This is a genomic window from Ruminococcus sp. AF20-12LB, assembly GCF_003478985.1.
Lineage (GTDB): Bacteria > Bacillota > Clostridia > Lachnospirales > Lachnospiraceae > Blautia_A.
Genome location: NZ_QUGH01000003.1, coordinates 134,665 through 192,335, shown reverse-complemented (window position 1 = coordinate 192,335; position 57,671 = coordinate 134,665). Strand labels below are relative to the sequence as shown.

Annotated in this window: 53 protein-coding genes (2 of these 53 only partly in view); 43 read left to right on the top strand and 10 right to left on the bottom strand. The window is 45.6% G+C overall.

The features are described from left to right. The 16 genes from DWX61_RS05245 to DWX61_RS05170 form a co-directional block, all read left to right on the top strand. Positions 1–103, top strand: partial view of a YitT family protein gene (locus DWX61_RS05245; protein WP_118513030.1) — the end only. Its footprint begins 767 nt before the window's first position; 103 of the gene's 870 nt are visible here — the last part of the coding sequence; its start codon lies beyond the left edge, outside the window; its stop codon occupies positions 101–103. 136 nt (positions 104–239) lie between these two features. Continuing rightward, positions 240–1,331, top strand: coding sequence for a PucR family transcriptional regulator (locus DWX61_RS05240; protein ID WP_015526970.1), 1,092 nt, complete (start codon positions 240–242; stop codon positions 1,329–1,331). 478 nt (positions 1,332–1,809) lie between these two features. Continuing rightward, entirely contained in the window at positions 1,810–2,493 is a 684-nt protein-coding gene (gene ftsE / locus DWX61_RS05235) for a cell division ATP-binding protein FtsE (protein WP_015526972.1), read from the top strand. Further along, entirely contained in the window at positions 2,483–3,388 is a 906-nt protein-coding gene (gene ftsX, locus DWX61_RS05230; RefSeq protein WP_118624163.1) for a permease-like cell division protein FtsX, read from the top strand. The genes ftsE and ftsX overlap by 11 nt, the downstream gene beginning before the upstream one ends. Positions 3,389–3,523: 135 nt before the next feature. Beyond that, the gene (locus DWX61_RS05225; protein ID WP_118624161.1) at positions 3,524–4,711 is read left to right on the top strand and encodes a S41 family peptidase; all 1,188 of its coding nucleotides are present in this window, start codon (positions 3,524–3,526) and stop codon (positions 4,709–4,711) included. Between the two features lie 193 nt (positions 4,712–4,904). Further along, positions 4,905–5,552, top strand: coding sequence for an L-rhamnose mutarotase (locus tag DWX61_RS05220; RefSeq protein WP_118624159.1), 648 nt, complete (start codon positions 4,905–4,907; stop codon positions 5,550–5,552). Positions 5,553–5,877: 325 nt separating this feature from the next. Further along, complete coding sequence (locus tag DWX61_RS05215; protein WP_118624283.1) at positions 5,878–6,576, top strand: phosphatase PAP2 family protein; 699 nt, start codon at positions 5,878–5,880, stop codon at positions 6,574–6,576. After that, positions 6,576–7,607, top strand: a complete 1,032-nt coding sequence (locus DWX61_RS05210; protein WP_118624157.1) for a lysylphosphatidylglycerol synthase transmembrane domain-containing protein — start codon at positions 6,576–6,578, stop codon at positions 7,605–7,607. The genes DWX61_RS05215 and DWX61_RS05210 overlap by 1 nt, the downstream gene beginning before the upstream one ends. 100 nt (positions 7,608–7,707) lie before the next feature. Further along, positions 7,708–8,391 (top strand): CDP-alcohol phosphatidyltransferase family protein, encoded by a 684-nt coding sequence (locus DWX61_RS05205; protein ID WP_118513034.1) that lies wholly within the window; start codon positions 7,708–7,710, stop codon positions 8,389–8,391. Then, positions 8,388–9,254: a phosphatidylserine decarboxylase gene (locus DWX61_RS05200; protein ID WP_174235845.1), complete on the top strand. Its 867-nt coding sequence runs from the start codon at positions 8,388–8,390 to the stop codon at positions 9,252–9,254. The genes DWX61_RS05205 and DWX61_RS05200 overlap by 4 nt, the downstream gene beginning before the upstream one ends. A gap of 225 nt (positions 9,255–9,479) precedes the next feature. Beyond that, positions 9,480–10,160, top strand: a complete 681-nt coding sequence (locus DWX61_RS05195) for a response regulator transcription factor (RefSeq protein ID WP_015526981.1) — start codon at positions 9,480–9,482, stop codon at positions 10,158–10,160. Further along, positions 10,157–11,674: a sensor histidine kinase gene (locus DWX61_RS05190; RefSeq protein WP_118624155.1), complete on the top strand. Its 1,518-nt coding sequence runs from the start codon at positions 10,157–10,159 to the stop codon at positions 11,672–11,674. Before DWX61_RS05195 ends, DWX61_RS05190 begins: the two co-directional genes overlap by 4 nt. Before the next feature lie 146 nt (positions 11,675–11,820). Further along, entirely contained in the window at positions 11,821–12,453 is a 633-nt protein-coding gene (gene hisH, locus DWX61_RS05185; RefSeq protein WP_118624153.1) for an imidazole glycerol phosphate synthase subunit HisH, read from the top strand. Between the two features lie 2 nt (positions 12,454–12,455). Beyond that, positions 12,456–13,214, top strand: a complete 759-nt coding sequence (hisF, locus tag DWX61_RS05180; RefSeq protein WP_118513037.1) for an imidazole glycerol phosphate synthase subunit HisF — start codon at positions 12,456–12,458, stop codon at positions 13,212–13,214. A 21-nt stretch (positions 13,215–13,235) separates the two neighbouring features. After that, positions 13,236–13,910 (top strand): uracil-DNA glycosylase, encoded by a 675-nt coding sequence (ung, locus tag DWX61_RS05175; RefSeq protein ID WP_118513038.1) that lies wholly within the window; start codon positions 13,236–13,238, stop codon positions 13,908–13,910. A 15-nt stretch (positions 13,911–13,925) separates the two neighbouring features. Continuing rightward, a complete protein-coding gene (locus DWX61_RS05170; RefSeq protein WP_118624151.1) occupies positions 13,926–15,551 on the top strand; it encodes a putative polysaccharide biosynthesis protein in 1,626 nt (541 codons plus the stop codon). 132 nt (positions 15,552–15,683) lie between these two features. Here the strand turns inward: DWX61_RS05170 and pepT are convergent, their stop codons facing one another. Next, the gene (gene pepT, locus DWX61_RS05165) at positions 15,684–16,910 is read right to left on the bottom strand and encodes a peptidase T (RefSeq protein WP_118624279.1); all 1,227 of its coding nucleotides are present in this window, start codon (positions 16,908–16,910) and stop codon (positions 15,684–15,686) included. A gap of 188 nt (positions 16,911–17,098) precedes the next feature. Here pepT and uraA point away from each other — a divergent pair, with 188 nt between their 5' ends. From uraA to xerD, 6 genes are all read left to right on the top strand, one after another. Next, positions 17,099–18,349 carry a uracil permease gene (gene uraA, locus DWX61_RS05160; RefSeq protein WP_118513040.1) on the top strand — a complete coding sequence of 417 codons (1,251 nt, stop codon included), beginning with the start codon at positions 17,099–17,101 and terminating at the stop codon, positions 18,347–18,349. 264 nt (positions 18,350–18,613) lie between these two features. Beyond that, positions 18,614–19,666, top strand: a complete 1,053-nt coding sequence (gene recA, locus DWX61_RS05155; RefSeq protein WP_118513041.1) for a recombinase RecA — start codon at positions 18,614–18,616, stop codon at positions 19,664–19,666. 3 nt (positions 19,667–19,669) lie between these two features. Next, entirely contained in the window at positions 19,670–20,158 is a 489-nt protein-coding gene (locus tag DWX61_RS05150) for a regulatory protein RecX (RefSeq protein WP_118513042.1), read from the top strand. A 173-nt stretch (positions 20,159–20,331) separates the two neighbouring features. Continuing rightward, complete coding sequence (rny, locus tag DWX61_RS05145) at positions 20,332–21,891, top strand: ribonuclease Y (protein ID WP_021650814.1); 1,560 nt, start codon at positions 20,332–20,334, stop codon at positions 21,889–21,891. A 130-nt stretch (positions 21,892–22,021) separates the two neighbouring features. Then, positions 22,022–22,630: a stage II sporulation protein M gene (locus tag DWX61_RS05140; RefSeq protein ID WP_118513043.1), complete on the top strand. Its 609-nt coding sequence runs from the start codon at positions 22,022–22,024 to the stop codon at positions 22,628–22,630. A 179-nt stretch (positions 22,631–22,809) separates the two neighbouring features. Beyond that, on the top strand, positions 22,810–23,694 hold the full coding sequence (xerD, locus tag DWX61_RS05135; RefSeq protein ID WP_118513044.1) for a site-specific tyrosine recombinase XerD: 885 nt from the start codon (positions 22,810–22,812) through the stop codon (positions 23,692–23,694). Between the two features lie 139 nt (positions 23,695–23,833). Here xerD and DWX61_RS05130 read toward each other — a convergent pair whose 3' ends face one another. Together DWX61_RS05130 and DWX61_RS05125 are read right to left on the bottom strand one after the other, a co-directional pair. Next, positions 23,834–24,865, bottom strand: coding sequence for a 3-deoxy-7-phosphoheptulonate synthase (locus DWX61_RS05130; RefSeq protein WP_118513045.1), 1,032 nt, complete (start codon positions 24,863–24,865; stop codon positions 23,834–23,836). 42 nt (positions 24,866–24,907) lie between these two features. Then, positions 24,908–26,242, bottom strand: coding sequence for a polysaccharide biosynthesis protein (locus DWX61_RS05125; RefSeq protein ID WP_118624149.1), 1,335 nt, complete (start codon positions 26,240–26,242; stop codon positions 24,908–24,910). A 190-nt stretch (positions 26,243–26,432) separates the two neighbouring features. On the opposite strand from DWX61_RS05125, the gene DWX61_RS05120 reads away from it, so the two are divergent. The 4 genes from DWX61_RS05120 to DWX61_RS05105 all read left to right on the top strand — a co-directional run bounded on the left by DWX61_RS05120 (position 26,433) and on the right by DWX61_RS05105 (position 31,197). Further along, positions 26,433–26,861 carry an RrF2 family transcriptional regulator gene (locus DWX61_RS05120; RefSeq protein WP_015526993.1) on the top strand — a complete coding sequence of 143 codons (429 nt, stop codon included), beginning with the start codon at positions 26,433–26,435 and terminating at the stop codon, positions 26,859–26,861. 25 nt (positions 26,862–26,886) lie between these two features. After that, positions 26,887–28,074, top strand: a complete 1,188-nt coding sequence (gene nifS, locus DWX61_RS05115; RefSeq protein ID WP_118513047.1) for a cysteine desulfurase NifS — start codon at positions 26,887–26,889, stop codon at positions 28,072–28,074. Positions 28,075–28,102: 28 nt separating this feature from the next. After that, entirely contained in the window at positions 28,103–28,549 is a 447-nt protein-coding gene (gene nifU, locus DWX61_RS05110) for a Fe-S cluster assembly scaffold protein NifU (protein ID WP_015526995.1), read from the top strand. A gap of 89 nt (positions 28,550–28,638) precedes the next feature. Continuing rightward, entirely contained in the window at positions 28,639–31,197 is a 2,559-nt protein-coding gene (locus tag DWX61_RS05105; protein WP_118624147.1) for an HAD-IC family P-type ATPase, read from the top strand. A 204-nt stretch (positions 31,198–31,401) separates the two neighbouring features. Here DWX61_RS05105 and DWX61_RS05100 read toward each other — a convergent pair whose 3' ends face one another. Beyond that, a complete protein-coding gene (locus DWX61_RS05100; protein ID WP_118624145.1) occupies positions 31,402–33,645 on the bottom strand; it encodes a hypothetical protein in 2,244 nt (747 codons plus the stop codon). 75 nt (positions 33,646–33,720) lie between these two features. Further along, positions 33,721–34,539, bottom strand: coding sequence for a histidinol-phosphatase HisJ family protein (locus DWX61_RS05095; protein WP_118624143.1), 819 nt, complete (start codon positions 34,537–34,539; stop codon positions 33,721–33,723). Positions 34,540–34,844: 305 nt separating this feature from the next. Here DWX61_RS05095 and gap point away from each other — a divergent pair, with 305 nt between their 5' ends. From gap to tpiA, 3 genes are all read left to right on the top strand, one after another. After that, positions 34,845–35,864: a type I glyceraldehyde-3-phosphate dehydrogenase gene (gene gap, locus DWX61_RS05090; protein ID WP_118513051.1), complete on the top strand. Its 1,020-nt coding sequence runs from the start codon at positions 34,845–34,847 to the stop codon at positions 35,862–35,864. A gap of 187 nt (positions 35,865–36,051) precedes the next feature. Further along, a complete protein-coding gene (locus DWX61_RS05085; RefSeq protein WP_118608584.1) occupies positions 36,052–37,248 on the top strand; it encodes a phosphoglycerate kinase in 1,197 nt (398 codons plus the stop codon). Positions 37,249–37,293: 45 nt separating this feature from the next. Next, positions 37,294–38,043: a triose-phosphate isomerase gene (gene tpiA / locus DWX61_RS05080; protein ID WP_015527001.1), complete on the top strand. Its 750-nt coding sequence runs from the start codon at positions 37,294–37,296 to the stop codon at positions 38,041–38,043. A gap of 115 nt (positions 38,044–38,158) precedes the next feature. On the opposite strand, the gene DWX61_RS05075 is transcribed toward tpiA, so the two are convergent. Beyond that, positions 38,159–38,437, bottom strand: a complete 279-nt coding sequence (locus DWX61_RS05075) for a helix-turn-helix domain-containing protein (RefSeq protein ID WP_118608583.1) — start codon at positions 38,435–38,437, stop codon at positions 38,159–38,161. Between the two features lie 101 nt (positions 38,438–38,538). Here DWX61_RS05075 and DWX61_RS05070 point away from each other — a divergent pair, with 101 nt between their 5' ends. The 7 genes from DWX61_RS05070 (at position 38,539) to DWX61_RS05040 (ending at position 46,915) form a co-directional block, all read left to right on the top strand. Next, positions 38,539–38,760 (top strand): hypothetical protein, encoded by a 222-nt coding sequence (locus DWX61_RS05070; RefSeq protein ID WP_118608582.1) that lies wholly within the window; start codon positions 38,539–38,541, stop codon positions 38,758–38,760. A gap of 183 nt (positions 38,761–38,943) precedes the next feature. Then, positions 38,944–40,062, top strand: a complete 1,119-nt coding sequence (locus DWX61_RS05065) for an Mbeg1-like protein (RefSeq protein ID WP_118608581.1) — start codon at positions 38,944–38,946, stop codon at positions 40,060–40,062. A gap of 52 nt (positions 40,063–40,114) precedes the next feature. Continuing rightward, complete coding sequence (locus DWX61_RS05060) at positions 40,115–41,410, top strand: homoserine dehydrogenase (protein WP_118513128.1); 1,296 nt, start codon at positions 40,115–40,117, stop codon at positions 41,408–41,410. A gap of 211 nt (positions 41,411–41,621) precedes the next feature. After that, positions 41,622–43,163, top strand: coding sequence for a 2,3-bisphosphoglycerate-independent phosphoglycerate mutase (gene gpmI / locus DWX61_RS05055; protein WP_118513054.1), 1,542 nt, complete (start codon positions 41,622–41,624; stop codon positions 43,161–43,163). Between the two features lie 256 nt (positions 43,164–43,419). After that, a complete protein-coding gene (locus DWX61_RS05050) occupies positions 43,420–44,772 on the top strand; it encodes an MATE family efflux transporter (protein WP_118513055.1) in 1,353 nt (450 codons plus the stop codon). A 126-nt stretch (positions 44,773–44,898) separates the two neighbouring features. Then, positions 44,899–46,533, top strand: a complete 1,635-nt coding sequence (locus DWX61_RS05045; protein ID WP_243119085.1) for a L,D-transpeptidase family protein — start codon at positions 44,899–44,901, stop codon at positions 46,531–46,533. A gap of 82 nt (positions 46,534–46,615) precedes the next feature. Next, complete coding sequence (locus DWX61_RS05040) at positions 46,616–46,915, top strand: DUF3784 domain-containing protein (RefSeq protein ID WP_118608580.1); 300 nt, start codon at positions 46,616–46,618, stop codon at positions 46,913–46,915. Positions 46,916–46,996: 81 nt separating this feature from the next. Here DWX61_RS05040 and DWX61_RS05035 read toward each other — a convergent pair whose 3' ends face one another. Next, the gene (locus DWX61_RS05035; protein WP_118608579.1) at positions 46,997–48,361 is read right to left on the bottom strand and encodes an MATE family efflux transporter; all 1,365 of its coding nucleotides are present in this window, start codon (positions 48,359–48,361) and stop codon (positions 46,997–46,999) included. Beyond that, entirely contained in the window at positions 48,358–48,978 is a 621-nt protein-coding gene (locus tag DWX61_RS05030) for an HAD family hydrolase (protein WP_118513058.1), read from the bottom strand. The genes DWX61_RS05035 and DWX61_RS05030 overlap by 4 nt, the downstream gene beginning before the upstream one ends. A gap of 187 nt (positions 48,979–49,165) precedes the next feature. Here DWX61_RS05030 and sfsA point away from each other — a divergent pair, with 187 nt between their 5' ends. The 3 genes from sfsA to DWX61_RS05015 are packed head-to-tail and all read left to right on the top strand — an operon-like array spanning position 49,166 to position 51,927. Next, positions 49,166–49,846 (top strand): DNA/RNA nuclease SfsA, encoded by a 681-nt coding sequence (gene sfsA, locus DWX61_RS19185; protein WP_118624141.1) that lies wholly within the window; start codon positions 49,166–49,168, stop codon positions 49,844–49,846. 12 nt (positions 49,847–49,858) lie between these two features. Next, positions 49,859–50,914 carry an A/G-specific adenine glycosylase gene (gene mutY, locus DWX61_RS19180; RefSeq protein ID WP_118624139.1) on the top strand — a complete coding sequence of 352 codons (1,056 nt, stop codon included), beginning with the start codon at positions 49,859–49,861 and terminating at the stop codon, positions 50,912–50,914. Continuing rightward, positions 50,911–51,927 (top strand): glycosyltransferase family 2 protein, encoded by a 1,017-nt coding sequence (locus DWX61_RS05015; protein WP_118608576.1) that lies wholly within the window; start codon positions 50,911–50,913, stop codon positions 51,925–51,927. The genes mutY and DWX61_RS05015 overlap by 4 nt, the downstream gene beginning before the upstream one ends. Positions 51,928–51,952: 25 nt before the next feature. Here DWX61_RS05015 and DWX61_RS05010 read toward each other — a convergent pair whose 3' ends face one another. Both DWX61_RS05010 and DWX61_RS05005 read right to left on the bottom strand, forming a co-directional pair. Then, positions 51,953–52,642: a phosphatase PAP2 family protein gene (locus DWX61_RS05010; protein WP_118513062.1), complete on the bottom strand. Its 690-nt coding sequence runs from the start codon at positions 52,640–52,642 to the stop codon at positions 51,953–51,955. Between the two features lie 73 nt (positions 52,643–52,715). Continuing rightward, complete coding sequence (locus DWX61_RS05005) at positions 52,716–53,648, bottom strand: diacylglycerol/lipid kinase family protein (protein WP_118513063.1); 933 nt, start codon at positions 53,646–53,648, stop codon at positions 52,716–52,718. 179 nt (positions 53,649–53,827) lie between these two features. Here DWX61_RS05005 and DWX61_RS05000 point away from each other — a divergent pair, with 179 nt between their 5' ends. The 4 genes from DWX61_RS05000 to DWX61_RS04985 form a co-directional block, all read left to right on the top strand. Next, positions 53,828–54,502, top strand: a complete 675-nt coding sequence (locus DWX61_RS05000) for a response regulator transcription factor (RefSeq protein ID WP_021652293.1) — start codon at positions 53,828–53,830, stop codon at positions 54,500–54,502. A gap of 153 nt (positions 54,503–54,655) precedes the next feature. Continuing rightward, the gene (locus DWX61_RS04995) at positions 54,656–56,851 is read left to right on the top strand and encodes a DNA topoisomerase III (protein WP_118624137.1); all 2,196 of its coding nucleotides are present in this window, start codon (positions 54,656–54,658) and stop codon (positions 56,849–56,851) included. A gap of 114 nt (positions 56,852–56,965) precedes the next feature. Continuing rightward, entirely contained in the window at positions 56,966–57,346 is a 381-nt protein-coding gene (locus DWX61_RS04990) for a DUF6483 family protein (RefSeq protein ID WP_118513131.1), read from the top strand. Then, positions 57,346–57,671: the start of a YkgJ family cysteine cluster protein gene (locus DWX61_RS04985; protein WP_118513064.1), read on the top strand. Its footprint extends 346 nt past the window's final position; 326 of the gene's 672 nt are visible here — the first part of the coding sequence; the start codon lies at positions 57,346–57,348; its stop codon lies off the right edge, out of view. Before DWX61_RS04990 ends, DWX61_RS04985 begins: the two co-directional genes overlap by 1 nt.

Here is a 57,671-nt window from a genome sequence, read left to right as displayed (position 1 = left end):
TGTGAAGCTGAAAGAGATGGTAGATGATATCGATCCCAACGCTTTTGTGATCGTTTCCGATGCAAGAGAAGTTCATGGAGAAGGTTTTATAGAGAAAAATTAGGCGGATTTCAACAAAAATTTGTAAATTTTTTCAGTTTTCCTCTTTCATTTTTGGTGATTTTGTATTAAAATAGCCGTAGATAGAGAGGGAAAGACAGAAGATAAGCATACACATAAGTGAGAAGGGATTGAACGGAATGATATCGAATCAGGTGTTACAGAATACGCTCGAGGGACTTAAAGAAATATCAAGGACGGAATTTTGTGTCATTGACACAGACGGCAAGGTACTTGCGTCTACCTTTTCTGATTTTGAAATCCAGCCGGCAGATATCCAGGCTTTTGTAGAATCCCAGGCAGACAGCCAGCTTGTCAAGGGATTTCAGTACTTTAAGGTCTGTGATGATTATCAGTTGGAATATGTCCTGGTAGCCCACGGAGATGATGAGGATACTTATATGGTAGGCAAGCTTGCAGCCTTCCAGATCCAGAATCTGATCGTTGCGTACAAGGAGCGTTTTGACAAAGACAGCTTTATCAAGAATCTTCTTCTTGATAATCTTCTTCTGGTGGATATTTACAACAGAGCGAAGAAGCTTCATATTGAAGCAGATGTCCGTCGTGTAGTTATGATCCTGGAACTGAACCAGGAGAAAGATCACAGCTCTGTAGAGAGCGTGAAGAGCCTTTTTGGCGGAAAGAGCAGAGATTTTATCACTGCTGTTGATGAGAAGAGCATCATTATTGTCAAGGAACTGGAAGAGGGAGAGGGCTATCCGGAGATGGATAAGCTGGCTCATACTATTATGGATACTCTGGATCTGAATAAAGATGGTGAGGATGTCCACATGGCATACGGTACCATTGTCAATGAGTTGAAAGAAGTTTCACGTTCCTACAAGGAAGCGCGTATGGCCCTTGATGTAGGTAAGATCTTCTTCGGAGACAGGGAAGTTATCGCATACAGTTCACTTGGAATCGGACGACTGATCTATCAGCTGCCTATTCCTCTGTGTAAGATGTTTATCCGCGAGATCTTTGATAACAAATCTCCGGATGATTTCGATGAGGAGACACTTGTCACCATCGATAAATTCTTTGAGAACAGTCTGAACGTATCTGAAACTTCACGTCAGCTGTATATCCACAGAAATACGCTGGTATATCGTCTGGATAAACTCCAGAAGAGTACAGGCCTTGATTTGAGAGTGTTTGAGGATGCCATTACATTTAAGATCGCGCTGATGGTTGTTCGATATATGAAATATATGGAGACATTAGAGTATTAATAGCATTCAGAATGCAGGATTTCGCACTCTGCTGAACTGTCTTAAATGCATTATTTACGAGGACTGCTATAGAATTTTTAAACTGCCGCTTATTCCTTCCCGGAATAGGTGGCAGTTTTTGTATGAGTGTTTTTCATCATGGAATATTGTGTAAATGTCCCCCTCCCCGGGTGGAAGCATTCACGAAGCGTGTTACTGAGAACGGAGTGAACAATAACGAATTCACATGAACTTCACAGATAACATCCATGACTCTATTGTAATTTTGGTATTTTTACGTTAAAATAGATAATTTGAAGAGGTCTGTTGGTCATTGTTCACTGGTAATATTCTGCGAAGTGTGTTACTGAGAATGGAATGAACAGTAACGGTTGTGGGCCTGGGAAATTTATTCTTGCATTTAAACAGAATATATATTACAATAATGTTACAAAAAAATTAAGAGAATTATGCTTTTATAATATAGAGGAGGATATATATGATCGATCTTGTAGATGTGAGCAAATCTTACGGCCCGGGTCTTCCGGCTGTGAATCATGCGAACTTACATGTTGATAAAGGGGAATTCGTATTTGTAGTAGGAAGCAGTGGTTCTGGTAAATCCACACTGATCAAGCTTCTGATGAAAGAACTGGATTCTACCAGCGGAACGATCACAGTCAGCGGAGAACGTCTGGAGAAGATGAAACACAGACGCGTTGCCAAGTATCGCAGAAAGCTTGGGGTAGTATTTCAGGATTTCCGTCTTTTAAAAGACCGTAATGTATATGAGAATGTAGCATTTGCGCAGCGTGTCATAGGAAGACCTACTCGTGTGATCCGCAAACGTGTGCCGGAGGTTCTCCAGGAGGTAGGACTTGCAGGAAAGTATAAGGCATACCCGGATGAGCTTTCCGGTGGTGAGCAGCAGAGAGTTGCTCTTGCCAGAGCACTGGTAAACCGCCCGGACATCCTTCTGGCAGATGAGCCGACCGGAAATCTGGATCCGAAAACCTCCGAAGAGATCATGGCTCTGATGGAGCAGATCAATGACAGAGGAACCACAGTTCTGGTAGTCACCCACAATAAGGACATCGTCAATGCCATGCGCAAGCGAGTAGTTACCATGCACAACGGCAAGATCATCAGCGATGAGAAAGAGGGAGGATATCATGAGGCCTAGTACGATCTGGTATACCCTGAAGCAGGGATTTAAGAATATAAAAAGAAACTGGATGTTTTCCCTGGCATGTATCATCACAATGGCAGCCTGCATTTTTCTGGTAGGCATTTTCTATTCCATCGTGAACAACGTCGGTAATATTGCCCATAAGGTGGAGGAAGAAGTACCGATCACAGTATTCTTTGATGAGGGCACTTCGGAGGAAGAGATCCAGGCGATCGGCGATGCTATTCAGTCCAGGCCGGAAGTGGCCAGGATGGAATATCAGTCCGCAGATCAGGCATGGGAAGAATATAAACAGAAATATTTTGGAGATGAAGATGCGGCAGATGGATTTAAAGATGATAACCCTCTTGCCAATTCATCCAATTATCAGGTATATCTCAATGATATTACCAAGCAGACAGAACTGGTGAATTATATCCAGGGACTGGAACATGTCCGGAAGGTAAATCAGTCTGAACAGGCATCCAGGACACTGGGGTCCATCAACAAGCTGGTTTCTTATGTGTCGATTGCCGTGATCGCAATCCTTTTGATCATTTCCATATTCCTGATCAGCAATACAGTATCTATGGGGATTTCCGTCCGTAAGGAAGAAATCGGAATTATGAAATACATAGGAGCTACAGATGCTTTTGTACGACTGCCATTCCTTCTGGAAGGTATGATCCTCGGTGTGATCGGTGCGGCGATACCGCTGATCTGCCTGTTTTTCCTGTATAATTCCGCTGTAGAGTTTATTCTGACAAAATTCAATGTATTGACAGGAATCGTGGATTTCATTCCAATCTGGCAGATTTATGAGGGTCTGGTTCCTATGGGACTTGGACTTGGTGTTGGAATCGGTCTTCTGGGAAGCTTTTTCACAACAAGAAAACATCTCAGAGTATAACCAAATAGCAGAGAATCTTATGTATCCGCATGATGTGTGATCATAAGATATACAGCGGCTGTCGGAAAATCGGCAGCCGTTTTCGGTATACAAAAACCGGACGGCGCACAGCGGGGGACAGAAGAAAGGAAAAATATGAAAAATAAAGAATTCAAAAAAGGTATAGCTATTGGAGTGGCATCAACGCTGGTTGTGACAGGCACTGTTTTTGCCAGCTATCAGAAAATGCTGTTTCCGAAAGGTAATGCGCTGTCCGATGTGAAAACGGTTCAGAAGCTGAATTACCTGGAAGAACTGATCGATAAAGAATATCTGGATGAAAAAGACGAAAGCAGCCTGCGGGAGGGGCTTTATGCTGGCCTGCTTGCCGGCTTGAAGGATCCGTACTCCACCTATTACACAGCAGAACAGTATAAAGAGCTGAATACTTCCAATGAAGGCTCCTATGTAGGAATCGGTGCCGTTCTTCAGAAGGATGACGCCGGAGGGGCAAAGATCATACAGCTTTATGAGGGGGGACCTGGAGAACAGGTGGGACTGAAAAAGGGAGATGTGATCAAGGCAGTAGATGGAACTGATGTTACAGACAAAGAAACTTCAGATATTGCTTCCATGGTCCGTGACAGTGAGAAAGATTCCGTAATGCTGACCATACAGCGGGAAAACGAAGAGAAAACCCGGGATGTCAAAGTGGAGATCCGGGATGTGGAGATTCAGACTGTTTCCCATGAGATGCTTTCCGAAGACACCGGCTATATCCGGATCTCCGAATTTTCTGAGGTGACCAGCGATCAGTATAAAAAAGCATTTGCAGATCTGAAGGATCAGGGAATGAAGAAGCTGGTCGTGGATCTCCGTGATAATCCGGGAGGCCTTCTTACTGCAGTCTGCGGCGTACTCCGCCAGATACTTCCGGAAGGGCTGATTGTCTATACAGAGGACAAAAACGGAAAGAGGGAAGAGGAAACCTGCGACGGAAAAAATAAACTGGACATGCCGCTGGCTGTTCTGGTAAACGGAAACAGTGCCAGTGCATCTGAGATCTTTGCGGGGGCGGTGAAGGACTACGGGATTGGAACGATTGTAGGAACAACTACCTATGGAAAGGGAGTGGTGCAGACCATCCATTCTCTTACCGATGGCAGTGCGGTAAAGATCACTATCGCAAAATATTTTACGCCAAAGGGCAATGATATCAACAAAAAAGGAATCAATCCGGATGTGGAAGCAGAGCTTTCTGGAGACATCACAGACTGGACAGAACTTACACATAAAGAAGACACGCAGCTTCAGACAGCCCTGAAAGAGATTGGACAGAGCTGACGCGTCCGGAGGGGAGAAAGGATGGAAAACCCATTCTGCTTATCAGTCTGGTGGCAGTGATCGGAAATCCTGTCCTCATAATTGTAAAAACAGAATGAAAGTGATAGAATCAAATCATATGAGGGCAGAAGAACTACATCTGCTCATAGTGGAAAACATAGCACAGGAACATCAAAACAGGAGGATAGCATAAATGGAACGACATGCTTTTGCAATGAAAGTAAAAGAAGGAAAAATGAATGATTACCGTAAGATCTTAGGCGAGATCTGGCCGGAGCTTACTGCATATCTTGACCGTAACGGCATCCATAATTTCAGCATCTGGAATGCGGCAGACCTTGTATTCGGATATTACGAAAATGCAGACGGAGCGGTGATCTCTCCGGAAGAGGAGAAAGTAAAGGCAGCATTGACTGAAAAGATAGGAGATACCTTTACCTGGATCTCTACTCCCGGAAAAGACATGCGCCTGATGTATCATAATTTTGGTGTTGTGCGAGAAAACAAAGAACTGATCCGCCACAGAATGTTCATGACAAAATTAAAAGACGGCTGTGAGGAAGAATATAAAGCCCGTCATGACGGACTTGTGGCACAAAGAGGCGAAACAATAGATCCGGGCCCGGACAGCAACTTCAGCATCTGGAGCGCAGGAGGATATATTTTTGGATATGATGAGATCGACATAACCATGGAAGTGGAAGAAACACCGGAAGCAAGAGAGGCAACCATCGCATGGGAGACACGCCAGCTCGGGATCATGGACTGGATCACCAACGATGTGGACTGGATGACAAAAGAAGTACATCCGTCAAGTGTACGTCTTGCATGGCATAATTAAAAAAATGGGAAATTAAAAAGGAAGGAGGCCGGGACTTTGTTTGGAGGCAGCCCCGGCAGTATGAAAAAGAAAAAAGTGTTATCAAAGGTAGTACCCTTTGCACATCTAATAATATACTCATATTTTGTGGTCATTCTGTGACGTCATTCTGAAAAAAGTATGAACAAAAAAGAAAAAATAACTGAACTCAAATCTTAACAATTCTTAAACTTTCCATATTTAGTTGAAACCATACGCCCCGACTGTTATACTGTGACTAGCAGATGTTAGCAGGAGAAGAATATGTTTTATTCCTGATATCAATAAAATAATGAGGCGTGAATTTATGAAACGTTTTTGGAAATATGTAATAGGGATCGTACCTGCGTACGGGCTTTTTCCCCTTGTTTTTTCATTTGTATTTAACTGTCTTGTATATTCCGGTTCAAGGGCGATCGCAGGCGGTTGGTATCATCACAATATAGAAAGTAATCTTGATCTGCGGCTCCCATTTGTGCCGCAGTTTTTGATTATCTATTTTGGCTGTTATGTATTCTGGGCAGTGAATTATATTCTAGCGGCAAGGCAGGAGCGGGAACAGGTTTACCGTTTTTTTACTGCGGATATTATATCCCGTTGTGTGTGTCTGATCATATTTCTGGCATATCCCACTACCAATACAAGACCGATGATCGAAGGAAACGGAATCTGGGATCTGCTGGCCGGCTGGCTGTATTCCATTGATGCGGCAGATAACCTGTTTCCATCTATCCATTGTCTGGTAAGCTGGTTCTGTTTTCTGGGGATCAAAGATCAGAAAAGAATTCCGACATGGTATAAGGGGGTATCGTTTACACTGGCTGTGCTGGTTTTTCTGTCTACCATTTTTACCAAGCAGCATGTACTTGTGGATGTAGCAGGTGGTGTGATCCTGGCTCAGGTATGCTTTATTCTGGGACAGAAAACAGAACTCTGGCATATTTATGAACGGTTTGGAACTAAAATTGAAAAGAAGATCAACAGATATACAGAAGGTGTCAAGTGATGAAGAACAGAAAAAAGATCATATTTAACGGAGTGTTCCTGGCAGCAGTTTTTGCCCTGACCATCTACGGTGTTTTTCACGGAGAAGACCTGTCTTTCATGATGGATGCCATACACAGGGCAGATAAACGGTGGCTGCTTCCGGGAATTGCACTGGTAGCATTTTTTATCTGGGGAGAATCCATCATTATCTGGTATATGATGCGTTCCAGTGGGATCTATCTGAAAAAAAGGACCTGCTTTCTGTTTTCGTCTGTAGGATTTTTTTTCAGCTGTATCACACCATCCGCCAGCGGCGGACAGCCCATGCAGATCTACTATATGAAAAAAGAGAAGATTTCCATTCCGGTGTCAACGGTGATACTGATGATCGTGACGATCACCTATAAGCTGGTGCTTGTGGTGATCGGTATTGGAATCGCGATTTTCGGAAGAGGATTTCTTCACAGATATCTGGAAGGAATCCTGCCGGTGTTTTATCTGGGACTGATGCTGAATATCTTCTGTGTCACTTTTATGACCATTCTGGTATTTCATCCGCTTTTTGCAAAAGCGATCCTGGTGAAGGGAATGAAGCTTCTGGAACGGTTTCATCTGATGAGGAAAAAAGAGGGACGGCTGAAAAAACTGGAAGCTTCCATGGATACTTACCGAAATACTGCGGCATATCTGAAGAATAATCCGTTGGTGATTGTTAAAGTAATAGGGATCACTTTTATCCAGCGTATGGCACTGTTTGCAGTAACATGGTTTGTATATCAGGCTTTTGGACTCCATGGAACCGGTTTCTGGGATATCCTTTTTCTCCAGGCAGTGATATCGGTATCTGTGGATATGCTGCCGCTTCCGGGAGGAATGGGAATCAGTGAGACTTTGTTTCTTACCATTTTCAGTCCGGTATTCGGTGGCCTGCTGCTTCCGGGAATGGTACTTAGCAGAGGACTGGGATATTACGGAGAGCTGCTGATCAGTGCGGTGTTTACTGCGGTGGCTCAGCTCACTATCGGAAAAAGGAATCCTGAAAAGATTTAATCGAATGCAGATCGCGGAGATCTGCTTGACCCAGATCAGGTAAGTCCCCTGCGGGACTGTGAATATAGCCTGACGTGAAAAAGAAAAAAGAGGTGTGCAAATGATAGGATTTTATGATTACACGGTAATAATGACTTACATAAGCGTAGTTTCTTCCATGATCGGAATCTTCTGCGCTGTGACGGACCATATTTCAGCAGCGGTGTGCTGTCTTGCATTTTCCGGACTGTGCGATATGTTTGACGGAAAGATCGCAAGGACCAAGAAAAACAGAACGGAGGAAGAGAAATGCTTCGGGATCCAGATCGATTCCCTTGCAGATATCGTCTGTTTTGGAATCCTTCCCATTGTGCTGGGATTTAAGCTTGGAATGTGTCATGTTTACGGAATAGCTATTCTTTTATTTTATGGTCTGGCAGGCCTGATCCGTCTGGCGTATTTCAACGTCATGGAGGAAAAACGCCAGAATGAAACCTCCGAAAACCGAAAATATTATCAGGGCCTTCCCATCACATCCATGTCTGTGGTCCTGCCGCTTCTGTTTGTGGTATCCCTGCTTTTTCCGGAGTATAAATGGTTTGTGGTGCTCCTTCATATTGCAATGCTGACGGTAGGACTTCTGTTTATCCTGGATTTTAAATTCCGTAAGCCGACCAACCGGGAACTGGTGATCATTGTTGCGGTAGTTGCGGTGGCAGTTCTTCTTGTACTTTTCTACAACGAAGGATGGTGGAAGTTCAATTATCTCTACAAGCTTTCTATGGAGAGAGGCGGTAATCTATGATCCGGACAGCGGACAGAATGGGGCATATTACAGAGGAGGATTCCTTTCAGAACAATCTCCTGGAAAAAATTTACGGTTCTGTGGCCGGACGTATGATGATCCGGCCGCTGGTTACTCCCGTTGTTTCCATTGCCATGGGATGGCTTCTGGATTCCAGGCTTTCGGCAGCAGCGGTGAAACCCTTTATACGGTTCAATCATCTGGATATGAGTGATTATGAAAAGCGTAAATATACTTCCTACAATGATTTTTTCAAGCGGAAGATCCGGGAGGGTGCCCGCCATATTGATATGGAACCGGGACATTTTATCAGTCCCTGTGACTGCAGGGTGAGTGTGTATCCGGCAGATGAAAAAGCCCGTCTTCATATCAAACAGACCGAATATACCATAGAGGAGCTTCTCAGGAATCCTTCTCTTGGAAAAAGATATCAGGGTGGCTATGTGTGGGTGCTTCGTCTCTGCGTTCAGGATTATCACAGATATATTTATCCGGACAATGCGGCGGAGTCCGGACGCATCAGGATCCCGGGGATCCTGCATACAGTCAACCCCGTGGCCAACGATGCCTATCCGATCTACAAGGAAAACAGCAGAGAGTATTCTCTTTTGAAAACAGAGAATTTCCGTACCGTGCTGATGATGGAGGTAGGTGCTCTTTTTGTTGGAAGGATCGAAAACCGACCAAGGAAAGCATCTGTGAAACGGGGAGACGAAAAAGGAAATTTTGCTTTCGGCGGCTCCACCATTGTGCTGATCACTGAAAAAAATGCGGTAAAGCCGGATGAAGATATTTTGAACAATTCCCGTGAAGGAATTGAAACAAGAGTACTCATGGGAGAAAAGATCGGAGAATCCTTTTAGAGGGTTCTCCTTTTTTGGCGGATAAAATAAAAAAAATGAAATTACGTTCACACACACAACACAAACCTGTGATATATTATGAGCAGTAGCAAAGTGGAATGGAAATATCCGCTTTAGAATGAACCGGAAGTAAAAGCTCAGCTTTTTGTAAAGAGGGATAATACAGAGCATTTCGGGCTGTCAGCAGCTGGCCGGAACAGCGACTGAGAAACGGAGGAAGATAGAATGGATGCATTAAAAATTCTTGTAGTAGATGATGAGAGCAGGATGAGAAAACTGGTAAAGGATTTTCTCACCAAAAAGAATTTCCAGGTACTGGAAGCAGGTGACGGTGAGGAGGCCATGGATATTTTTTATAAAGAAAAGGACATTGCGCTTTTGATCCTGGATGTGATGATGCCGAAGATGGATGGCTGGGAAGTATGTCGTGAGATCCGCAAAAATTCCAAGGTTCCCATCATTATGCTGACAGCAAGAGGAGATGAGCGTGATGAGCTTCTGGGATTTGAACTCGGGGTGGACGAATATATCTCCAAACCCTTCAGCCCCAAGATCCTGGTAGCACGTGTAGAAGCCATTCTTCGAAGAACGGGACAGAGCAACCCGGATGAGATACTTTCAGCAGGTGGGATTGTCATTGACAAGGCAGCGCATCAGGCAACGGTAGATGATAAACCGATGGATCTGAGCTTCAAGGAATTTGAGCTTCTGACTTATTTCCTGGAGAATGAGGGAATCGCTCTTTCCAGAGAAAAGATCCTGAATTCTGTGTGGAATTATGATTATTTCGGAGATGCCAGAACCATTGATACTCATGTCAAAAAGCTGAGAAGTAAAATGGGCGATAAGGGAGAGTATATCAAGACAGTCTGGGGGATGGGCTACAAGTTTGAGGTAGGAGAATGAAAAAACCGAAGGAAAAAATAAAAAAGATCCATAGTCTCCGCCATCAGATCACAGCATACTTTATCGGTCTGCTGTTTTTATCCATTCTGACTATTACCGTGATCAACGGAGCCTTTCTTGAAAAATACTATGTGACAAAAAAGATCGATGTACTTCTGGATCTCCGAACAACTCTGGAAAATACAGATATTGACAAGATGATGAACAGCAACAGCTCGAAAGGTTCTGAGAGTATTCCCGATGAGATCCAGAGAGCCTGCTCCAGAAACAATCTTTCCTGGGTTATCATTGACAGCAGCAATACCAGCTGGCTTTCCTGGGGTGAAAATGAAAAAATGCTTCAGAGCAAGCTGTTCGGATATGTCTACGGTCTGGATGAGGACGGAGATAAGAGCCGGACCTTGAAGCAGGGTGACAATTATACCATCCAGCAGTCGCATGACCGTTTTGCGGGAATGGATTATGTGGAATGCTGGGGACAGCTGGATGATGAACATTATTTTATCATAAGGACACCCCTTGAGAGCATCAGGGAGAGCGCTGATATTTCCAATAAGTTTTACTTTGCGGTAGGTCTGATGATCATAATCCTAAGTGGTCTGATCATTATGGTCGTGACCAGGAGGATCACCCGTCCCATCAGTGAGCTTACGGAACTTTCCAGAAAAATGTCAGATCTGGATTTTGAAGCAAAATACGAGAGCAAAGTCGGCAATGAGATCGATGTTCTGGGAGATAATTTCAACCGGATGTCTTCACAGCTTGAGACTACCATCAGTGAACTGAAATCCGCAAACAATGAACTGCAGCGTGACATTGAGGACAAGATCAAGATCGACAAGATGCGGAAGGAATTTCTGGATAACGTATCTCATGAGCTGAAAACTCCGATCGCCCTGATCCAGGGCTATGCAGAAGGCCTGAAAGAAAATATTTCCGATGATTCTGAGAGCAGAGAGTTCTATTGCGATGTCATCATGGATGAAGCCTCCAGGATGAATAAACTGGTAAAAAATCTTCTTACACTGAATCAGCTGGAATCCGGCAAAGATGCAGTTGTAATGGAGCGGTTTGATATCGTATCCCTGATCCGCGGCGTGCTTCAGACCATGAATATCATGATCGGACAGAAGGATGCAAAAGTGATCTTTGAGGCGGAGAAGCCGGTTTATGTATGGGCCGATGAGTTTAAGATCGAAGAGGTTGTGACAAACTATGTAAGCAATGCCCTGAACCATCTGGAGGGAGAGAAAGAAATCGAGATCAAGCTGCAGGATGAGGATAACCATGTGAAGATCAGTGTGTTTAACACAGGGACCCCGATCCCTGAGGCAGATGTACCTAATCTCTGGAATAAATTTTATAAAGTTGATAAAGCGAGAACCAGGGAATACGGCGGAAGCGGTATTGGTTTATCTATTGTAAAGGCCATCATGGAAAGTATGAACCAGGAATATGGTGTGCAGAACTTTGATAATGGCGTGGAATTCTGGTTTACACTGGACCGGAAATAATAAAACTTTACCGTGATAATGTGAAAAAATGGGCGGCAGCAGAGAAAAGTCTTTGCAACCGCCTGTTTTTGCGTTATACTAAAGCAATGTAAATCGAAGGTGAGAGAGGAATATCGAGATACAAAAGAGCAGGAGGAAGCATTATTATGATAGGAATCATTGACTACGATGCGGGAAACATCAAAAGTGTGGAAAAAGCACTTCAGTATCTGGGACAGGAGACTGTCGTCTCAAGAGATCCCCAGGTGCTTCTGAAAGCAGATAAAGTAATCCTTCCGGGAGTTGGAAGCTTTGGTGATGCTATGGAAAATCTCAAAAAATACGGATTTGTTCCGGTAATACATGAGATCGTGGAAAAGGGAACGCCCTTTCTTGGAATCTGCCTTGGACTGCAGCTGCTTTTTGAGAGCAGTGATGAGACACCGGGAGTGAAAGGTCTTGGGATCCTGAAGGGAAAAATCCTGCGCATTCCGCCAAGTCCGGGACTGAAGATCCCGCATATGGGATGGAATTCCCTGCATATTCAGAACAGCGGAAGATTATTTAAGGATATTCCGGAAAACACATACGTTTACTTTGTACATTCCTATTATCTTCAGGCAGAGGAGAAAGAGATCGTGAAAGCGACTACTCAGTACAGCACATGCATCCATGCGTCGGTGGAGAAGGGAAATGTATTTGCATGTCAATTCCATCCGGAAAAAAGCAGCCGGTGGGGCTTGAAGATCCTTGAGAATTTTGCGGCACTTGAGGCAGGCACCGGAAAGGAGGAGGCATGATCATGTTTACAAAAAGAATCATTCCATGTCTTGATGTAAATAAGGGACGTGTGGTAAAAGGCGTGAATTTTGTTGATCTTAAGGATGCCGGAGATCCGGTGGAAATTGCCAAAGCTTATGATGCAGCCGGTGCGGACGAGCTTGTTTTTCTTGATATCACTGCCTCCTGTGAGGAGCGTGATACCGTGGTGGATATGGTAAGAGCTGTTGCAGCCAACGTATTTATCCCGTTTACCGTAGGCGGAGGAATCCGTACCGTAGATGATTTCCGGAAGCTTCTCCGTGAAGGTGCGGATAAGATTTCTGTAAATTCCGCAGCTATCGACCGTCCGGAGCTGATCCATGAGGCTGCACAGAAATTCGGAAGCCAGTGTGTAGTAGTTGCCATTGATGCCAAGAGAAGACCGGATGGCGGCTGGAATATCTACAAACATGGCGGAAGACTGGATACCGGTATTGACGCTCTTGAATGGGCAAAGAAGGTGGAAGAACTTGGCGCAGGTGAGATCCTTCTTACCAGCATGGATTGTGACGGAACAAAGGCCGGGTATGATATTGAACTTACAAGAGCCGTTGCAGATGCGGTTTCCATCCCGGTGATCGCCTCCGGTGGTGCCGGAACCCTGGAGCATTTTTATGATGCACTGACAGAAGGCGGAGCAGATGCGGCACTGGCAGCATCTCTGTTCCACTACAAAGAGCTGGAGATCCGGGAAGTGAAGGATTACCTTGCGGAAAAAGGAATTTCCGTGAGAAGATAAGTTGGATGAGAGGTGATAGATATGGCTCCTATAGCAGGAGACTGGCAGGAGGCACTGAAAGGTGAATTTCATCAGCCTTACTATGCCAAACTTTATAAAACCGTGATGACAGAATACAGAACAAGAAAGATTTTTCCGCCGCCGGAAGATATGTTCAATGCGTTTCATTTTACGCCTCTGCATCAGGTAAAGGTTGTGATCCTGGGACAGGACCCTTATCACAATGACGGACAGGCTCATGGGCTTTGCTTTTCCGTAAAAAAAGGTGTGGAAACACCGCCATCTCTGGTGAATATTTATAAGGAACTTGAGGATGATATGGGATGTTATATCCCAAACAACGGTAATCTGGAAAAATGGGCAAAGCAGGGCGTGCTTCTTTTGAACACAGTGCTGACTGTACGTGCACATCAGGCCAATTCCCACAGAGGGATCGGCTGGGAGCAGTTTACCGATGCGGCCATCCGGATCCTGGACCAGGAGGATCGCCCGATCGTGTTTCTTCTCTGGGGGCGACCTGCTCAGATGAAGGCATCCATGCTTCATAATCCGAAGCATCTGATCCTGGAGGCACCACATCCAAGTCCCCTTTCTGCCTACCGGGGATTTTTCGGATGCAGGCATTTCAGCAAGGCTAATGAATTTTTGAAAGCCAATGGGGTAGAACCTGTTGACTGGCAGATTGAGAATATTTAAGTTAGGGAAAGTAAAATGGGTAAAAAAAATGATAACACACTTGTGAAAAACGCATCTTTTCTTATGGTTGCGGCGCTGATCTCCAAGATCATCGGAATGCTGTATAAGAGTCCGCTTTCAACCACACTGGGAAGTCAGAGCTTTGCACTTTTTCAGTTTGCACAGAATGTATATTTTATTCTGTTGATGATTGCGTCCTTCAGTATTCCTCAGGCTGTATCCAAGATCATGGCGGAGAAGATTGCTTTTCACAGATATAAGGATGCACAGAAGGTATTTTACGGCGCACTGATCTATGCGGCAGTTGCCGGCGGTATCGTGGCGCTGATCTGTGTATTTGGTGCAGGGATCCTGGTTCCTGACAGTATGGCGAACGCCCGTCTGGCACTGCAGATGCTTGCGCCCACAATTTTCATGTCCGGTCTTTGCGGTGTATTCCGTGGATATTTCCAGGCATACCGCAATATGATGCCTACATCGATCTCGCAGATCATTGAGCAGATCTTTGTGGCAACCTTTGCGCTTCTGATGTCACATGTATTTATCCAGCATTTTTCCGCAACAGGAGATATGGATCTGGTTCATCGCTGGGGTGCAGCAGGAGCTACTATGGGTACCGGAGCAGGTGTGGCTTCCGCGCTGATCTTTATGCTGATCGTTTATGGGATAAACCGTAAGATCATCCGGAAAAGGATCGTCAATGACCGCCATTCTGTAAATGAGAGTATGGGTCATGTAATGAGCAATATCGTGCTCATCATTATGCCGATCATTCTCAGTGCTTTTATTTATAATGTAAACGGATATATCAACAGCTATATGTATTCCGGTATCATGGATATCAAGGGTGCCGCCAAGGACGTGATCCAGACCTTGTATTCCGAGTACGGATATTATATGACGCTGATCAATATCCCGCTTACCCTGGCGAGTACAGCACCAACATCTATGATCCCTGAGGTTTCCGCTCATTATGCAATGCACGATATTGAAGGTGCAAATATGAAGACGGACCGTGCCACATGGATCAGTATGCTGATCTCTATTCCTGCGGCAGTAGGTCTTGCAGTTCTTTCCGGATCGATCACGAGACTGATCTTCCCGGGAACCAACGGTGTAGGCGGACAGCTTCTGATCCTGGGAGGAATCACCATTATCCTGAATGGCAACTCCAATATCACCAACGGTGTACTTCAGGGGATCGGCAGGCCGAAGCTCCCGATGATCCATGCAGCCATTGCTCTGGTGGCAGATGTGATAGCCATGGCACTGCTTCTGGTATTTACCAATCTTGGTGTTTATACCATTGTCATCGCCCAGATCGTTTATGCGGTTGTGATGTGTCTTCTCAATGACCGTTCCATCAAGAAATATATGGGCTATAAGAATCCGTGGAGAAGTGCTTATTTAAGCCCGTTCCTGGCATCTATCCCGATGGGGGTTGTTGCGGGAGTGGTGTATTACGGTCTGTATGCGCTGATCCATTCCAATGTGATCTGCCTGGGTATTTCCGTGATGCTGGCAGCAGTTGTATACTTTATTGTATATCTGTTTGTAAGCAAGCCTGGTGAAAAAGAGCTGGGTATGATGCCTGGTGGAAGATATATGAAGAAGCTGGCGAGAATGATGAAGATCATCTGATTTTGAAAGTTTTACAGGATAATAAAAAATACCCGCAGATTTATTCCGGCGAATGATGGACCGGATGATCTGCGGGTGTTTTTTACATTATCTCAGATTACTGGTAATGCAGGTTTTGAAAAAAGTTTCTTCTCAGTATTCCCTCTGGGAAAACAGCTTTATGATCTCCAGGGTAACTTCTACAACGGCATCCATTCCTTCTGATGTAATGTGCTCATAAGGACCGTGATAGGCATGTCCGCCGGTTCCGAGATTCGGGCAGGGCAGTCCCATAAAGCTTAACTGTGCACCGTCTGTGCCGCCGCGGATAGGCAGGATCAGCGGCGTGACACCGCAGCTGTGGCAGGCTTCCTCTGCCAGAGATATCAGCCATGGGCAGGTATCGATGATCTCTTTCATATTGCGGTACTGCTGGGTGATGGTAAGAGTTACGGTGCCTTTGCCCCATTTTTCATTGAGGATTTCTGCGATATGTGAGAGCGTTTTCTGGCGTACTTCAAAAGAAGCGGCATCGTGATCACGGACAATATACTGAAGTTCAGCCTGGGAAACATCTCCTTTCATGGAGCAAAGATGGAAAAATCCTTCATAGTCCGCTGTGTTCCTTGGAGTATCCGCAGATGGAAGCATGGAATTAAACTCCATGGCAACGAGAGCAGCGTTGACCATGGTATTTTTGGAAGAACCGGGATGTACATTAACGCCCTGGAAGGTTACTTTTGCACTGCAGGCGTTAAAGTTTTCGTACTGGATCTCGCCTTCCGTATCGCCGTCCAGGGTATATGCATAATCCGCACCGAATTTTTTTACATCAAAGTGGGCCGGTCCCATGCCGATTTCTTCATCCGGAGTAAAAGCGACGCAGAGAGGTCCGTGAGGTATTTTTTCCGTAAGGATATGCTCCAGCGCAGTGATGATCTCTGCAATGCCGGCCTTGTCGTCTGCGCCCAGGATCGTGGTTCCGTCTGAGGTGATCAGGGTACGCCCGGCAAGTGAAGCAAGATGCGGGAACATTTCCGGGGAAAGGGTTCTGCCGCTTGTGCCGAGAGGGAGCTCTTTTCCATCGTAATCTTCTGTGACCACCGGTGTGACTACATGGTCACAGAAATCGGAAACCGTATCCATATGAGCGATAAAGCCCAGTGCTTTGCAGTGCTCCAGGCCTTTTGTAGCAGGAAGATGTGCATAAACGTAACAGTGTTCATCCAGAGACACATCGGAGATCCCAAGATCTTTCAGTTCCTCCACAAGAAGCCGGGCCAGGTCAAACTGGCACTGGGAAGAGGGGGAAGAAGAGCTTTCTTCATTGCTGGGGGTGAATATTTTTACATAGGATAGAAGTCGTTGGTATGCTTTCATAGAAGAATGTTCCTTTCTGAAAAATTCCTTCCGGAACAGACAGCAGCTGTATTTATGGAATACGTCTGTTTTTCCGGAGATAATAACAGTATAACACACAGTATCTGCATATTTGTGTAAAAAATTTCCCACGATGTGAAAACCTGTGCTATAATCTGTGAGATAATAAGAAACAGGAGGATTTGAGAGTGGAAAAAAGAATTATACAGGTCGAGGAAAAAGTACCTGCAAAGATGCTGATACCGTTAAGTATCCAGCACATGTTCGCCATGTTCGGAGCATCCGTGCTGGTGCCATTCCTTTTTGGTATCAGTCCGGCTATTGTGCTTCTGATGAATGGTGTGGGAACACTCCTTTTTATTTTCATCACAAAAGGAAAGGCACCGGCTTATTTAGGTTCCAGTTTTGCCTTCCTTTCACCGGCTCTTCTGGTGATCAGCAAGTATGGATATGAGTATGCCCTTGGTGGTTTCGTTGTTCTGGGTATTGCTGGTATGTGTGTTGCATTGATTGTCCGCCAGTGCGGAACAGACTGGATCGATATCGTGCTTCCTACAGCGGCAATGGGACCGGTAGTGGCACTGATCGGTCTGGAGCTTGCGGGAAATGCGGCAAGTACGGCAGGACTTCTGGACGATAAGGTAGATCCGAAGAATGTGATCGTATTTCTGGTCACACTTGGAGTTGCGGTATTCGGGCAGATCCTGTTCCGAGGCTTCCTTTCTGTTATTCCGATCCTGATTGCGATCATTGCGGGATATGTGGCAGCAGGTGCATGCGGGCTTCTGGATTTTACACAGGTAAGGGAAGCGGCATTTTTTGCTCTTCCCAACTTTACATCTCCGAAATTTAATTTTGAGGCCATTATGACGATCTTTCCGGCACTGCTTCTGGTAACCTCCGAGCATATCGGCCATCAGATCGTAACCGGAAAGATTGTTGGAAGAAATCTTCTGAAAGATCCGGGGCTTCACAGATCCCTGTTTGCAGATTTCTTCTCTACCACAGTTTCCGGATGCCTTGGTTCTGTGCCGACAACTACTTACGGTGAGAACATCGGTGTCATGGCGGTGACAAAGGTTTACAGTGTACAGGTGATCGGTGGTGCGGCAGTGCTTTCTATCTGCTGTTCCTTCCTTGGTAAACTGGCAGCCCTGATCAGTACCATTCCCGGTCCGGTGATCGGTGGGATTTCCTTCCTTCTTTACGGAATGATCGGAACATCCGGACTTCGCATGCTGGTTGACAATCACGTGGATTACAGCAAGTCCAGAAATCTGACGCTGACAAGCGTTGTCTTTGTTGTAGGTCTTTCCGGAATTGCCCTGAAGCTTGGAAATGTTGAGCTTACCGGTATGGTGCTGGCATGTGTGGTTGCCATGGCGTTAAGCCTTGTATTCTATATTCTGGACAAACTGAAGCTGACCAACGATCAGTAACAGGAAATGTATTGCATAAAAAGCAGATGAAGAGGGAAATCTTTTTATCTGCTTTTTTGTATTCAGAGAGGAAAAAGAAATCATGTATGGGAAGCCTTTTGTCGGATTTTTAGAGATCCTGTCAACAAAAAAACAGAGGGATTTTCAAGTATCTTATTGACAATCATTCCGTTTTATAATACTATGTAATACAGAAAACACGAACAAAGGTTCGGATTGCAGGAAACCTGATTAGAAAGAGAATAAAGAATAGGAGATTACATAATGATCAGTGAAGAGAAGCAGAAGGCGTTGGAAGCGGCCCTTGGAAATATTGAGAAACAGTTCGGTAAAGGCTCTGTCATGAAGCTTGGAGATTCCAGCTCCCATATGCAGGTGGAGGCAGTTCCCACAGGATGCTTAAGCCTGGATATCGCCCTTGGTGTAGGTGGTGTTCCCAAGGGACGTATCGTGGAGATCTACGGACCGGAGTCCAGTGGTAAGACAACGGTAGCCTTACATATGGTCGCTGAGGTGCAGAAGAGAGGCGGAATCGCAGGATTTATCGATGCGGAGCATGCTCTTGATCCTGTTTATGCCAAGAGTATAGGTGTTGATATCGACAACCTTTATATTTCACAGCCGGATAACGGAGAGCAGGCGCTGGAGATCACAGAGACTATGGTACGTTCCGGTGCTGTGGATATCGTGATTGTGGATTCTGTTGCAGCTCTGGTTCCCAAGGCAGAGATCGAAGGAGATATGGGAGACAGCCATGTAGGTCTGCAGGCCCGTCTGATGTCACAGGCACTCCGTAAACTGACGGCTGTTATCAGCAAGTCCAACTGCGTGGTGATCTTTATCAACCAGCTTCGTGAGAAGGTTGGAGTGATGTTTGGCAATCCGGAAACTACAACCGGTGGACGTGCGCTGAAATTCTATGCATCTGTCCGTATGGATGTACGTCGTGTGGAAACCTTGAAGCAGGGTGGTGAGATGGTCGGAAACCACACCCGTGTGAAAGTAGTTAAGAACAAGGTCGCTCCGCCATTTAAGCAGGCAGAGTTTGATATCATGTTCGGAACCGGTATTTCCAGAGAGGGAGATATCCTGGATCTGGCTGCAGAATGCTCCATCGTAAACAAGAGCGGAGCCTGGTATGCATATGAAGGGGATAAGATCGGACAGGGACGTGAGAATGCCAAATTATTCCTGAGAGAGCATCCGGAGATCCGCGATGAGATTGAGAAGAAGGTTCGTGTACATTATCATCTGGATCCGGCAGATGAGACAGCAGAAGCAGCAGTACAGGCAGATGATACAGAGAAGGAAGAGTAGTCCATGCTGGATCTGGAAGAACGAAACCGTGCAAGAAAGAAAGCCATGCGGCTTCTGGAACATATGGACCGCACAGAGAAAGGCCTGACGGATAAACTCCGTCAGGCTGAATTTTCACCGGAGGCAGTAGAAGATGCCATTGCTTATGTGAAGTCCTATGGGTATATCAACGATGCCCGTTATGCCAGAACCTATATCTCCTTCCGCATGGAAACCAGGAGCCGTCAGAAGATACTCTCGGAACTTCAGTTAAAGGGCGTGGACCGTCAGATTGCCCTGGATGCCTGGAATGAGATGGAAGAGCTTATGGAACCGGACGAGCGGGAGATATTACGCAGGACGATCGAGAAGAAATATGCACCGGACACAGAGCTTGATGAAGGACAGATGAGAAGGCTGTATGGATACCTGGCCAGAAGGGCGTTCCGGTATGAAGATATTTCCCATACCCTGGAAGAAATGAACATCCGGGTGAAACATGATATAGAATAACTCTGAAAACACCTCGCGGAATATTCCCAGTGAATAGTAACGAGAAAAGAGCCAGTTCACATATGCTAACCAAAATCTGCTTTTTCATGAGAAAAACTTGACATAAATGTGAAAAACAGCTAAACTTGTATTGTTGTATTTGTACAATGAAAACTAAATAAGGAGGTGCTCCTGTGGCAGGCACAATTATCGGTGTTATTGTCGCTGTGGTAGTCACGCTACTTATTGCAGTTCCTGTTACTTGCAAGGTTGCTGTTGACAAGAAAGTACGCAAGGATGCGGAAATCATAGGTACAGCAGAGGATAAGGCAAGGAATATTCTTGATGAAGCATTGAAAGCAGCAGAGACCAAGAAACGAGAAACTTTACTTGAAGTAAAGGAAGAATCTCTGCGAACTAAAAATGAACTGGAAAGGGAAACCAAGGAACGGAGAAACGAGCTGCAGAGATATGAGAAGCGAGTTTTGTCAAAAGAGGAATCTGTTGACAAAAAAGCGAATGCGGTGGAGAAGCGTGAGCTGGAATGTACAGCGAAATTTAACGAGTTACAAGAAAAAGAAAAACGAGTAAATGAACTTGAGGAAAAAGGAGTACAGGAACTGGAACGAGTTTCAGGTCTTACCTCCGAACAGGCAAAAGAAGAATTACTGAAATCTGTAGAAGATGACGTAAAGGTGGATGTTGCAAGACTCTATAAAGAGCTTGAGAACAGAGCCAAGGAAGATGCCAATAAGAAAGCTAGGGAATATGTAGTCAATGCTATTCAGAAATGTGCAGTGGATCATGTTTCCGAGACAACGATTTCTGTGGTACAGCTTCCAAGTGATGAAATGAAGGGAAGGATCATCGGTCGTGAAGGCCGTAACATCCGTACACTTGAGACACTTACCGGTGTGGATCTGATCATTGATGATACACCGGAGGCAGTGGTACTTTCCGCATTTGATCCGATCAGGAGAGAGATTGCCAGAGTGGCTCTTGAGAAACTGATCGTGGATGGCCGTATCCATCCGGCAAGAATTGAAGAGATGGTAGAGAAAGCCCAGAAAGAAGTGGAAGCACAGATCCGGGAAGACGGTGAGAATGCTGCCATGGATGTAGGGGTACACGGAATCCATCCGGAACTTCTGAAGCTTCTTGGACGTATGAAATTCCGTTCAAGCTATGGACAGAATGCGCTGAGACATTCAATCGAGGTTGCACAGCTTTCCGGACTTCTTGCAGGAGAAGTTGGTGTGGATGTGCGTATGGCCAAGCGTGCCGGACTTCTTCATGACATTGGTAAATCCATTGACCATGAGGTAGAGGGTTCTCATATTCAGATCGGTGTGGATCTCTGCAAGAAATACAAGGAGTCCCCGATCGTTATCAACACGGTTGCGTCTCACCATGGTGATGTGGAGCCGGAATCTTTGATCGCGTGTATTGTACAGGCTGCTGATGCAATTTCCGCAGCAAGACCTGGAGCAAGACGTGAGACTCTGGAAACCTATACCAATCGTCTGAAACAGCTTGAGGATATCACTAATGAGTTTAAGGGTGTAGAGAAATCTTTTGCTATTCAGGCAGGAAGAGAAATTCGTGTTATGGTCGTGCCGGATCATGTAAGTGATGCAGATATGGTTCTCCTTGCAAGAGATATTGCAAAGCAGATCGAGGCAGAGCTTGAGTATCCTGGACAGATCAAAGTTAATGTGATCCGTGAAAGCAGAGCGGTTGACTACGCAAAATAAGCTTTCAATGGAAGAAAGTTCTGGAAATACCAAAGGCCGGACAGCTTTTTAGCTGACCGGTCTTTTTTGTCATGTGGAAAAACGGTCATATTACCGGAAAAACAGGCGTAAACTGGTACAGGGTGAGTAAATGGAGAGTAAGACAGAGAACCGGAAGTGGAAAAATGCCGGACGTTTTCCGGCGGAGATCCTCTTTATGATCGGATTTTTTGCGGGAAATGTGTTGCCGAATCTGATATGGAAAATGGAGTGGAAGCAGAAAACCCTGGCTTCTTTTTATCTGATCCGCAGCTTTGCAGGAAAAGATATTTCCGGTGGAGCTTATTTCCTGGAGGTGCTGCGACGAAGAGGAGGTTTTTTTCTTCTGTTGTTTTTATGCGGATTTACAATATTCGGAGTGCCTTTGACGGTTGCATATATGCTGTTTTTGGGAATGGAGACAGGAATGATCCTGGCATTATCAGTTCTGGAATTCGGTATTTATGGCAGTGTGGCCGGAGCCGGACTTCTGATGCCACAGTATCTGATCTATATTCCGGCGTATTTTTATCTTGCAGGTATTGTATACAGACAATCGTATGGGATCTGGAAAAATTATGGGCTTGTGCCGCAGAAATCCGGGGCTTATTTTCGGCAGGGGATCACAGCTTTTCTGCTGTATACAGGGGGAATCCTTGCAGAAAGTTTTTTGAACCCCTGTATCGTAGAAAAAGTTATAAAGGGCCTGAAAATTTTTTGAGGAAAATTTCCACAATATCTAGTAATGGTTTCCATAAAATCTGCGATATTTGGTAGTTTGTGCCGGAAAGTGTTGAAATTGTGCGGTTTTACGATGAAAAACTGTTTGATTTTATGTAAAATTCACAGTATAATTCAGTCATAAACGAGTATGATTTTAGAGAAACGGGATGCAGAGAAATGGACATAGAGATACGGGAATTTATTACATATTTACATAATAGAAAAAGAACGTCACATAATACAGAAGTATCCTACCAGAGAGACCTGAAGAAGATGGCAGTGTATTTTGCGGATCGTGGGATCTATGATATCCGAGATGTAGGAGAACTGGAGCTGGAAGGCTATCTCAGCTATATGGAGAGAGGACAGTTCGCTTCCTCGACGATCTCCAGAAATGTAGCATCTATCCGTGCTTTGTTTCAGTATCTTTATCAGGAGAACAGGATCGAGAGGGATCCGTCCCTGGAGCTGAAGCCGCCCAAGGTTGAGAAACGGATGCCGGAGATCCTTACTGTGGATGAGGTAGACCGCCTTTTGAAACAGCCGGATCTGAATACACCGAAGGGAATCCGGGACAGTGCCATGCTGGAGCTTTTGTATGCCACAGGAATGCGTGTCAGTGAACTTTTACGGCTGAACCTGGAGGATCTCAATCTCCGGTTTGGTTATGTAGTCTGTCACGATGAAGATAAGGAACGGGTGATCCCGGTTGGAAATGTATGCAAAACAGCCATGGAGAAATATCTGAAAGAAGCCCGTGGAAAATTTGTGAAAGAAAATGAGACGGAGAGTCTTTTTACCAACTGTTCAGGAAAATCCATGAGCAGACAGGGATTCTGGAAGGTCCTGAAGGGATATGCAGAGGAAGCCGGAATCCAGCATGATATCACACCACATACACTGAGACATTCTTTTGCCGCACATATGCTGCAGAATGGAGCAGATGTGAAGAGTGTGCAGGAAATGCTTGGACATTCGGATATTTCCACCACACAGGTCTATCTGAATTTTGGCGTTGCGAAAATGCGAGACGTATATATGAAAGCACATCCGAGGCATTGATCTGTAAGAAATAATACAAAAAACGCGTTCAAAAAAGAACCGGCAGCTTCCAAAATGGAAGAATGTCGGTTCTTTTTTTGAATGTAAATTGTAGAATGATTACAAATGTCTGTTCCCTGAAGTGCAGATCAGACAGAACTTAGCAATTTTCAGCGATCGTGTAAAGCAGCTTCTCAGATTCATCCCAACCAAGGCAGGCATCTGTGATGGATTTTCCGTAGATGTGATCTCCACCGATCTTCTGATTGCCTGGTTCGATATAGCTCTCGATCATGAGCCCCTTTACCATTGAGTGAAGCTCAGGATCTACCTGACGGCTGTGAAGAACCTCACTTGCGATACGAACCTGCTGCTCGTAATGCTTGTTGGAGTTGGAGTGGTTGGTATCCACGATCACTGCCGGGTTGGCAAGGTTCTTTGCATGGTATTTGTCATAGAGAAGACGAAGATCCTCGTAATGGTAGTTCGGGATTGCTTCCCCATGCTTGTTTACCGCACCACGAAGGATTGCGTGAGAGAGTGGATTACCGGTGGTCTCAACCTCCCAGCTTCTGTAAATAAAACGATGAGCGCCCTGGGCTGCAACAATGGAGTTCAGCATAACGCTGTAGTCACCACTGGTAGGGTTCTTCATACCAGCAGGAACGTCCATACCGCTGACAGTCAGTCTGTGCTGCTGATCTTCAACAGAACGTGCGCCTACAGCAACGTAGGAGAGCACATCGGAGAGATAACGGTAGTTCTCCGGGTAAAGCATCTCATCTGCACAGGTGAAGCCGCTTTCGCGGATAGCACGCATGTGCATCTTACGGATCGCGATCAGTCCGGCAAGAAGGTTCGGTTTTTTCTCAGGATCCGGCTGATGGACCATTCCTTTGTATCCTTCACCGGTCGTACGTGGTTTGTTTGTGTAAACACGCGGGATGATAAGGACTTTATCTTCGATCTTTTCCTGAACTTTGCGAAGTCTTAAAAGATAATCGCATACGGCATCTTCGTTATCTGCAGAACATGGTCCGATGATAGCGAGGAATTTATCGGATTTTCCGGTGAAAACGTCGCGAATCTCAGCATCGCGTTTCTCCTTGAGCGCCTGAAGTTCAGCATCGAGCGGATACTGATTGCGGATTTCCTCAGGAGTTGGCAGTTTTTTTATGAATTCAAAACTCATAGTACTCTATTCCTCCATAACTATAGACATTTCGATTATTTATTATAAACGATTATTGGCCGATTGTCGATAGGGAAATTTTAGCGCTTTCACGTGTAGAAGAGTAAGCAGCAGCTCACCCAGAAAAAATCCGTAAAAATAGCCGCGTATCCCTGTCAACGGAATTATAAAAATAACGGAGAAAATGCGGATGAGAATGCCGGCAATACTGTGGATCAGACAGAGCCCCGGTTTTCCAAGTCCCTGCAGGATGCTGGTGAGCATGGTGTTTGTATAAAGAAAAGGACAGATAAAAGACAGATACCGTATGTAGGTGCCGGCAGTCTGGCTGTGAAAAAGCAACGCTCCGAGGAATGGGCCAAAAAGAAAGAATCCGCTTCCGCACAGAAATCCAAGGAACATGCACAGAAAAAAGGTCTGGTCTGTGACACGGCGGATCTGCTTCTGCTCTCCCAGCGCATCAAGCTGTGCGATGGAAGGCATCATCATCACAGCGGCGGAAGACGTAAGTGTGGAAGGAAACAGGAGCAGGGGCAGTGCCATTCCGGTAAAGATCCCATAGATTTTCAGTGAGTCTGATGCTGTCATGCCGGAACGCAGAAGCATCTGTGGAATCAGAACCGCTTCTATGCTGCCGAGAAGTGTCAGAAGAATCCTGTTCAGGGAAATGGGAAAAGACAGTGTGAAAAGGTCCTTTAACAGCGAAAAGATCCTGATGGGATTTTTTTCTTGTACAGGGTGATTTCCGAAATGAAAGGAAACTACCAGCAGAGACACCAGCGAAGCGGCAGCCTCTCCGGCAAGAGAACCACCCGCTGCGATCAATGCAGTGATCGGACGTCCTTCGGAAAGAAAGATCAGATACAGGATATAGGTAGTGCCGATCCGGGCAGCCTGCTCCGAAAGCTGCACGGCTGCCGGAACAGAGGCTTTTTTCCGGGCATAATAATAGCTGTCAATGCAGGAATGAATGGCACAGAGCGGAATACTGACAGCTGTTATGCGAAGAAGACTGGCAGTCTGCGGTGTTTTCAGAATTGTGGAAGCAAAAAAATATGCGTGTTGAAAAAGCAGAAAACCGGCTGCAGCAGAAAAAAAGACAGCCATAAGTGTTCCTGTAACCAGCGAAAAACGTGCCTCCTTTTTCTCCTGAAGGGCAAGTCTGGATGCGATCAGGCGTGAAAGGGCAGACTGGATCCCTGTATAGGATAAAGCGGCCATAAGTCCCTGGAGAGGTAGAACCAGCTGATACAAACCAAGACCTTCTGCACCAATGGCATAGGAGAGGAATATTCTATAAAAGAAACCTGCGATACGGCTGATAAGACCTGTACAGGCAAGAATCAGGGTTCCTTTGAGAAATATTTTTTTTGACATGGATAACCTTGAGTTACTGTTCACCCCATTTTCAGCAACACGCTTCGCGGAATATTACCAGTGAATAGTAACAACCTTGCACCTTTTTGTCAGTATATGAAGAAGTTAGCCTTGACAGAACCATATGTTTCTGATAGAGTAAACATGAAATCCGAGGAAAACACTGGGAATTGAAAAAAGAGGTGAGCGGATGAAACTGTCAACAAGAGCAAAATACGGACTTAAGGCTTTGATAGACCTTGGTCTTTACAGTGAAAAAGAAGCGGTCTCGCTTCAGAGTATTGCGGGCCGTCAAAATATATCAGTCAGCTATCTGGAGCAGCTGATGGCACTTTTGAAGAAAGCGGGCCTTGTGAAGAGTGTCCGCGGCGCAGCCGGGGGATACTTCCTTGGAAGACCGGCAGAAGAGATTTCAGTGGGAGATATCCTTCGTGTCCTGGAGGGTGGCCTGGAGGCTGCAACATGTCCGGGAACAGAAGGTGACGGTGGCTGCCAGGGTTCCGATCTCTGCGTGGCTAAATTAGTGTGGAAGAGGATCAATGACAGCATCACAGATGCAGTGGATACCCTGATGCTCAGTGAGCTGATCGAAGAAAGCCGGAGAATACACGAAAAATAATTATCCTGAACAGGAGGAAAAGAAAATGGGAAAAATGATATATCTGGACAACGCGGCTACCACAAAGACCGCACCGGAAGTTGTGGAGGCAATGCTGCCGTATTTTACAGAGTTTTATGGAAATGCTTCAACTGTTTATGATTTTGCGGCAAACAGCAAGGCTGCCATCGCAAAAGGAAGACAGCAGATCGCAGATGTGATCGGAGCCAAAAAAGAGGAGATCTATTTTACAGCAGGTGGTTCCGAGTCCGATAACTGGGCCCTGAAAGCGACCTTTGAGGCATATAAAAATAAAGGAAACCATATCATCACAACAAAGATCGAGCATCATGCAATCCTTCATACCTGCGAGTACCTTGAAAAAGAGCGTGGTGCCAAGGTCACATACCTGGATGTAGATGAGAATGGTTTCATTGACCTGGATGAGCTTCAGAAAGCCATCACACCGGAGACCATCCTGATCTCTGTTATGGCTGCAAACAATGAGATCGGTACTCTTGAGCCGCTGAAAGAGATCGGACAGATCGCACATGAGCATGGAATCCTGTTCCATACAGACGCTGTTCAGGCATTTGGCCAGATCCCGATCAATGTAGATGAGTTCAATATTGATATGCTCAGCTCCAGCGGACATAAGATCAACGGACCGAAGGGAATCGGCTTCCTCTATATCCGTAAAGGCGTTAAGATCCGCTCCTTCGTACATGGCGGAGCACAGGAGAGAAAACGTCGTGCAGGTACAGAGAACGTTCCTGGTATCGTAGGATACGGTCTTGCAGCAGAGCGTGCAAACAAGTCCATGAAAGAACGTACTGCAAAAGAAATCGAGATCAGAGATCATATGATCAGCAGGATCCTCACAGAGATCCCGTACGTACGCCTCAATGGAGATAAAGTAAAACGTCTTCCGAACAACGTAAATGTAAGCATCCAGTTCATCGAGGGAGAGTCACTTCTTCTGATGCTTGATAATTTTGGAATCTGTGCATCCAGCGGTTCTGCATGTACATCCGGTTCTCTGGATCCGTCACATGTTTTGTTAGCTATCGGTCTTCCTCATGAGATCGCACACGGATCTCTCCGTATGACCTTAAGCGAGGAGACGACAATGGAGGATGTTGATTTTGTAGTAGATAAGCTGAAAGATATTACTGCAAACTTAAGAAGCATGTCTCCGTTATATGAAGATTTTATTAAAAAACAGAAAAAATAATAAAAATACTTGCCAGGAGGAAAAAATAATGTATAGTGAAAAAGTAATGGATCATTTTCAGCATCCACGTAATGTAGGTGAGATCGAGAACGCAAGTGGCGTGGGTACTGTAGGAAATGCAAAATGCGGTGATATTATGAGAATATTCCTTGATATCGATGACGAAACTCATATTATCAAAGACTGCAAGTTTAAAACATTTGGATGCGGTGCAGCAGTTGCAACAAGCAGCATGGCAACAGAACTTGTAATGGGCAAGACCATTGAGGAAGCTATGGAAGTAACCAACAAGGCCGTTATGGAGGCTCTGGACGGACTTCCGCCGGTGAAGATCCACTGTTCCCTGCTTGCTGAGGAAGCAATTCATGCAGCTCTCTGGGATTATGCAGAGAAACATCACATTAAGATCGAGGGTCTTTCCAAACCGAAGTCTGATATCCACGAGGGTGAAGAGGATACAGAAGAGGAGTATTGATCCCTTTTATTTACGATCATAACCGGGGCATGAGCAAGCTTCAGTTGAACAGAACCGTAAGCCATTGAAAGGACAGGTAAGTAAGAAGCATGACAGGACTTACGAACGAAGAGGTTCAGGAAAGAATTGCGCAGGGTCAGGTAAATAATAACGAAAACCCCAACACCAGGACATATAAGCAGATTATTCTGGAGAATACGTTGACATTCTTCAATTTTCTGAACCTGGTGCTGCTGGTTCTCGTACTGCTGGTTGGTTCCTACAAAAACTCCATGTTTGTAGGAATCATTTTTATTAATACCGTGATCGGGATCATTCAGGAGGTCCGTGCTAAGAAAACTATTGACAAGCTGGCAATCCTGACAGAATCCAAGACGGTTGTTCTGCGTGAAGGAAAAAAATGGAAAATTTCTACAGAGAAGCTGGTTGTCGATGATCTGATATTCCTGAAGACCGGAGAACAGGTTCCGGCAGATGCGAAGATCCTGGAGGGAAGCCTTGAGGTCAATGAATCCCTGCTTACCGGTGAGGCAGACAATCTTCCGAAGAATCCGGGAGATGAGCTTTTTTCCGGAAGCTTTGTGACGGCGGGACAGGCCTGCTGCCAGATCATCCATGTGGGAAGCGACAACTATGCGTCAAGGATCACCAGCGAGGCAAAGGAATTCAAACGCCATAATTCAGAGCTTAGAAATTCCCTGAATGCCATTCTGAAGGTGATCAGTATCATTATCGTACCAATGGGGGCGCTGCTTTTTTATAAACAGTACTATTTTGTGGGAGATAATATCCGGGATTCTGTTGTCAATATGGTTGCAGCGGTCCTGGGAATGATCCCGGAGGGGCTTGTCCTTCTTACCAGTGTGGCACTGACTTTGGGGGCACTGAAGCTGGCTCAGAAGAAGACGCTGGTGCAGGAACTGTACTGTATAGAAACTCTTGCACGCGTGGATACGCTCTGTCTGGATAAGACAGGAACTATCACAGAGGGTACCATGTGTGTGGAAGCGGTGGAAAGCTATCCGCCGGTGTATGATGAGATTTCCGAGAAAATATCCGGGAAAGATCCTGAATCCGGCGAAGGTGACAGCGATGGAACTGAAAGTTCTGCTGCCTCTGCAGTTTCAGCAACAGATGCTATCGCAAAGGAGGATGGAAGCGCGAATCTCGTATTGCAGGAAAAGTCAGACACTGACCCGGAGAAACACAGTCAGGAAAATCCGGAGAAGCTCCGGGAGATCGAGCATATCATGGGAAATCTGCTTTCTGTGCTGAAGGATCAGAATGCCACTGCCGATGCACTCAGGGCAAGATTTAAAGTATCTCAGGATATGGAGCTGGATCATGTGATCCCGTTTTCTTCTGACAGGAAGTACAGCGGAGCTGCATTTACAGATGCAGGTACTTATCTGATGGGTGCAGCGCAGTTTCTTTTCCCGGAAGGGAACCCGGAATTGATGGAGTATTGTGGCGGATTTGCAGAGGAAGGTCTTCGTGTGCTGGTCCTTGCCCATAGTGTAAATGTGAGTGAGGGTGCGGAGCTTCCGGGGGGACTGGAACCTGTCGGACTTTTGCTTATTACGGATGTGATCCGTGCAGAGGCACCGGATACGCTGGCATATTTCGAAAGTCAGGGTGTTGATCTGAAAGTGATCTCCGGTGATGATCCGGTGACAGTTTCTGCAATTGCCAGACGTGCAGGTCTTAAAAATGCAGAGCATTATATAGATGCGACAACGATCACAACCCAGGAACAGATGGACGAGGCAGTTGCAGAATACAGTGTGTTCGGACGTGTAACACCTCAGCAGAAGCAGGCAATGGTGAAGTCTTTGCAGGCTCAGAAGCATACGGTTGCCATGACCGGTGATGGTGTCAATGATGTTCTGGCGCTTAAAGAGGCGGACTGCAGTATTGCCATGGCTGAGGGCAGTGATGCCGCCAAGAATATTGCCAATGTGGTATTGCTGGATTCTAATTTTGCAGCAATGCCGGAAATCGTGAATCAGGGACGCCGGGTTGTAAATAATATCCGTACTGCGGCATCTATGTTTCTGATCAAAACGATTTTTTCCGTGCTGCTGTCACTGATTACGATCTTCTTCGGGGATTCTTATCCTTTTGAGCCGATCCAGATGTCTTTGATCAGTGCCTGTGCTGTTGGTATTCCTACGTTCCTTCTGGCACAGGAGAATAATTATGAGAAGATCGACCATACATTTTTGCGTCATGTGTTTATGAATGCATTTCCGGCTGCTGTGACCATCACGGGCTGTGTGTTCAGTGTGATGCTGGTATGCCAGAATGTATACCATTCCAATGCCATGCTGAATACAGCCTGTGTGCTTGTGACAGGATGGAATTATATGGCGGCACTTAAGACGGTTTATGCGCCTTTGAATACCTATCGAAAGGTGATCATTTACAGTATGCAGGTGATCTTTTTCGGTGCGGCGGTGGTTCTGCAGAATCTTCTGACACTGGGATCTCTGGAATTCGGAATGATCATTCTGGTGTTCCTTTTGATGACATTTTCTCCGATCCTGATCGATGTGATCACGGCCTGGCTCAGAAATATTTACAGTCGTTCGCTGGATAGTGGGGAACAGGGGAAATTTGCCGCATTTATTGATAAGCTGAGAAAATAATAATATGAGAAATAAAAAAGGACACTGCCCGTTGAAAATGGCAGTGTTCTTTTTTGATTACTGTTCACTGGTAATATCCCGCGAGGTGTGTTACTGAGAACGGAGTGAACAGTAACCTTTTTTGGGCGAATAAACTGTGGAGAAGTTATCCGGTGCAGATCTGTGTAGAGAATGCAGATTGTGGATATCCGCCTGACGAAGTTATTATTTCGTGTGCATAAGCCAGATAAATCCGAAGGCAGGGATCTCTACAGCCTGTGCGTCTCTCTGAACTCCTGTGAGAAGATCTGTGTAAGTACCGTCCTGTTCGTTGATCCAGGCTACCTTATCCTGATCACTGAAATTGTAGATGCAGATCAGCTTTTCTTCAGAAGTTTCTCTTACCAGGGCAAGGAGAGCCCTTTCCCAGGTTTCCACCGTATGTGCAGGAACTTCAGGTGCAAATACCGGATGGCTGGCGCGGATGGATTCCAGCTGCTCAAGGCTGTTGAAAATGCGTCCCTGAATCGTTTCGACATCGGCTCTGTTCCTGGCAAGTGCCCAGTTGAAACGTCCGTTGTGGAGCCAGCGGGGATCAGATGCTTTGGAAATGTCTGCTTTATAGGTGTAGTCATTCAGCTGTCCGACCTCGTCACCGCTTCGAAGTACCGGAATTCCGGGGAGGGAAAGAAGCAATGCATGAAGTGTTACGTCATAGCGGATTCCCCGGCTGACACCCTCCATATTTCCTTCATAATCAAAACGCTCAATTCCTGCAAGAGATGCGGTTGTTCCGCAGAGCTCAGATTCCTCGTTTTCCGGATTTACATAAATTTCACCCCGGGCAAAGGAATCAGGGAAAATACCTGCCAGGAATTCATTCAGATAATCTCTGTGAGGTCCTTCTGTGATAAAGCTTCCTTTCAGGAAATCATAGTCTAGGTTCCAACGTACAGTGTTGCGGTTACGGAGGTAATTCTGGAATACCGGTGCCTGCGGAAGGTCTGCAGCTCTGTCAATTCCCCGGCGGAGAAGGGCAGTGTCCTTTGTGGCAACGGTATGCCAGAGATCGGACATCAGCCGGGTGCTGTTTACAATGTGAAGTTCCGGCATATCGGAAGTTCCGCCGAATGCAGCAGCCTCTGCAGGTGGGCGGTCTGTTTCGCCAAGGAGAAGAATTCCGGGGCATACGATCTCACACACCATTCTGGTCATACGTAGCAGAGAGTGAAGCTTCCAGAGATTTTCTTCCGGCATCATCGGAAGGACACCAAGGCTGAATACAGAAGCACCTTCATTTGCAAGTTCCAGGATCTGAAGAAGCATTGCATTGAAATAAGCCGGAGTCTGGAGCACACACGGCGCACCGGACTGTGGGTCATCCACAGAAAGGCTTAACGGGATCTCAAGAGCCAGGCGGATACCTGCTTTCCTACAGTTAGCTGCAAGTGTGTACAGATCTTCGGAGGTTCCGATCTCCGGGATAATGCAAAGGGAGCAATTGGAGGTTGCCTGGAAAAGATCTGTCAGGTACAGAGTGTCTGCTTTGCATTCGCTGATATAGTCCAGTTTATCAGATAGACCGGAAAGAGTATCTGCGAAGTCAGCAGGATTTACAGCCATTCCGGTGAAAGTAGTCTTACGGAACCAGTCAGGATCAGCAACGCAGGTCTGGTCAGCTTCCTTCATGGAAAGAGAGCGCTCACGGTAAATCTCTTTCATCTTTTTTGTGAGGCTTGAGAATGTGCCGGCAACTTCCGGATGATCGCGGAACAGTTCACAGTAGAGCCATTTCAGATCATTGTAGTAGTGTTTCAGACGTTTCTCGTAGAGGGCATCGTAAGCTGTGTCCTCCTTGGAGGTTTCGACTTTCAGAGGCTCGGTCTTGGAAGTAGTAACTTTCGCCGGTTCAGTCTTAGAGGTCTCAACCTTGATCGGCTCAGTTTTAGAAGTTTCAACTTTGATCGGCTCGGTTTTAGAAGTCTCAACTTTGATCGGCTCGGTTTTAGAAGTTTCAACCTTGATTGGCTCAGTCTTTGAAGTTTCAACTTTGATCGGCTCGGTCTTGGAAGTCTCAACTTTGATCGGCTCGGTTTTTGAAGTCTCAACTTTGATCGGCTCAGTCTTTGAAGTCTCAACTTTGATCGGCTCGGTCTTTGAAGTCTCAACTTTGATCGGCTCAGTTTTTGAAGTCTCAACCTTGATCGGTTCAGTCTTAGAGGTCTCAACCTTGATCGGCTCGGTCTTTGAAGTCTCAACCTTGATCGGCTCAGTCTTTGAAGTTTCAACCTTGATCGGTTCAGTTTTAGAGGTCTCGACTTTAAGCGTTTCCTTCTTTACGGTTTCAAGTTTTTTTACTTCGACTTTAGTATTTTCAACAGATTTGGCAGCAGGGGTATTTTTTTTCAGCTGCTTTTCTTTTTTTGCCTGCATGGCAGCTTTCTTTTTCTGGAGTCTTTTTGTTGACATATAGAGTTCCTCCTTAGATAAAATGATATTTTCGGTATAAAAGTGTAAACTCTCTCACGTGAGAGAGAAACAGAGCTACAGTTTATGAAAAATAGGGCGACGATTTTTAAATACAGCATAATAGGAAAAACCACATTCACGGAAAATATCAGCTGCCTTGTCAAAAGCATAGCCGATCTTATCCGGAGTATGGGCATCTGCACCAATGGTGATGATCTCACCGCCAAGCTCACGGTAGCGTCGGATAATATTGACACATGGATTTGGTTCACCAAGCCCATAGTGATAACCGCCTGTGTTCAGCTCGATCCCCACATTTTTGCGGATCAGTGTCCGCAGGATCTCGTCCAGGATCTCCTTATATCTTCCATAAGAATACTGACGGTTCCGATTTGGACCATAACGTACTACATAGTCGATATGTCCATACACATCCATCTCATCAAAAGCAGCGATATTTTCCAGGATGGATTCAAAATATTCCATGTAACATGCGGATTCCTTACGGCCCTCAAAATAAGAAGGATAATAAGGATCGTATCCGTGCACCACATGGGAGGAACCAATAACGAAATCAAAAGGAACTTCCTTCAGAAGATCGGAAAAAGATTCTGCAAGCTGAGGCTGAAGTCCAAGCTCGATCCCGAAGTTAACCTGGATCTGGTTTTTAAAAGCATCCGCAAGACTCTCAAGCTTCTGGCGGTATGCAGGGATGTTCAGGGAAAAATCAAGATTTTCCGGAGTATCAGGATAATCCGGATCAAAATGTTCAGTAAAACAGATTCCCATGAGACCCTTGTCTGCGGCAGTCTGGATCATCTTTTCCATCGGTGTATCGGAATCTGCGGAAAAAGAGGAGTGCATATGGCAGTCCCATAAAATTTTCTGGTCCATTTTGTACCTCCATATTCAAGCCTTTATATTCTGTGACAATGATCATATCTGCCTGCTATGAAGCCGGAAAAGTAAGGCTCCCGGAAGGGAGCAGGGATATCTCTTTTGGCGCTCAGCAGGACAGAACTTTCTATCAGAGAATTATAGCACATTTTTCAGAAATTTTCTTAATATTTATTTTAATGTTCTTTTTTATAAAATGCTCTTGAATTTTTGTTTGGAATTAGGTACAATATGAAACAGGTTGATGTTTCTTTAACAAAGGAACGATTTAATCACCATTCAATTCATAGGAGGAATTTATCATGGCAGTAAAAGTTGCAATTAATGGTTTTGGACGTATCGGTCGTCTTGCATTCCGTCAGATGTTTGGAGCAGAGGGATTCGAGGTTGTAGCAATCAATGACCTTACATCTCCTAAAATGCTTGCTCACTTATTAAAATATGATTCTACACAGGGAAGATATGCTCTTGCTGATACAGTTAAAGCAGGAGAGGATTCCATCACAGTAGACGGAAAAGAGATCAAAATCTATGCTAAGGCTAACGCTGCAGAGCTTCCTTGGGGAGAGATCGGTGTAGACGTAGTTCTTGAGTGCACAGGTTTCTACACATCTAAAGACAAAGCTCAGGCTCATATCGATGCAGGTGCTAAGCACGTAGTTATTTCCGCTCCGGCTGGAAACGACCTTAAGACAATCGTTTACAACGTAAACCATCAGGGTCTTACAAACGAGGACAAGATCATCTCCGCAGCTTCCTGTACAACAAACTGCCTTGCACCAATGGCTAAGGCTCTTAACGATCTTGCACCGATCAAATCTGGTATCATGTGCACAATCCACGCTTACACAGGCGATCAGATGACACTTGACGGACCGCAGAGAAAAGGCGATCTGAGAAGATCCCGTGCAGCTGCAGTTAATATCGTTCCGAACAGCACAGGTGCTGCTAAAGCTATCGGACTTGTTATCCCAGAGCTTAACGGCAAACTTATCGGTTCTGCACAGCGTGTTCCTACCCCAACAGGTTCTACAACAATCCTTACAGCAGTAGTTGAAGGAAATGTTACAAAAGAGCAGATCAACGCAGCTATGAAAGCAGCTTCTAACGAGTCCTTCGGATACAACGAGGATGAGATCGTATCCAGCGATATCGTTGGTATGAGATTTGGTTCCCTCTTCGATGCTACTCAGACAATGGTACTTCCACTTGAGAATGGCACAACAGAGGTTCAGGTAGTTTCCTGGTATGACAACGAGAACTCCTACACAAGCCAGATGGTTCGTACAATCAAGCACTTCGGAAGCCTTCTGAACGCTTAATTTTCAGCGAACGAGTGTAGAAGAATAGACTCAGAAAGGGTCCGGTCTGAAGAGGACCGGGCCCTTTTTTTCCAAAAGATCAAACAAAAGAATATCTGAGGAAATGACTGTTGACAGAGCGGACAACAATACCGCTCGCCCTTATTGATCTGCTTCCGGCAGAAATAAAAGTTAAGGAGATATAGAAATGCTGAACAAAAAAAGTGTTGATGATATCAATGTAAAAGGACAGAGAGTACTTGTAAGATGTGACTTTAACGTTCCGCTTCAGGATGGAAAGATCACAGACGAGAATCGTCTTGTGGCTGCTCTTCCTACAATCAAGAAACTGATCGCAGACGGCGGAAAGGTTATCCTCTGCTCCCACCTCGGAAAACCGAAGGGAGAGCCGAAACCGGAGCTTTCTCTTGCACCTGTAGCTGTTCGTCTTTCTGAGCTTCTTGGACAGGAAGTGAAATTTGCAGCAGATCCTGAGGTAGTAGGACCAAACGCAAAAGCTGCTGTTGCTGAGATGAAAGATGGCGATGTAATTCTTCTTGAGAATACACGTTACCGTGCAGAAGAGACAAAGAACGAAGATAAGTTCAGCGAAGACCTTGCTTCTCTTTGCGATGTATTCGTAAACGATGCATTCGGAACTGCTCACAGAGCTCACTGCTCCAACGTAGGTGTTACCAAATATGTTAAGACAGCAGTTGTAGGATATCTGATGCAGAAAGAGATCGATTTCCTCGGAAACGCTGTAAATAATCCAGAGAGACCATTCGTTGCAATTCTTGGCGGTGCTAAGGTTTCCAGCAAGATCTCTGTAATCAACAACCTTCTTGATAAGGTAGATACACTGATCATCGGTGGTGGTATGTCCTATACATTCTCCAAAGCTATGGGCGGACACATCGGAACATCCCTCTGCGAGGATGATTACCTTCAGTATGCTCTCGACATGATGAAGAAAGCAGAGGAGAAGGGTGTGAAACTTCTTCTTCCTGTAGATAACAGAATCGGTGATGCCTTCTCCAACGACTGCAACATCCAGATCGTTAAACGTGGTGAAATTCCGGACGGATGGGAAGGAATGGACATCGGAACAGAGACAGAGAAGATTTTTGCAGATGCTGTTAAAGATGCTAAGACAGTTGTATGGAACGGACCGATGGGATGCTTCGAGATGCCGAACTTTGCACATGGTACAGAGGCAGTTGCAAAAGCTCTTGCTGAGACAGATGCAACAACGATCATCGGTGGCGGTGATTCCGCAGCAGCAGTAAATATCCTTGGATATGGCGACAAGATGACACACATCTCCACAGGTGGCGGTGCATCTCTTGAGTTCCTTGAAGGAAAAGAGCTTCCGGGTGTAGCTGCAGCTAACGATAAAGACTGATAAAAAAATAAAGTGTTCCATAAACACAAAAAAGGAGATAAAACAATGGCAAGAAAGAAAATTATTGCTGGAAACTGGAAAATGAATATGACACCAAGCGAGGCTGTAAAGCTGGTTGAGACTTTAAAACCGCTTGTTGTTAACGACGAAGTTGATGTAGTGTTCTGCGTACCGGCTATCGACATCATTCCTGTTGTTGAGGCAGCTAAAGGAACAAACATCCAGGTTGGCGCTGAGAACATGTACTTCGAGGAGAAAGGTGCTTACACAGGCGAGATCGCTCCGGCTATGCTCGTAGATGCAGGCGTTAAGTACGTAGTACTTGGACATTCCGAGAGAAGAGAGTACTTCGGTGAGACAAACGAAGACGTTAACAAAAAAATGCTCAAAGCTTTCGAGCATGGTATCACACCGATCATGTGCTGCGGCGAGACACTTACTCAGAGAGAGCAGGGCGTGACAATGGATTTCATCCGTCAGCAGGTTAAGGTTGGATTCCAGGGTGTTACAGCTGATCAGGCTAAGACAGCAGTTATCGCTTACGAGCCGATCTGGGCTATCGGAACAGGTAAGACAGCTACAACAGAGCAGGCTCAGGAGGTTTGCGCTGATATCCGTAAATGCATCGCTGAGATCTATGATGATGCTACAGCAGCAGAGATCCGTATTCAGTACGGCGGATCTGTAAACGCTGCAACAGCTCCTGACTTATTCGCTCAGGCTGACATCGACGGCGGTCTTGTAGGCGGCGCTTCCCTGAAACCAGATTTCGGAAAGATCGTAAACTACAAATAAGATCCACTTAAAAAGGGGCTTCGGCCCCTTTTTTTATATCTTCTTATAGAAAAAACCAGAAAAACTCTCCCTGACACGGATAGCACAGCCAACAAAAAGCTGCATCTGATCACAGTCAGAGAGAGTTTTTCTTATCTTCAGAGTAAGGATTGTTTTTCACTGAAGCTTTTTCTGTATGTTCGTTCCTTTCGTCAGGCTCGGGAACATGTTCCACAATGTCCTCGATCTCGCAGTGGAGAATGGAACACAGCCTGTCTATGGTATAAATTTCAACATTTTTATTTTTTCGGAGTCTGTCCAGAAGTGAACGGGTAATCTGGTAATGTTCATAAAGATCATACTGAGTGATCCCACGCTCCTTCATCGTGACCCAAAATCTGTCATATTTTATCATATATATATCCTGTCCGATTCATCCTTGAATTAATCTTATTATGAAGGTAAAATTGGAATCACAACAGTGTCCTTATATCGACACTACAGAAAGGAGAAGCAATGAGGAAGTTTTTTAAAATCTTAATTTCAGTGGTGATCACACTGTATTTTTCAGCTACCATGTTCTACTGCTTTGTGGCAGGAACACCGGATGGTGGAAAAGGGGCAGTGATCTATATGATGTCAGCAGCAGGCTTGTCGATACTGTTTCCGGCTTTTACCTGCGGCTGCATTCATTACATCCTTTATCTCAGAAAAAAAATGGATGAAAGGCGCAAATGATCAGGATTTATGGTATGATAACAATAAATATCTGGCAGGGTATGTCGTTTCAGAAAACGGTTATCTGATAACGGCAGAAACGCATCAGATGGCTGTACTGTGATGCAGCCGTTACGTATTATAATAGAAAGAAAGCCTGCAGCTGTGCGTAAGACGCTTATATGATCATTTGTGGAGGATTTTATGGGGAATATTCTGGATTATCTTGACTGGAGAGGAGATATTACCTTTGAGCAGTCACCCTTTAATGAAGTTGACAATCTGATACTGGCGTGTTTTTCCTATCTTGATCTGGATGAGATGGCAGAAGTAAAAAACGGAAATACTCTTTCTGTAGAAGAACTCTTTGCGGCTTTTTCCAGACGGGAAATAAAGAAGGATCTGAAAGCAGAAAGCGCATTTCTGCAGAATACACCGGTGCTCCTTGAAAAAATGGCCTGTGCGGAGAGATTCCGGAAATGTACAGTAGGAGGCTTTGTCAATGAAATCCTTTCCCGTCAGGCTCAGCAGTTTGCGGCAGTGACTATAGGACTGGATGATGGAACCACATATATTTCATTTCGTGGAACCGATGATACCATTGTGGGGTGGAAGGAGGATTTTAACTTAAGCAACGGAGTTGTTCCTTCGCACAGAAAAGCGTTGGAATATCTGGAAACGCATGGAACTTATATACAGTCCATGCTGCGGATCGGCGGTCATTCCAAAGGAGGAAATCTGGCTATGTATACAGCGATGCAGTGCAGTGACATCCTGCAGGAAAAGATTCTTTCTGTCTATGATAATGATGGTCCGGGTTTTCCGGAAGGATTTTTCAGTCCCGGAAGAGTGGAAAGGGTTTTGCCAAAAGTCACTCGTATCATTCCCGAGGCATCTGTGATCGGGATGCTGCTCAGCCACCAGAAAGATCCGCTGATCGTAGCCAGTACACAGAAGGGAATCCTGCAGCATGATGCTTTTACCTGGGAGGTAATGGGGCCATCCTTTATAGAGAAAGAAAGTTTGACAAGAAGAGCTGCGGCGTCAGACCGAAGTCTTCATAAATGGATCGACCATATGGATGAAAAGCAGAGAGAGCATCTCATCGGGGAACTCTTTTCTGTGCTGGAAGCAACCGGAGCAGATACCATTTCCCAAATCCAGGAAGGCGGTCTGAAAAGTCTGGCTGCCATGGTGCGCCAGCTGGATAAACTGGAACCACAGTCAAAAGCTATGGTGCAGGAGCTGATCACCGGACTTTTTGGCAGCTGGCTGGAATTGCTTCCTCTGCCGGAACTTGACAAAAAGCGTTTTCTGCCATAACATAGGAGTTACTCTGATAAAATTGGAAAAAACGGAAAGGGGACATCAGAAAATGAACGAAAAAGTCGTAAATGCGGCCCTTCTTGGTCTCGGAACAGTAGGGACCGGTGTATATAAAGTGATCAAAAGCCAGGAGCAGGAAATGACAGCTAAGCTTGGATGCCAGGTAAAGATCACAAAGATCCTGGTGCGTAACCTTGAGAAAGCATCCGGGAAGGTAGATGATCCTTCTGTTCTTACAACGGACTGGGCAGATATTGAGGGAGATCCTTCCATTGATATTGTGATCGAGCTGATCGGTGGAATCGAGCCGGCACGTACTTATATCCTTGCAGCACTGAAAGCCGGCAAGAACGTTGTAACTGCAAATAAGGATCTGATCGCAGTCCACGGAAAAGAGATCCTGGAAACTGCCAGGGCAGCACAGAAGGATTTTCTGTTTGAGGCAGCAGTTGCCGGAGGAATCCCGATCATCAGCCCGTTGAAGAACAGTCTTGAGGCCAACCATGTAACGGAAGTTATGGGAATCGTAAACGGAACTACGAACTTTATCCTTACCAAGATGTCCCAGGAAGGAATGGAATTTTCAGATGCACTTGCGCTTGCTACAGAGCTTGGATATGCAGAGGCGGATCCTACTGCAGATATCGAAGGAATTGATGCAGGAAGAAAGGTTGCCATCCTTGCATCAGTTGCCTTCAATTCCAGAGTTACCCTTGATAATGTTCATATAGAAGGAATCACAAAGATCACGGCAAAGGATATCCGTTACGCAAAAGAAATGGGCTGCGAGATCAAGCTTCTGGGTGTTGCACGCTGTCAGGAGGACGGCGTTGAGGCCTATGTCTGCCCGATGCTGATCCCGGCAGAGCATCCCCTTGCATCCGTCAATGATTCTTATAATGCAGTTTTTGTACACGGAGATGCAGTAGGAGATACCATGTTCTATGGACGTGGAGCAGGTGAGCTTCCTACAGCAAGTGCGGTCGCCGGTGATGTATTTGAGGTAGTTCGTAATATGAAGGCAGATTGCTGCGGAAGAGTAGGCTGCACCTGCTATAAGACACTTCCGGTAAAAGATATGGCAGATACCCATAACCGCTATTTCCTCCGCCTGCAGGTAGAGGACCGCTGCGGTGTGCTGGCTGAGATCCTGGAGCATTTTGCAAAATATCAGGCAAGCGTGGCACAGATCATGCAGAAAGAAAGCAAGAGACCGGATACTGCAGAGGTTGTTGTGATCACTAAACTTGTAAGTGAGGGCGCTTTCTTTAAGGTCAAGGAAGAGCTGGAAAATAGCGCATCTGTAAGAAAGATTTCTTCTATGATCCGTGTATACCAGAAATAATATCTTTCGCGTAAATTTACAGATCAGCCGCATTAGTTGTCAGGAAATTGGAAACAGACAAATTTTTGTCAAAGAAAACGTTGCAAAATTTCTGGATTTTGGTACTATATAAAATGGAAAACAAAAGAATCCTGAATGGTACAGAGGGTTTCAGAATCATTGAAGAGCTGTGCCGGACAGATTTTCGATCAAAGATAAGAAGGGGAAAATTATGAGCAAAAAACCAACAGTTTTAATGATCCTTGATGGATACGGACTCAATGACAGACATGACGGAAATGCTGTATATGAGGCAAAAACACCGGTTATGGACGGACTCATGAAAGATTATCCGTTTGTAAAAGGCAATGCCAGCGGTCTTGCGGTAGGTCTTCCGGACGGACAGATGGGTAACTCCGAGGTTGGTCATATGAACATGGGCGCAGGCCGTATCGTATACCAGGAGCTTACAAGAATCACAAAAGAGATCCAGGACGGCGATTTCTTCAAGAATGAGGCACTTCTTGCTGCTATGAAGAACGCAAAAGACAATGATTCCGCGATCCATTTTATGGGACTTCTTTCTGACGGTGGCGTACACAGCCACAATACACATCTCTATGGACTTCTTGAGATGGCAAAGAGAGAGGGACTTAAGAAAGTTTACGTACACTGCTTCCTGGATGGACGTGACACACCGCCTGCATCCGGTAAAGAGTTTGTAGAGCAGCTGGAAGCCAAAATGAAAGAGATCGGCGTTGGTGAGATCGGTGTGATCTCCGGACGTTATTATGCAATGGATCGTGATAACCGCTGGGATCGTGTTGAGCTTGCATATAAAGCTCTTACACAGGGCGAAGGCGTAAAGGGAACAGATGCTGCAGCAGCAGTTCAGGCTTCCTATGATGCTGACAAGACAGATGAATTTGTGCTTCCGACTGTTATCGAGAAAGACGGCAAACCGGTTGCAACTATTTCCGATAAGGATTCCGTTGTATTCTTCAACTTCCGTCCGGACCGTGCAAGAGAGATCACAAGAGCTTTCTGTGATGACGATTTTAAGGGCTTTGAGAGAGCAAAGAGACTGGATACCACATTCGTATGCTTCACAGAGTATGATGATACCATCCAGAATAAGCTGGTAGCATTCCACAAGGTTCTTCTTCACAATACCTTCGGTGAGTACCTTGCAGCTCACGATATGACACAGGCACGTATCGCCGAGACAGAGAAATATGCACATGTTACATTCTTCTTCAACGGTGGTGTTGAGGAGCCAAACAAAGGAGAGGACAGAATCCTTGTAAAATCCCCGAAGGTTCCGACCTACGATATGCAGCCGGAGATGAGCGCACCGGAGGTTTGTGAAAAGCTTGTAGAGGCGATCAAGTCTGACAAGTATGATGTGATCATCATCAACTTTGCTAACCCGGATATGGTTGGCCATACAGGTGTTGAGGCAGCTGCGATCAAGGCTGTTGAGACTGTTGATGCGTGTGTCGGTAAGGCTGTAGAGGCGATCAAAGAGGTTGACGGACAGCTCTTTATCTGCGCTGACCATGGTAACGCAGAGCAGCTTGTAAATTATGAAACAGGTGAGCCATGGACAGCTCATACAACTAACCCGGTACCGTTTATCCTTGTAAACGCAGATCCGAAATACACACTTCGTGAGAACGGATGTCTTGCAGATATCGTTCCGACTCTGATCCAGCTTATGGGTATGGAGCAGCCGAAGGAAATGACAGGAGAGTCTCTTCTTGTTGAGAAATAAATAAGTTTCACGGAATCCCGGCAGATTTTTACGGATCTGCCGGGTTTTTTTATCCGATCGTTCCTGCTTCCACACATGAAAAAAATTTTCAAAATCATCTTGTAAAATCATTCCATTTCAACTATAATCCCTCTGATACATAAAAACAGGTAACTTTTGATTAACTGTAAAGTTACAGAAAGAATAATAAAAAGAATAACAAAAAGCAGCACAAAGTTTATGAACGATCAAATTAAATGGGGGGAAGGAAGATTTCATGAAAACAGACATGACGCAGGGAAAACCGGTAAAAGTGCTCCTGGGATTTACGATCCCGGTATTTATCGGTAATGTATTTCAGCAGTTCTACAATATGGTAGATGCGGTGGTTGTAGGAAAATTTGTAGGAACAAAGGCACTGGCGGCAGTTGGCTCAACAGGAACTATCATCTTTTTGATCATAGGCTTTCTTCTGGGACTTACTGCCGGTTTTACCGTACTGACTGCACAGAAGTACGGTGCGGGAAAAATGGATGAGATGCGTCAGACCGTGGGAAATGCACTGATCCTGACAGCGCTGATCTCGGCAGTGATGACAGCAGTCAGCATGACAGGTATGCATGCACTTCTGAAATTTATGCACACGCCGGATGATATTTTCAAGGATGCATATGCTTACGTTATGATCATCTGCGGAGGGATTTTTGCCCAGGCATTATATAATATCCTGGCCAGTATTCTTCGTGCACTGGGAAACAGTAAGGTACCACTGTATTTTCTGATCTTGTCTGCAATGCTGAATATTGTGCTTGACCTTGTATTTATCATCGTGTTTAAACTGGGAGCACCTGGAGCAGCCTGGGCTACCATTATTTCCCAGGGAGTTTCAGGAGTCTTATGTCTGGTATATATCTGGAAGTTTGTGCCGGAGCTCCGTATGAAAAAAGAAGACTGGTATTTCAGACGTAACCTCGCAGCCAAGCAGATCGGTGTGGGAATCCCAATGGGACTGCAGTATTCTATCACGGCGATCGGAACCATGATGGTACAGTCCGCCTTAAATATGCTTGGCTCCTATGCGGTGGCGGCGTTTACAGCAGGAAGTAAGATCGAGCAGATCTTCACCCAGGCATTTGTGGCACAGGGAACTGCCAGCGCTACCTACAATGCACAGAATATCGGAGCCGGAAAGCTTGAGAGAGTGCGGGAAGGTTTTCGAGCTTCGCATTTTATAGGAATTGTATATTCTGTTGTTGTTGGTGGTTTTCTGTTCTTTGCGGGAAAATATTTCGCATATCTGTTTATCTCAGACAACATTGGAGAAGTACTTCCTATGGTAGCAATCTATGTAAAATGTGTGGCATTGTTTTTTATTCCTCTGTATTTTGTCAATGTGCTGCGAAACGGGATCCAGGGAATGGGCTATGGTCTTCTTCCTATGATGGCCGGTGTGGCTGAGCTTGCAGGAAGAGGGATCACCGCTACCATTGCGGCCGGAAAAAGCAGCTATATCGGTACCTGTCTTGCAAGTCCGGTGGCCTGGATCTTTGCGACGGTGCTCCTTTGGGTAATGTACTTCTATGTTATGAAAGATATGGCGCGGAAGCTGTACGGTACAAATAAGTTATAAAAAAAACATGAAATGAGATGCAATTTCTGGAAAGTATGATATAATGAAAAGGCTGGTGAGTAAGACCAGAAAGTATCAATGGAAAGGTGCCTTTTTGAAGGCACATGAACATAGAGGTGGATAAATATGAGCAACGATGAAAAGAGGGATATCGAGGACAGGATCAATGATGCCATGGCAAAGATCGTCAGTGATACTGTAGGAGAGCCTCATCCTGAAAATAAAAAAGACAGATCAGCTGCTCACAAGTCGGCAAGACCTTCGAAATCAGCAAGGCCAAGGAAAATCACCTACGTACCTATCGATGAATCTGAATTTGAACCTATCGTTATACCCGAAAAGAAAAAGCATAAGGCACTGAAGGTGACCGGAATGATCGCTGCCATGGTTTTTGTAGTGGTGGGCTGTGCATATGCAGGATTATCCTATTATTACACCAGTCATTTCTTTGAGGGCACAACGATCAACGGGATTGACAGCTCCAACAGGACTGCATATGAGGTGGAGCAGGAAATCGCAAAAAAAATGGAAGGCTATTCCATCCAGGTAAAGGCCAGAAATCAGGATACGCAGACCATAGAGGGAGCGGATATTGATTATCGTTATATATCCAGTGGTGAAGTTCTGAAGCTTCTGAAAGAGCAGAAGCCCTACGAATGGGTGAAAGGATTTTTTGAAAAGACGACTTACACGGCCAGTGAGCAGACTGCTTTTGACAAGTTAAAGCTGGAGACAGAAGTGAAAGGACTGAATTGTGCCCGGAAAGAGAATCAGGTAGCACCGGAGAACGCGTACGTAAGCTTTAATGATTCCGAATTTACGATCGTGCCGGATACAGAGGGAAGTCAGCTGAAGGTAAAAGAAGCCTATCAGATGATCAGTGATGCTATCAGCAGCGATGAAGGTGAAGTAGATCTTGGCAGTAACCCGGATGCTTATGTGAAGGCAGATGTGACCAGTGACAATGCAGATCTGCAGGCAACGGTGGATGCATATAATAACTTTGCGAGGGCAAGCATCACCTACACATTTGGAGATGAGACAGTAACACTTGATGGAAGCACCATCAAAAACTGGCTGCAGTTTGGCGAAAAGGGGCAGCTGATCCAGGATGATGCATCCTTCAAACAGCATATCGTGGATTATGTGGCACAGCTTGCTGCGGATCATGATACAGTAGGTACAGAGCGTCAGTTCCAGACAACAAGCGGAAGAACTGTTTCGGTTTCCGGTTCTGCATATGGCTGGAAAATCGATCAGGACGGAGAGGTGGCACAGCTTACCCAGGAGATCCAGTCCGGGGCTCAGACGACCAGAGAGCCGGTTTATTCCATGAGAGCCAATTCTTATGGTGTGAATGATCTGGGAAATACCTACATTGAAGTGGACCTTACAGAACAGTATATGTGGTATTATCAGGATGGAAATGTGATCTTTGAATCAGATATCGTATCCGGACTTGCAAGTGATCCGGAGAGAAAAACACCTCCTGGAATCTTCACCTTGTACTATAAGAAGAGCCCGGATGTGCTCCGTGGCACCAAGAAAGCAGACGGAACCTATTCCTATGAACAGCCGGTAACCTACTGGATGCCGTTTAACGGAGGCATTGGATTCCATGATGCAGACTGGCAGCCGTATTTTGGAGGCGACCGGTATCTGACCGGAGGTTCCCACGGCTGTATCAATATGCCACCGGATAAAGCGGGAGAGCTTTACAACATTATCCAGTATAATGTACCGATCGTCTGTTTCTATTGATCGGATCTGTAGTCAAAAAACAAACAGGAGCCAGCCGGTGATCCGGTGTGTGGCTCCTGTTCTTTAGCAGGAGGAAAATATTATGTTTGATCAGTCATTCAGCTTTATACTTACAATCGCAGCACTGGTAGTAGGCTTTATGCTTTTTACCGGACACGGTTCCATTTTTATGAAAGGCGGAAACACACAGGCCAGAAACCAGAAGTATGATGAGAAAAAAATGGAAAAGGCTTCAGGAATCTGTCTGATACTTATCGGAGTGGCTACAGGAGTTGACGCATTCACCACAAGTGTAGCAGCAAAGATCGCCTATGTAGTAATTCTGTTTGTGATACTTGTGGTATTTCTGTTTGTACTCAGAACAAAATGTATCAAAAAATGATCAAAAATATCAGAACTCCCCGTGAAACGGTAACCTGTCTGATCAGGCTCCGGTATTTGCGGGGAGTTTTTCTGTCTGTATTTATTTTAATTTCGTTCGGCTGGTCTGTCGGAATGTCAGAGTAAAGATGATTCCCTTTACGATGGAAGTAAGGGAAAGTGCCCACCAGATACCATTAAGTCCCATTCCTGCATGAGTCAGCAGCATGGCAAGCGGGATTCTGGCCCCTGTCAGGATAATACTGATGATACTGCAGAGCTTGGTCATACCAAGGCCGGACAGTGCACCGATGGTCATCAGCTCAATGGCCATGAAAGCCTCACAGAAGCCGATGATGATCAGGTAATTTACAGAAATCCCAAGGGATTCCGGATCATGGAAAAATAAACCGGAGATCGGGCGTGGGAGCAGCACAAAGGCTGCAGTTATGATAAGGCCCCAGATTGTCAGGATACCAAAGGAAATACGGTAGCCATGGCGGATGCGGTCGTATTTTTTTGCACCGAAATTCTGTGCGGTAAAAGCATTTAAGGCAGAGGCAAAGCCGTCCGCGGTGTTCCAGGAAACGGATTCGATCTGTCCGCCCACACGCTGGACAGCAATGGCAGCAGCACCGAAGGCGGAAACCATTCTGGTCAGTACCATGGAGATCATACAGTAGATCATGCTCTGGATAGCGGTTGGAAAACCAATGCGGAAGATATTTTTATAAAATTTTCCCGGAAAACGTGAAAAAAGATGAAGTTCACGAAGTACATTTGGTTCCAGCCCGGAAGTAAAGATCCGGAAAAACAGCACTGCAAAAACCAGGAACTGTGCAGTTACTGTGGCAATGGCAGCACCTACCGTTTCAAGCCGTGGAAAAGGTCCAATGCCAAGGATCAGGAGCGGATCCAGGAACATATTTCCCACAAGTCCAAGAAAATTGGCCATCAGCGGAGACCTGGAGTCTCCCTGGGCTGTAAAAAGTCCGGTGAGAGTCAGGTTCAGGAAGGAAAAAATGATCAGTCCGCAGGTGATCAGCATATAAGATCTGGCAGAAGAATATGCTTCCGGGTCTGTCAGATTAAAAAATCCGATCAGAGGATCAAGAAATATAATACTTGCTGCAGCAAATAAAAGACCGAACAGAATGGTCATCTGCAGGGCACTGGCCGCGTAGGAACGTGCCTCTTTATAATCCTTCCGGCCGCAGGACTGTGCTGTGTTTACCTGTCCGCCCATTCGCGGAAGGGCTACCAGTCCCTGGGAAAGCCACACATACATGCCGCCCACACCGACACCGGCAACTGCCTTGGAGCCCAGAAGTCCGATCCAGGCCATATCTGTGATATTATAGGCAGTTCCAAGAAGGGAAGATGCCATGATTGGCAGAGCAAGCTCTGAAAGCGTTTTCAGGATCGGACCGGAAGTAAGGTCTATGGATTTTGATCTTTTCATACTCATCTGCATATCTCCGTAAGGTCAAAAGGCCTGGTGATCCGGTAATCCGGTTTATCCACCTGCCCGAAACCGTATTCGGCAAAGATAAAAGGAACTCCTGCTTTCCGGCAGGCATTAAAGTCTCCTAAGGTATCACCGATATAAACCGGATCGGATAGATTATTGTCCTCGCGGATCTTCATGATATTTTCCGCTTTGGCCATGCCGGTGTCACCGGGACAGAGATGGCCCTTGAAATAGTGTCCGAAGCCTGTGGATTTCAGGAACACTTCAATATATCCGGCCTGGCAGTTACTGACGATAAAAAGAGGGAAACGGCTGGAAAGAATCTTCAGTGTTTCCTCAAGATCCGGATACAGCGGAGCACATTTGCGAAGAAGTGCTTCGTGCTCTGCCTGGCAGCAGCCGTCGATGATACGAAGCTGTTCTGCTTCCGGAAGCTCAGGGAAAAGAGCTCTTGCGATATCCGGCAGCAGCTGGCCAAAAAGCCCCATCAGTCGTTTGGCGCTTACATCGGTATCCATGTGCTCCGTATGGATAAGGTAATCACTCCAGGCCTCAGCTACGATCCCGGTGGAATCCCAGAGCGTACCGTCAACATCAAAAATAATACTGTCCATCAGAAAAACCTCCCCAAAAACTATGATATGTAAAAAATGCAACCCTTTGTACCGGACATAGTACAAAAACAAGTTACTGTTCATTCAATTCTCAGTAACATCAAAACAATTCTATATGAGAAAAGAAAAAAAAGCAACTGCGCTTTTGAAGATTTTATGTTATAGTAAAGGTTACGAGGGAAAAACTATGAATTATAAGAATACGATCAGAGGTATATTCAAAGACAGACCTAACCGTTTTATCGCTCATGTGCAGATCGGGGATCAGCTGGAAACGGTCCATGTGAAGAATACGGGCAGATGCCGGGAGCTTCTTGTTCCGGAAGCAGAAGTGATCCTGGAAAAGAGTGACAATCCTGCCAGGAAAACGAAATACGATCTGATCAGTGTGAACAAGGAGGGCCGCTGGATCAATATGGATTCCCAGGCCCCAAATAAAGCAGCAGAAGAGTGGGTGGCAGCCGGAAATCTTTTTCCGGAGAAAGTGACTGTCAGGAGAGAAAAGACGTATGGAAACTCCCGTTTTGACCTGTATGTGGAATCCGGGAAGCGAAAGGCTTTTATCGAGGTAAAAGGCGTCACCCTGGAAGAAAATAATATCGTGCGCTTTCCGGACGCACCTACAGAACGGGGGATCAAGCATCTCTGTGAGCTTATGCATGCAGCAGCTGACGGCTATGAGGCTTATCTTCTTCTGGTGATCCAGATGAAGGATGTAAGGTATTTTGAACCAAACTGGGAGACACATCCGGAATTCGGAGAAACACTTAAGGCGGCAGCAGATGCCGGTGTCCACATCCTGGCCTATGACTGTGCCGTCACGGAAGATTCCATAAAGATCTGTGATCCGATACCGGTAAGATTATAGAAAGGAAACGATATGCCTGAAAACATTGCAGAACCCCTTCTGAAATGGTACGATAAAAACAAAAGGATCCTGCCCTGGAGAGATAAAGACAATGCCTATTATACCTGGGTATCTGAGATCATGCTCCAGCAGACCCGGGTGGAAGCTGTGAAACCTTATTTTCAGCGCTTTATCCGGGAACTTCCGGATGTAGCAGCCCTTGCGGCGGCGCCGGAAGAGAAGATCATCAAGCTGTGGGAAGGCCTTGGCTATTACAGCCGTGTCCGCAACATGCAGAAAGCGGCTGTTCATGTCATGGAAGAATATGGAGGCAGAATCCCTGAGGATTTTGAGACACTTCTCTCGTTAAAAGGAATAGGAAGATATACGGCAGGTGCCATTGCGTCCATTGCCTACGGAAAAAAAGTCCCTGCAGTAGATGGAAATGTGTTGCGGGTATACGCAAGACTTACCGAAAACCGTGGAGATATCATGAAACAGTCTGTACGGAAATCGGTGGAAAATGACCTTACAGAGCAGATGTCAGAGGACAGACCCGGGGATTTCAACCAGGCTATGATGGAGCTGGGAGCTGTAGTCTGTGTTCCAAACGGAAAAGCAAAGTGCGAAGAATGTCCGCTGGGGCATTTCTGCCTTGCCAGAAAGCATGGCACTGTAGAAGAACTTCCCGTAAAAGCACAAAAAAAATCCCGAACGACAGAACAGAGAACAGTCCTTGTGATCCAGGACGGAGCAGGCACAGCAATCCGTAAACGTCCGGATACAGGACTTCTGGCAGGCCTTTATGAGCTTCCAAATGTGGAAGGCCATCTGACGGAGAATGCAGCACTTGCCCGGGTAAAAGCCATGGGGCTGGAACCACTGCGGATCGAAGCACTGCCAGATGCGAAGCACATTTTTTCCCATATTGAATGGAGGATGTGTGCTTATCGCATCGCTGTATCCTCTCTGGAAGAAGCACCGCAAGGGGAGTTTCTGTTTGTGGATAAGAGTGAATCCGATAAAAAATATGCAATACCATCTGCGTTTCGCGCATACACCAGATATATGAAGGAGGAAAACACATGAAACTTTTGAGCGTAGCAATACCATGCTATAATTCAGAGGCTTATATGTCAAAATGCATCAATTCCCTGCTGATCGCAGGAGAGGAAGTGGAGATCATCATTGTAGATGATGGCTCCAGTGACCGTACTGCCGAGATCGCAGACGATTATGCCGAGAAATATCCAACTATTGTAAAAGTCATACATCAGGAAAATGGCGGCCATGGACAGGCAGTCAACACAGGAATCAAAAACGCAACAGGACTTTATTTCAAGGTTGTGGACAGTGATGACTGGGTAAATCAGGACGCCTATTATGAGGTCCTGAAAACACTTTATGAACTGACACGTGGGGCTGAGACTGTGGATCTTCTCATCAGTAATTTCGTTTATGAGAAGCAGGGAGCTACCCGCAAAAAGGTCATGCAGTACAGACACTGTTTTCCGACAAACCAGATTTTCGGATGGGATGAGGTACGCCACATGAAAAAAGGCCAGTATCTCCTTATGCATTCCATGATATACCGTACAAAACTTCTCCATGACTGTGGAATGGAGCTTCCGAAGCATACGTTCTACGTAGATAACCTGTTTGCGTTTGAGCCGCTTCCCTATGTGAAAAATCTCTATTATCTGGATGTGAATTTCTATCGGTATTTTATTGGAAGAGATGATCAGTCTGTCAATGAGAAAGTGATGATCAAGCGTATCGATCAGCAGATCCGTGTAAACAAACTGATGGTGGACGCTTATCTGAAGGCTAATGTGAGCAACCGCAGACTTCGTGCTTATATGTTCAGCTATCTGGATATCATCACAACCGTTTCTTCGATCATGCTGGTAAGAGCTGCAACGCAGGAATGCCTGGATAAAAAACAGGAGCTGCAGGATTACATCAAGGACCAGAATATGGGACTGTATCGGAAGCTTCGGAGAAGTCTCTTCGGAAGAGTGTCCAATCTTCCCGGAAGAGGTGGAAGAAAGATGTTTGTGGCAGCATATAAGATCTGTCAGAAGTTTTATGGATTTAATTAAAAAAAGCCCCCAACGGGGCTTTTTTTTATAAATTCTGTTCCGGCTTCTTCTTACGCATACGGGATAGGGAGCGCTGTTCCTCGTAGTCATCCACTCTCTGTGGATAGAACAGGAGATGGCCGAACAGTGCCAGTGTGGTACCAAGGCATACATCGATCACAGAATGCTGCTTGATAAACATGGTGGACAGGATGATCAGAACTGAAAGGATCAGAGCTCCTCGCCGGAGCCATTTCCTGTCTTTTAGTGCCTGGCAGTGATGAATGGCAAAATAAACAGCCAGGGAATTAAATACATGGATACTTGGCAGGATATTGGTGGGAGTATCTGTCCGATAGATCTCAGCCACCAGTCGTGTAAAGATGTTGCTTCTGGGAAATACTGCAGGACGGAGATGCTGAACGTTCGGATAGATGTAGGAAACAACAAGGAAAACCGTCATTCCCATCATCAGGTTGAAGATCAGCTGGAAATATTCCTTTTTATTCTTATTGCGAAACAGGAAATACACAACCGTCATTATCACATATGGAAACCACAAAAGGTACGGAATAATAAAAATCTCGCAGAACGGGATCATATCATCAAAAACAGTATGTACAACATGGTAGGCTCGTACAGGCCGGTGCTCCAGATATCCAAACAGGATAAGATAGGCAACGAAATAGATCGCTATGATAAAACCGTGCCTGTATTTTTTTATCTTACTCAACATTTTGCCGCTCCTTTTCTTGAGGTATGGCTGATGTCAGCCTTAAGCTTCTTTTTTGTTAAGTATCTACCTGCTACTATAACACAGGCATTATGATTTTTAAAGGTTTCTTTTCAATGGTCACAGAAAATTCACGCTGGATTCCGCCGGATTCTCCGTCTTTATGCACAGGAAGGGAATGGGCACTTGTAATATGTACGTTCCTGCACTGTAAAATATGTACACCTCGAATGCGGGTATGTTTTCCCCAGAGAGCGCTCGGCAGGCAGAACAGCATTTTCAGCTTGGAGATTCCTTCAATAACGATCACATCCAGTAAACCATCCTCCGGACTGGCGTTCGGACAGAATTTAAAGCCTCCGCCTTCATATTTCTGGTTCATTACAGCCGCAAACCAGGTCCTGCTGAAGGTTTGTGGCTTGTTCCCGTCAAGCGTTAACGTGATCGGGGACGGGGTGAGGAAAAGAAATTGTTTCAGTGCCACCATAAGGTAAATGAGTTTACCCATATGGAGACGGTTGAGAAATTTTTTGCCAGGTGTGATCAGAACTTCCTGACAGATTGCTGCATCGTAGCCTATTCCTGCACTGATGCCGAAACGGTAGGAATGGCTGCCAAGATGTAGCACAGGAACATCCATGGAAATGGTCCGTCTGTTTTCAAGGATAGAGCGAAGCGCTTCAAAAGGATCAAAGGGCAGGCCCATACTGCGGCAGAAATCGTTGCCGGATCCGACCGGAATAAATCCAAAAACAACCGAAGACAGATCAATGATCCCGGTAAGTACTTCGTAAATAGTGCCGTCACCACCTACAGTTACCAGAGTTACCGGATCCTCCGGTGTTCCGGCGGCACTGATCCTCTGTGCCAGTACTGTGGCGTGTCCCACATATTCTGTGAGAAAATACTGATATGAGATCCCCTGACTTTCCATGATGCTGCGAAGCCGGTTCCAGACATTACGCCCCTCACCGGATCTTGAATTGGGATTCACAATAAAAGAATACATAATAAAAACCTCCAAACAACTCTCTGCTTTATCATAACATTGACGTTTGGCTTTTACAAATTAAAATTTCTTAAGGATTTCTATATTTTACATAAACTTAACCTTTTTTCTATGCTGGATTTTACGAATGCACCTTATACTTGCACGTATCAGATGAAAAATGAAGCTGGAGGAAAATTATGATATATCTTGTGGAAGATGATGAAAGTATCCGTGAACTTGTTGTATATACATTAAACAGTCAGGGACTGGAGGCACAGGGTTTTGAAAGGCCGTCACTTTTCTGGAAAGCGCTGGAAAAAGAACTGCCTTCACTGGTGCTTCTGGACATTATGCTTCCGGAGGAAGACGGACTGTCTATTTTAAAAAAAATCCGTATCCGTCCGGATGTACGGAAACTTCCGGTGATCATGCTTACTGCAAAAGGAAGCGAGTTTGATACCGTGGTAGGTCTGGACAGCGGTGCAGATGATTATATTCCGAAGCCATTTCGTATGATGGAGCTGATCTCCAGGGTACGTGCCCTTCTTCGGAGATCAGAGGACAATGGCGCAGAGGAGTATCGTATGGAAAATCTTTATGTATGTCCGGGAAGACATGAGGTAACTGTTGATCAGGAGCCTGTGAATCTGACACTGAAAGAATACGAGATGCTTTGTCTCCTTCTGAAAAACAGTGGTACGGTTCTTTCCAGGACACAGCTTTTAAATCAGATCTGGGGATATGAATTCGACGGAGAAAGCAGAACCGTAGATGTACATATCCGTACCCTTCGCCAGAAGCTTGGCCCGGCAGGAGATCTGGTGGAAACAGTTCGTGGAGTGGGCTATAAGATCAGCGGAAAATGTGCATGAACAGCTGCTGAGAGTAATATGAAATTAAAGAGCATTTCGACGGAAAAAGGCTTCGGCCCTTTTCTGGACGAAGTGCTTTTTTCATGCTATAATAGTTGAACCCCGGAGCTCTGAAAAACAGGCTCCAAATAGTAAGAGGTGAAAGAAAAAAATATGAAATCATTAGTAATTGCGGAGAAGCCATCAGTTGCCAGAGACATTGCCAGAGTCCTCCACTGCAGTCAGAAGGGGAACGGAACCCTGGAAGGAAAAGACTATGTAGTGACCTGGGCCCTGGGACATCTGGTAACACTGGCAGATCCGGAAGAATACGATAAAAAATATACCAAATGGGAGCTTTCCACGCTCCCCATGATGCCGGAGAAAATGAAACTGGTGGTGATACGCCAGACCTCCAAGCAGTACAATGCGGTGAAAACCCAGCTTTACAGGAAGGATATCGGAGAGATCATCATTGCCACAGATGCCGGACGTGAGGGAGAACTGGTAGCAAGGTGGATCCTTGCAAAGGCAGACTGCCATAAACCTATTAAGCGTCTGTGGATCTCATCAGTAACGGACAAAGCGATCCGCGACGGCTTTGCCCACCTTAAAAACGGCCATGATTATGATGATCTTTACCGTGCGGCACAGGCCAGGGCGGAGGCGGACTGGCTGGTGGGAATGAACGGGACCAGAGCACTGACCTGTAAATATAATGCCCAGCTTTCCTGCGGACGTGTGCAGACTCCCACCCTTGCCATGATCGCAAGAAGAGAGCAGGAGATCAGGGAATTTAAGCCGGAGGATTATTACGGGATCACTCTGCAGGCAGGAAATGTACGCTGGACCTGGCGTGACGGAAAAAGCGGAAGCCTCCGTACCTTTAAGAAGGAGCGTGCCCAGGAGATACAGACAAAGGCAGGAAAAAGCAGCCTTACTATAACAAAGGTTTCCAGAAAGCCGAAGAAAACCTATGCACCGGGGCTTTATGACCTGACCACTCTTCAGAGAGAAGCCAATCAGAAATACGGCTTTTCTGCAAAGGAAACTCTGAATATCATGCAGAGGCTCTATGAGAATCACAAAGTCCTTACCTACCCAAGAACGGATTCCAGATATATAGGAAAAGATGTAGTTCCTACCATTAAAGAACGTCTTCAGGCTTGTGGAACCGGCCCTTATCGGAAACTTGCCGGTGCGCTGGCCAATAAACCGATCCAGACCAGTGCAGGCTTTGTGGATGACAAAAAAGTCAGTGACCATCATGCCATCATTCCTACAGAACAGTTTGTACAGCTGGATCATATGACCAATGAGGAACGGAAGATTTACGATATGGTAGTACGCCGTTTTCTGAGTGTGTTGTATCCGCCGGCTGTATATGAGCAGGTAAACATGGAAGGAACTGCAGCAGGAGAAACTTTCGCTGCAAGCGGACGTATTGTAAAAAGTGCAGGGTGGAGAGAAGTTTATGAAGGCGGCTGGCAGGATGATGAAGAAGAGGAATCCGGTGATAAGCTGAAAGACCAGAAGCTTCCGGAGCTTACGGAAGGTCAGATACTTACTGTGGAAGGCGCTGCTCTTACAGCAGGCAAAACAAAACCTCCTGCAAGATTTACAGAGGCCACGCTGCTGGGAGCCATGGAGAATCCGATCCACTTTATGGAAAGCCATGACAAAAAAGCAGTGAAAACACTGGGCGAAACCGGAGGTCTTGGAACGGTGGCCACAAGAGCCGATATTATTGAAAAGCTTTTCAACAGCTTTATGATGGAAAAAAGAGGCAATGAGATCTATATTACCTCCAAGGCGAAACAGCTTCTGGAGCTGGTTCCGGAAGAACTGAAAAAGCCGGAGCTTACCGCAGACTGGGAGATGAAGCTCAGTGATATTGCAAACGGAAAGCTCCGTCAGGATAAGTTCCTCACAGGAATCCGTGAATATGCCTGCGAGATCGTAAATGAGATCAAAAGCGGACAGGGAACCTTCCGCCATGACAATATGACAAACAAGAAATGCCCTAACTGCGGCAAACATCTCCTGGCAGTCAATGGAAAGAATGCAAAAATGCTGGTGTGTGAGGACCGGGAATGCGGATACAGAGAGACAGTATCCAGAGCCACCAATGCGCGCTGTCCGAAATGCCATAAGCGTATGGAGATGCTTCTGAAGGGAAAGGAAGAGACCTTTGTATGTCAGTGTGGCTATAAAGAAAAGCTTTCATCCTTCCAGGCAAGACGAGCCAAAGAGGGTGCAGGAGTAAATAAGCGTGATGTGCAGCGTTATCTTAAGAAACAGCAGAAAGAGGCCAATGAGCCGGTGAACAATGCATTTGCACAGGCTTTGTCAGGAATTAAACTGGATTAAATAAATTGTCTGTCCGAATATCCGGGGTTCGGATGAGAGGAAGACCGGATGCAGATACGTCGGTCGGAGAAATGTGTCTGGCAGAACAGGACAGCAGAAAGAGAGGAAAACGATATGGGATTACAGGATGATAGAATGTCAGGAAATATTCAGGATATCGCAAGACTGATCACAAGACTTCTTCTTAAGGGAGATATGCCGCAGTATACCCTTCCCGCAGCAGAGGCAGATTATACAGAGGCAGACCGGCTTTTTAAGAAGGTTATCGGACTTGCTGATGAGGGTGACATCAACGGAGCGGAAAATGAGCTGCTTATGAATATGGAGGACGATGATCCGGATTATCTGGAGCTTGCCCTTACCTTTTATCTGTATCTTAATGATATGGACGTAGATTACCTGGATGATCACGATTATTCCAGGGAGGAGATCCTGGACGGGTTGAAAAGCCTGGCTGAGGACTGGGGAGTCACAGGACTGGAGGCACTTGTCTGATGCGGCGGGAGGTTACCCTGGAGGAAATTTCCGACGGCCGTTTATATGAGGCAAATGACATGGTAAAGGCAGACTGTCAGGACTGTAAGGGCTGTTTTGACTGCTGTACGGGAATGGGAGATTCTGTTGTACTGGATCCGCTGGATGTATGGCGGTTAAGCCAGGGACTTCATTTAAGTGTGGACCAGCTTCTTGCCGGAAAAATAGAGCTTGGCGTCACAGACGGAAATATCCTGCCGCATCTTAGGATGACAGGGGCAGAGGAACGATGCGTATTTCTGAATGGCAGCGGAAGATGCTCCATCCACAGCTTCCGTCCGGGCTT

Coding starts and splice junctions, on each gene's coding strand:
- DWX61_RS05240 (WP_015526970.1), top strand. CDS start 240: ATGATATCGAATCAGGTGTTACAGAATACGCTCGAGGGACTTAAAGAA.
- ftsE (WP_015526972.1), top strand. CDS start 1,810: ATGATCGATCTTGTAGATGTGAGCAAATCTTACGGCCCGGGTCTTCCG.
- ftsX (WP_118624163.1), top strand. CDS start 2,483: ATGAGGCCTAGTACGATCTGGTATACCCTGAAGCAGGGATTTAAGAAT.
- DWX61_RS05225 (WP_118624161.1), top strand. CDS start 3,524: ATGAAAAATAAAGAATTCAAAAAAGGTATAGCTATTGGAGTGGCATCA.
- DWX61_RS05220 (WP_118624159.1), top strand. CDS start 4,905: ATGGAACGACATGCTTTTGCAATGAAAGTAAAAGAAGGAAAAATGAAT.
- DWX61_RS05215 (WP_118624283.1), top strand. CDS start 5,878: ATGAAACGTTTTTGGAAATATGTAATAGGGATCGTACCTGCGTACGGG.
- DWX61_RS05210 (WP_118624157.1), top strand. CDS start 6,576: ATGAAGAACAGAAAAAAGATCATATTTAACGGAGTGTTCCTGGCAGCA.
- DWX61_RS05205 (WP_118513034.1), top strand. CDS start 7,708: ATGATAGGATTTTATGATTACACGGTAATAATGACTTACATAAGCGTA.
- DWX61_RS05200 (WP_174235845.1), top strand. CDS start 8,388: ATGATCCGGACAGCGGACAGAATGGGGCATATTACAGAGGAGGATTCC.
- DWX61_RS05195 (WP_015526981.1), top strand. CDS start 9,480: ATGGATGCATTAAAAATTCTTGTAGTAGATGATGAGAGCAGGATGAGA.
- DWX61_RS05190 (WP_118624155.1), top strand. CDS start 10,157: ATGAAAAAACCGAAGGAAAAAATAAAAAAGATCCATAGTCTCCGCCAT.
- hisH (WP_118624153.1), top strand. CDS start 11,821: ATGATAGGAATCATTGACTACGATGCGGGAAACATCAAAAGTGTGGAA.
- hisF (WP_118513037.1), top strand. CDS start 12,456: ATGTTTACAAAAAGAATCATTCCATGTCTTGATGTAAATAAGGGACGT.
- ung (WP_118513038.1), top strand. CDS start 13,236: ATGGCTCCTATAGCAGGAGACTGGCAGGAGGCACTGAAAGGTGAATTT.
- DWX61_RS05170 (WP_118624151.1), top strand. CDS start 13,926: ATGGGTAAAAAAAATGATAACACACTTGTGAAAAACGCATCTTTTCTT.
- pepT (WP_118624279.1), bottom strand. CDS start 16,910: ATGAAAGCATACCAACGACTTCTATCCTATGTAAAAATATTCACCCCC.
- recA (WP_118513041.1), top strand. CDS start 18,614: ATGATCAGTGAAGAGAAGCAGAAGGCGTTGGAAGCGGCCCTTGGAAAT.
- DWX61_RS05150 (WP_118513042.1), top strand. CDS start 19,670: ATGCTGGATCTGGAAGAACGAAACCGTGCAAGAAAGAAAGCCATGCGG.
- DWX61_RS05140 (WP_118513043.1), top strand. CDS start 22,022: ATGGAGAGTAAGACAGAGAACCGGAAGTGGAAAAATGCCGGACGTTTT.
- xerD (WP_118513044.1), top strand. CDS start 22,810: ATGGACATAGAGATACGGGAATTTATTACATATTTACATAATAGAAAA.
- DWX61_RS05130 (WP_118513045.1), bottom strand. CDS start 24,865: ATGAGTTTTGAATTCATAAAAAAACTGCCAACTCCTGAGGAAATCCGC.
- DWX61_RS05125 (WP_118624149.1), bottom strand. CDS start 26,242: ATGTCAAAAAAAATATTTCTCAAAGGAACCCTGATTCTTGCCTGTACA.
- DWX61_RS05120 (WP_015526993.1), top strand. CDS start 26,433: ATGAAACTGTCAACAAGAGCAAAATACGGACTTAAGGCTTTGATAGAC.
- nifS (WP_118513047.1), top strand. CDS start 26,887: ATGGGAAAAATGATATATCTGGACAACGCGGCTACCACAAAGACCGCA.
- nifU (WP_015526995.1), top strand. CDS start 28,103: ATGTATAGTGAAAAAGTAATGGATCATTTTCAGCATCCACGTAATGTA.
- DWX61_RS05105 (WP_118624147.1), top strand. CDS start 28,639: ATGACAGGACTTACGAACGAAGAGGTTCAGGAAAGAATTGCGCAGGGT.
- DWX61_RS05100 (WP_118624145.1), bottom strand. CDS start 33,645: ATGTCAACAAAAAGACTCCAGAAAAAGAAAGCTGCCATGCAGGCAAAA.
- DWX61_RS05095 (WP_118624143.1), bottom strand. CDS start 34,539: ATGGACCAGAAAATTTTATGGGACTGCCATATGCACTCCTCTTTTTCC.
- gap (WP_118513051.1), top strand. CDS start 34,845: ATGGCAGTAAAAGTTGCAATTAATGGTTTTGGACGTATCGGTCGTCTT.
- DWX61_RS05085 (WP_118608584.1), top strand. CDS start 36,052: ATGCTGAACAAAAAAAGTGTTGATGATATCAATGTAAAAGGACAGAGA.
- tpiA (WP_015527001.1), top strand. CDS start 37,294: ATGGCAAGAAAGAAAATTATTGCTGGAAACTGGAAAATGAATATGACA.
- DWX61_RS05075 (WP_118608583.1), bottom strand. CDS start 38,437: ATGATAAAATATGACAGATTTTGGGTCACGATGAAGGAGCGTGGGATC.
- DWX61_RS05070 (WP_118608582.1), top strand. CDS start 38,539: ATGAGGAAGTTTTTTAAAATCTTAATTTCAGTGGTGATCACACTGTAT.
- DWX61_RS05065 (WP_118608581.1), top strand. CDS start 38,944: ATGGGGAATATTCTGGATTATCTTGACTGGAGAGGAGATATTACCTTT.
- DWX61_RS05060 (WP_118513128.1), top strand. CDS start 40,115: ATGAACGAAAAAGTCGTAAATGCGGCCCTTCTTGGTCTCGGAACAGTA.
- gpmI (WP_118513054.1), top strand. CDS start 41,622: ATGAGCAAAAAACCAACAGTTTTAATGATCCTTGATGGATACGGACTC.
- DWX61_RS05050 (WP_118513055.1), top strand. CDS start 43,420: ATGAAAACAGACATGACGCAGGGAAAACCGGTAAAAGTGCTCCTGGGA.
- DWX61_RS05045 (WP_243119085.1), top strand. CDS start 44,899: ATGAGCAACGATGAAAAGAGGGATATCGAGGACAGGATCAATGATGCC.
- DWX61_RS05040 (WP_118608580.1), top strand. CDS start 46,616: ATGTTTGATCAGTCATTCAGCTTTATACTTACAATCGCAGCACTGGTA.
- DWX61_RS05035 (WP_118608579.1), bottom strand. CDS start 48,361: ATGAGTATGAAAAGATCAAAATCCATAGACCTTACTTCCGGTCCGATC.
- DWX61_RS05030 (WP_118513058.1), bottom strand. CDS start 48,978: ATGGACAGTATTATTTTTGATGTTGACGGTACGCTCTGGGATTCCACC.
- sfsA (WP_118624141.1), top strand. CDS start 49,166: ATGAATTATAAGAATACGATCAGAGGTATATTCAAAGACAGACCTAAC.
- mutY (WP_118624139.1), top strand. CDS start 49,859: ATGCCTGAAAACATTGCAGAACCCCTTCTGAAATGGTACGATAAAAAC.
- DWX61_RS05015 (WP_118608576.1), top strand. CDS start 50,911: ATGAAACTTTTGAGCGTAGCAATACCATGCTATAATTCAGAGGCTTAT.
- DWX61_RS05010 (WP_118513062.1), bottom strand. CDS start 52,642: ATGTTGAGTAAGATAAAAAAATACAGGCACGGTTTTATCATAGCGATC.
- DWX61_RS05005 (WP_118513063.1), bottom strand. CDS start 53,648: ATGTATTCTTTTATTGTGAATCCCAATTCAAGATCCGGTGAGGGGCGT.
- DWX61_RS05000 (WP_021652293.1), top strand. CDS start 53,828: ATGATATATCTTGTGGAAGATGATGAAAGTATCCGTGAACTTGTTGTA.
- DWX61_RS04995 (WP_118624137.1), top strand. CDS start 54,656: ATGAAATCATTAGTAATTGCGGAGAAGCCATCAGTTGCCAGAGACATT.
- DWX61_RS04990 (WP_118513131.1), top strand. CDS start 56,966: ATGGGATTACAGGATGATAGAATGTCAGGAAATATTCAGGATATCGCA.